Source organism: uncultured Merdimmobilis sp., from assembly GCF_902471145.1.
Taxonomy (GTDB): domain Bacteria; phylum Bacillota; class Clostridia; order Oscillospirales; family Ruminococcaceae; genus Merdimmobilis; species Merdimmobilis hominis.
The window spans coordinates 1-56502 of record NZ_CABRJC010000010.1 but is presented as its reverse complement, the minus strand read 5'-3'; the positions used below and the strand labels follow the sequence as shown (position 1 = coordinate 56502).

Below are 56502 nucleotides of genomic sequence, written 5' to 3'. Positions count from 1 at the left end.
TCAACGGCATCGCCCAGGCCACCCAGCCGCTGATCAGCGCCAACTACGGCGCCCAGCAGTATGACCGATCCCAGCGGGCGGCAAAGATTTCTATGCTCACCGCTGTCGGTTTCTCTACGGTGGTATTCCTCTTGGTGCTGGTGATGCCCCGGCAGATCGCCGGTTGCTTCACCGAGGACATGAATTTGATCGAGGCTTGTATCCCCGCGATGAAGCTTTACTTTGTCTCCTTTGTCTTCACTGGCCTCAACACCATGCTGATGTACTACTTCCAATCCATCGAGCGGCCGAAGATCTCCACCGTTGTGGCCCTCTCCCGCGGGATTGTCCTAGTGCTGGTGGGCATCATTGTCCTCACCCCAATCCTCGGAGAAAACGGCGTTTGGCTGACCATCACCTTTGCCGAGCTTGGCACCCTTGCCTTTGCTTACCCCTATAAACGCCTGGTGGACCGGCGGCAGACACAGCGCGCTGTGCACCTGCTTCCACAAGTGACGGCCAAATAAAAAAGAGGATTTCTTTATAAACAAAAAGCGCCTGGGGATGACCTAGGCGCTTTTTGCTGTATGTCCGTATGGGAAAAGGTTGCATGGCAGTTTGTGCTATGATATATTTTATTCATAATCATTGCGTCTGGGTAAATAAGAGCGGCGGAGGTGTTTGCGGTGAACAAAAAGACAGATCTTTCTGTGGATGCGATCAAGATCGGGATTGAGGACAAACTTTACTATATCATTGCGGATTCCTGTATAGGGTGTGGGAAATGTGAGGGAGAATGCCCTGTCGGCGCAATTACCATGGGAGCGGAAAAGCGGGAGATTGACCCGTCCATTTGTATTGACTGCGGTACTTGCTCAGTTGTATGCCCCGTAGGCGCGGCTGAGCCGGTATTGGGGGAACGGGACAGCATACCCATCCAGGCTATAGATCCGGACAAATGCTATTTTAATCCGGGCTGTGCATTGAGCTTGTACAAACCAGAAGTTCCAGAGATGATGTTGAACTTGTTGCACGAACATTTCGGGCAGGTAAAGCTCCACAACATTTGTTGCCGAAACGATCCCCAGTTGGAGGCAGGCTCTGTCATCATCAACAACTGTGCGGGCTGTGACCGCCGCTTCCGCTCTTTATATAATGGCATTCGCACGGTTTCCTATTGGGAAGTCTTGGACAGTATCCCAGATTTGAAATTGCCGGACTATGGGGGGATGACCGTGTCGATCCACGACTCCTGTGGGTACCGGCACAGGCCACAGGTTCATCGCGCTATAAGAAGCCTTTTGCAAAAAATGCACATCAAAATTGTAGAAGCGGAGTTTAGCGGAACCTCCTCTGTCTGCTGCGGTGATAATTTTTATGGTGCCGTCCCCAACGAAGAGGTGGAGCGGCGCATACAGATGCGGGCGGATCAATTCCCCTGTCAGGATGTTGTTGTATACTGCATTGGCTGTGTGCGCTCCATGACGGCTGGAGGGAAAACGCCCCGCTATCTGCCCGATCTTTTGTTTGACCGTCATGCGGAACCGATGCCGGATACGCTTGACGAATACCATTCCAAACTTATGGGTTACATAAGGTCGCATGAAGGGGCAAGATCCCATTAAAAAAGCAGTTGCCGCTGGAACGAAAGCATAGGAATTAAGCGCCTGGGGGGATTTTTCCCCAGGCGCTTTTTCGTTTGTATGCCACAGATCAGCAGGGGCGGTTTGCCGGGCTGGCATGTCTTTCGAGAGAATAAAAAACGCCCCTCTCCTGGCGGCTTGGGCAGGGGAGGGGTGTTCTATACAATAGGGGTTACATATCCCGGGAGGCGACAAAGTTGGCGCCGGTGCCCAGGACGTCCTTAACCACGATGTCCCCTACTTTGACAGGGGACTGGACCTGCACTGCATTCAGCAGCGCTATGGCTTCCGGGATCATCGCCTTGGGGATGTCCCGGTCGGTTTTCACTGGTAGACGGTGGTGGATGCCGCCGGTGATCTTCACAGTGGAGGTGATCACCCGGGTGGGATTGACCAGCTCTTTTTTCCCGTAGTCGGCGCCTCTAGGGCAGGAGTTGCCGGTGACGGCATAACCGTTTTCTTCATCCACATGGAGGTGGCAGCCCTTGGGGCAGACAATACAAATCAAATCGGTCATCTTCGCTTACTCCTTTTCTACAGAAATGACAATCTCATCGGCGGCTTTGTCCAGCAGCGCCTTGGGGATGACGATTTTTTCCATCTCGCCAGGGGCCATGTGCTCCCGCTTGAAGGTGGAGAGGGCCTCCCCTCCGGAGGTCACCTTGATGACAACATCTTGGAAGACGTTGCGCACCCGGAAAAAGACCTCTACAAATTTGTCCACATTTCCGGTGCGGATCTTCTGGGGGACGGTGTAGCCCACATTGTCCCCGTTTTTCAACTGGATCAGCTTGCCCTCTTGGATGCCCTCCGAAAGGATGTATTTGGCCGCATTGCCGCCAGCCCGCTTGCTTTCCGCGGTGACAAAGTCCACCAGGTCGTGAACGTGGACCACATTGCCGCAGGCGAAAACGCCGGGGATGGAGGTCTCCATATTCTCATAGACCACCGGGCCGTTGGTGCGGGGATCGATTTGGATGCCCACCCCGCGGGAGAGCTCGTTTTCCGGGATCAGGCCCACCGACAACAGCACGGTGTCGCAGTCGAACTCGATCTCCGAGCCAGGGATGGGTTTGCGGTTCTCATCCACCTTGGAGATGATCACCTTTTCTACCCGGCGGTCGCCTTGGATGTCGGTGATGGTGTGGGAGAGATAAAGGGGAATGCCGTAGTCGTTGAGGCACTGGACGATATTCCGGTTCAAGCCGTTGGAATAGGGCATCAGCTCCACGCAGGCCAGGACCTTAGCCCCTTCCAGGGTCATGCGGCGGGCCATGATCAGACCGATGTCTCCGGAGCCCAGGATGACTACCCGTTTGCCCACCATATAGCCCTCCATGTTGACATACCGCTGGGCAGTGCCGGCAGTAAAGATGCCGGCGGGGCGGGTGCCGGGGATAGAGATGGCGCCCCGGGTCCGCTCCCGGCAGCCCATGGCCAGGACGATGGCCTTGGCCTCCAGGATCATGTAGCCGTCCACCGTGTTGATGGCATGGACCTTTTTATCCTCGGTGATTTCCAGCACCATGGTGTCGGTTTTTACCTCCACATCGGTGCTGCGGACCATTTCGGCAAAGCGTTGAGCGTATTCGGGGCCGGTCAGCTCCTCTTTAAAGTAATGGAGGCCGAAACCGTTGTGGATGCATTGGTTGAGGATGCCGCCCAGTTCTTTATCCCGCTCCAGAATCAGCACTTTTTTTGCGCCGCCGGTGTAGCCTTCGTAGGCGGCGGCCAAACCGGCGGGGCCTCCGCCGATGACAATCAGATCATACATTACAGATTCCCTCCCACTTTGGTCTCGCCGGTGATGATGTAGCTGCCGGTTTTGTCCATCTCGATTTCGCTGTAGGGGATGTGGAGCTCCCGGGAGATGATCTCCTGGACACGGGGGCCACAAAATCCGCCTTGGCAGCGGCCCATGCCGGCGTTGCAGCGCCGCTTCACCCCGTCGATGGTCTTGGGGGGGATGGGGGAATGGAGGCAGGCCACAATCTCCCCTTCGGTGATGGTCTCGCAGCGGCAGATTACCCGGCCGTAACGGGCATCCTTGGCGATGACCGCAGCTTTTTCTTCCTGGGGCAGATCTTTGAAGTTGATCTTTTCCCGGGTGTCCACAAACCCTTCTTTCTCTGTGGCGGAGAGGCCCAGATCCCGCAGGATGTCCACTGCCATTTTGGCAATGGCCGGCGCGGCGGAGAGGCCAGGGGATTTGATGCCCGCCAGGTTGATGAAGTTTTTCGCGGTTTTGGATTCGGCAATGAGGAAGTCCTCCCGGTCAATGTAAGCCCGGATGCCAGCAAAGTTGCGGATGTTCTCCCGGAAGTTGATGCCCGGCACCGATTTGAGGGAGGCGTTCAGCACTTCAGCCAGGCCGTCAGCTGTGGTGGAAACATCCTCATATCCCTCTACAAAATGGGAGTTGGGGCCTACGATCAAATTGCCGTGGACGGTGGGGGCCACCAGGACGCCCTTGCCCACCTTGGTGGGGCATTGGAAGATGACTTTGTTCACCAGCTTGCCTTGGCTCTTATCCAGAAGGTAATACTGGCCCTGGTTGGGCAGGGAGCGGAACTCCGGTTCGGCCACCAGGTTGTGGACCTCGTCGCAATGGACCCCCGCCGCGTTGATGATATAACGGGTTTCATAGACATTTTTATCGGTGGTGATTAAGTACCCATCGGCGGTCTTTTCAATGCCGACCACCTTGTTGTTTAAGTAGAGTTCCACCCCGTTGCGCACGGCGGTCTCCGCCAAGGCGATGGCGAATTCCCAGGGGTTGACAATGGCGGCAGTAGGGGCGTAGAGGGCGCACTGAACCTTGGGGTTCAGGTTGGGCTCCATCTTGAGGGCCTCCTCCCCGGAGAGGATCCGCAATTCCGGGACGCCGTTTTTCACCCCGCGCTCGTAGATCTCCTCTACGGTTTTGGCCTCTTCGTCGTTGAAGGCAATGACAAACGAGCCCACCTGGTTGTAATGGACGCTCAGTTTCTGGCAGAGCTCCTTGGCCAGGCGGCTGCCTTCCACATTGAGCTTAGCCATCAAGGTTCCGGGCTCCGGGTCGTAGCCCGCGTGGATGATGGCGCTGTTGGCCTTTGTCGTCTGGTCGGCGACGTCGTTTTCCTTCTCGAGGACCGCTGTCTTGAGCTGGTATTTGGACAGCTCATAGGCGGTGGCCGCACCGACGATACCGCAGCCGATTACTACCACATCATACATGAAAAGGGTACCTCCTCAATTGTTTTATCAGTCACATTCCAAAGCGCGCACAAAAAAAGAGGCAAAGCAAGCCAAAGCCGCTGGAATACGGCCGGTAGCTGCTTTGTCTCTCTCATCGCTAAAGCACATATGAAATTCAAATTCAGTATACCACGTTTGCTGTCCGGTTTCAACCGCGAGAGGCCGTTATTCCTCCCAATTTTTAGCCCGAGATACGGCTTTTTTCCAGCCTTTTAACAGTTTCTCCCGCTGTGTGCCCTCCATCTGGGGGGAATAGATCTTGTCAAGGGTCCACTGGTTTTTGATGTCGCCCAGATCCTTCCAGAACCCGACAGCCAACCCGGCCAGATACGCTGCACCCAGGGCGGTGGTCTCCCGGATCATCGGCCGGCGGATGGAGCGGCCCAGGATGTCCGCCTGGAACTGCATGAGGAAATTGTTGGCGCTGGCCCCGCCGTCCACCTTCAGTTCCCGCAGGTCGATGCCGGTGTCGGCAACCATGGCGTCCAGCACATCCTTAGTCTGGTAGGCGATGGCCTCCAGCGCCGCCCGGATGATATGGTTGCGCCCGGCTCCACGGGTCAGCCCAAAGATGGCCCCTCGGGCATACATGTCCCAGTGGGGGGCGCCCAGTCCGGTAAAAGCGGGCACCAGGTACACCCCGCCGTTGTCCTCCACCTGGGTGGCGAAATACTCGGAATCCTTGGCGTCACCCAAGAACCGCAGTTCGTCCCGCAGCCACTGGATTACCGCACCGCCCACAAAGACGCTGCCTTCCAGTGCGTACTGCACCTTGCCGCCCAGGCCGATGGCAATGGTGGTCAAAAGTCCGTTTTGAGAGAGGTACATCTCCTCGCCGGTGTTCATCAATAGGAAACATCCCGTTCCGTAGGTGTTCTTTGCCTCACCTTTTTGGAAGCAGGTCTGGCCAAACAGGGCCGCCTGCTGATCCCCGGCGATGCCCGCAATGGGGATGTTCACCCCGCCGATATTGACAGTGCCGTATACTTCGCTGGAGTTGCAGACCTGGGGCAGCATACAGCGAGGGATATCCAGTGCTTTTAAAATTGTATCGTCCCAATCCAGGGTCTTGATGTTGTAGATCATGGTTCGGGAGGCGTTGGTGTAGTCGGTGACATGGACTTCGCCCCCCGTCAATTTCCAGATGAGCCAGGTGTCCACCGTGCCGAAGAGGATTTCTCCCCGTTCCGCCCTCTCCCGCAGGCCCTCCACGTGGTCGAGAATCCACTTGATCTTGGTGCCGGAGAAATAGGCGTCGATCAAAAGGCCGGTGTTCTCACGGATATACTCTTCCAGGCCCTGTTTTTTCAGATCCTCGCAGATGTCGGCGGTGCGGCGGCATTGCCAGACAATGGCGTTGTACACCGGACGGCCGGTTTTACGGTCCCAAAGGATGGTGGTCTCCCGCTGGTTGGTGATGCCGATGGCCGCCACTTCGGCAGGGTCGATGTTGCCCCGGGCCAGCACCTCGGTGAGGACGCCATACTGGGAGGCGTAAATCTCCATGGGGTCGTGCTCCACATAGCCGGCTTTGGGATAGAGCTGGGTGAACTCCTTTTGGGCGATCTCCACAATGTTTTGCTGCCGGTCAAAGACGATGGCGCGGGAACTGGTGGTGCCTTGGTCCAAGGCGATGACATAATTCTTCATGGCGATGCTCCTTCTGAAAGTACTGCTACATAAACCAGATTTCAGGGCGGGTGGCGGAAACCGCAGCCGCACCCGCCGCCAAAGCGCTGAGAATATCCTCTTTGTCAGAGATGAGCCCCCCGGCGATGAGGGGGATAGAGGTCATCCCCGATAGCCGCCGTAGGATTTTGGGCATGACGCCGGGCAGCACCTCAATAAAATCGGGGAGCTGGCCCGCCCCCAGCTGTTTGGAAAATCCCTCCAGGGCGATGGAATCGATCATAAAAAAGCGCTGCACAGTGATGAGCCCTAGCTCCCGCGCCCGCTTGACCAGCTGGGATTTGGTGGTGATGACCCCATCCGCCTTGGTGGCATTGCGGATGAAACTGACCGCAATCTCCCGGGAAGAAAGGCCGTCGATCAAATCTAAGTGGACAAAGGCGGTGCGGCCTGCGGCCTTGATTTGGTCCACAATGCCGGGGATGCTCAAAATGTCCCCAAACAGGACAAAAACCACCTGGCAGTCGGAGGAGAGGGAGCGTTCCAGCCCCGCATAGTCCTTGACAGCGGCGACAATGGGCGCGTCCCGCAGGGCGGCAAGTACCGTTTCACGATCCATAAAAGCCTCCAGTGATGTTGTGTTTTTCGCTCAAAACGCCGCCGGGCAACGGAAGAGGGCAGAGACCCGGAACGGCGCTGGCTGTTACCCTTTTATTATACAGGCAAGCGGGGGGAAAAGCAAACTTTCCGGATAGCGGTTGACAAATCTTGGGAAGGAGGTATAATAATAACATAAATGAGAAAAGCGATGACGGGGACGGTCCTCCATCCTTCCTTTGCAGAGAGCCGGCGGTTGGTGAAAGCCGGCAGGGAAGCGGAATGGGCCCATCGCCCCTGAGCTGAGGATTGAACGCCTGTTAGCGGGTTAGTAGAGCCCTTCGCAAGGACTGCGTTATCTGTCCAGGATTTGTTGGAATCCGTAGAAAGCGGCGCAATTGTTTGTGCAATTTGGGTGGTACCGCGGGCAATGAAAAGTTAGCTCGTCCCTGTGTGATACAGGGGCGGGCTTTTTGTATTTCCCCACAAAAGCCGCCTAAAAAATAGAATTGATATAGGAGGAGCTGCTATGCACCGTCGTTGTCAACGCCAAAGCACATGGAAGAACAAAAAAGCCGCAGCCATTGGCTGCACCCCCATCATGGCGCGAATTATCCGGCTGCCCGGAGCAGCCTCAAAATAAGAAGAAAACTGGCAGAAATAAACGAGGGGATCACCGCGGCGGCAAAGACGTCAAAAGGCGCGGCTGCCGTACTAGGGCATGGAGCTTTTTCCATGCCCTTTTTCTATGGAACGGGGCCAAAATCCACCCAAAGGGGCACGTTTGCCCCCAGCGGCGAATAGAATACCGGTGGGGAGGGTTTGCCATGAGACGAGGCCGCCGCTATTTGGATCCCAAACAGATCCTGTTTTATAAATCCTGTTTTGTATTTATGATGCTCCTCATCACTGTCATCCTGGTGGACAGCCGTATCCGGCCGGTGATCAAGACCATGTCCAGCTACCAAGCCCAGGTGTATGCTACCCAGGTGATCAACGACGCCGTATTGGAAGAATTGACCCGGGAAGGGGTCACCTATGGGGATTTGGTCACCCTGACGCGCAATGAAAAGGGGGAGGTCACCGCCATCCAGACCGATATGACCGCTCTTAACCGGATGCGGGCCAACATCACCAACACGGTGCTGTACCATGTAGCCAACCTGGAAAACCAGGACATCAACATCCCCATCGGCTCCCTGACTGGGGTGCAGATCCTGTCCGGCCGAGGGCCCAAGGTCAAATTCCACGTCATGCCTGCCGGGTACCTGCTCACTGATTACGAAAACCGGTTTGATTCCGCGGGCATCAACCAGACCCGGCATCAGATCCTGCTCAACATGACCATGAATGTGACCGCCATCGTGCCGGGATACAGCGTCACCACCGAGGTCAAAACCAGCTACTGCCTGGCAGAGACGGTGATTGTCGGGTATGTGCCTCAGTCCTTCACCGAAGTCACCGGGGACGACCGCTCCAATCTCTCCAAGATCTTCGATTTTGGCGCCGGGCGGGGGAATGGGGCTGCGCTGGTGCAATAGACGGCGGGCGGGGGATTATTTCCCTCTTTCCCAAGCAAAACTAAGAAATAAGGCTGTAAAATAAAAAAGAAATATGCTATACTATTACTCTGTGAACATCCGGCTGTGCCGGGAAAAAGGAGGTTGCATGTTGGACCTTCAGCAAGCAAAAAAGAGAATGGAAGAGCTGACGGCCCTTGTGGAGGACTACAGCTACTGGTATTATGTCATGGATAACCCCAAGGTGGAGGATTATGAGTACGACCGGCTCTACCATGAACTGTTGGATTTGGAAGAGCAGTTCCCGGAGCTTCAGTCCCCCAATTCCCCTACCCAGCGGGTGGGCGGAAAGACCCTCAACACCTTTGAGGAGGTCCGCCATGAGGTGCAGATGGGCTCCCTCCAGGACGTGTTCAGCACCGAGGAGGTAGCGGCCTTTGGCCAGCGGGTTAAAGAGGAGCTGCCCCAGGCCCAGTTTGTGGTGGAGCCGAAGATCGACGGCCTCTCGGTCTCGCTGGAGTACCGGGACGGGGAGTTTGTCCGTGGCTCCACCCGGGGGGACGGGTTTGTGGGGGAGGATGTCACCCAAAACCTGCGCACCATCCGGTCCATCCCTCTGCGCCTCAAGGACCCCATCCCCTTTTTGGAGGTGCGCGGGGAGGTTTACATGCCCCGGGAAAGTTTTGAAAAGGTGGTTGCCCAGCAGGAGCTGAGCGAAGAACAGCCCTTTAAAAACCCCCGCAACGCAGCCGCCGGATCCCTGCGGCAAAAGGATCCAAAGGTCACTGCTAAACGGTATTTGGACATCTTTGTCTTCAATGTGCAGCAGATCGAGGGGAAAGAGCTTTTGGGCCATAAGGAATCGCTGGACTATCTCAAGGAACAGGGTTTCCACGTGATCCCCTCTTACCTGTTGTGCAGCGAGATTGAACCCGCTGTCCGGGAGATTGAGGCCATTGGCCAGCGCCGGGGGGAGTACCCTTTCGACATCGACGGGGCTGTTGTGAAGGTGGACAACTTCTCCCAGCGGGAGGAGCTGGGTTCCACTTCCAAATTCCCCAAGTGGGCCATTGCTTTCAAATATCCGCCGGAGGAGAAGAACACCAAGCTGCTTGATATTGAGGTCAAAGTGGGCCGCACCGGCGCCCTGACCCCTACCGCCCGGTTTGAACCCATAACCCTGGCGGGCACCACCGTCAGCCGTGCAGTGCTCCACAACCAGGACTTCATCGACCAGCGGGAGATTGCCGTTGGGGATATCATCACCGTTCGCAAGGCCGGGGAGATCATCCCTGAAGTGGTGGCGGTGGCGGAGCACAAAGGGGAGAACCCGGTGTTCCAGATCCCCCGCGTCTGCCCCTCCTGCGGGTCGGAGGTGGTGCGGGACAAGGAGGCGGCGGTGCTGCGGTGTGAAAACGTCAGCTGTCCCGCCCAGGTGTTGCGCAACCTGATCCATTTCGCCTCCCGGGACGCCATGGACATTGAGGGCTTGGGCCCGGCCCTGCTGGAGGCCCTCCTCCAGCGGGAGATGATCGCTTCCCCGGCGGATCTTTACCATCTGAAACAAGAGGAGGTCGCCGCCATCGACCGGATGGGGGAGAAGAGCGCTGCCAACCTGATGGCCGCCATCGACCGCAGCCGCGGCAACGACCTGGGCCGGGTGATCTTTGCCCTGGGCATCCGGGGGATCGGCCAGCGGAGCGCCATCCTCCTCTCCCAGCACTTTGGGACAATGGACTCCGTCATGGCCGCCAATGTGGAAGAGATCAATGCCATCGACGGGTTTGGGGAGATTATGGCCCAAAGCGTGGTGGATTTCTTCGCTGGGGAAAACAACCGCCTCCAGGTGCAGCGCCTCAAGGATGCAGGGGTCAATATGACCTGCCTGAACAAGCCCCAATCCAAGGTTTTGGAGGGCCTCGTCTTTGTCTTGACTGGCACCTTGCCCACCATGAGCCGCAATGAGGCAAAAGAGATCATCGAAAACCTGGGGGGGAAGGTCTCCTCCAGCGTCTCCAAAAAAACCAGCTATGTAGTGGCGGGGGAGGAAGCTGGAAGCAAACTGACCAAGGCACAGGAGCTGGGGGTTCCCATCCTGGATGAAGCGGGCCTCCTCACCCTGACACAAGGACAATAAAAGGAAGGTGCAACAATGCAGATCGATATCAAACACGTGGCCAAACTGGCCCGGCTGAGAATAGAAGACGATCAACTGGAAAAGTTTGAAGAGCAGATGCAGGATATTTTGGGCATGGTGGAAAACCTGCCCGAGATCTCCGGCAGCGAATTTGGGGTGGATCCTAGCTGCCCCATGCAACTGCGCAAGGACGAAATCACCCCCTCCCTTCGCCGGGATGAGGTTCTCAAAAACGCCCCCGAAGTCAAGGCCGGCTGCGTCGTCGTGCCCAAGACGGTGGAACAGTAAAAGGGTAGGAGGTAGACAACATGGAATTGTATACAAAATCAGCGGCGGAACTCTCCCGCATGCTGCGGGACAAGAGCTGCAGCGCCACCGAGATCGCCCAGTCGGTGTTCTCCCGGATTGACGCGGTGGAGGACAAGGTAAAAGCCTATATCACCCTGACCCGGGATTCCGCTATGGACCAGGCCAAAGCGGTGGACGAGCTGCTGGCCAAAGGGGAGAGCCTGTCCCCCTTGGCGGGCATCCCCGTGGCGGTGAAGGACAACATCTGCACCAAGGACATCCTCACCACCTGCGCTTCCAAGATGCTGTACAACTTTGTGCCGCCCTATAACGCCACTGTGATGGAAAAACTGCTGGCCGCCCACACCGTGATGCCCGGCAAGCTGAATATGGATGAATTTGCCATGGGTTCCTCCTGTGAGAACTCCCGGTTCTTCAAGACCCACAACCCCCACAACCTGAACTATGTTCCCGGCGGCTCCTCTGGCGGTTCCTCCGCGGCGGTGGCCTCCGGCATGGCGACACTGGCTTTGGGTTCCGACACCGGCGGCTCCATCCGGGAGCCTGCCGCTTACTGCGGCATTGTGGGCCTCAAACCCACTTATGGTTCGGTTTCCCGCTACGGCTTGGTTGCCTTTGCCTCCTCCCTGGACCAGATTGGCCCCATGGGACGCACAGTGGAGGATGTGGCCATGCTGTACAACGTCCTCTGCGGCCACGATAAGATGGACGCCACCAGCGCCTACCGGGAATACCCCGATTTCACCGCCAACCTGGGTGAAGGGGTCAAGGGCCTCACCATCGGCGTGCCCGCCGAATACTACGGTGAAGGCGTGGACGAGGAAGTCAAAACCGCAGTTCACGCCGCCATCAAGGAGTTGGAAGCGGCTGGCGCCACTGTCAAGGAGATCAGCCTGCCCAGCACCCAATACGCCCTCTCTGCCTACTACATCATCGCCTCCGCGGAGGCTTCCTCCAACCTGGCCCGGTTTGACGGGGTCAAATACGGCTACCGCGCCGAGAATTACAACGGCCTCATCGACATGTATGAACGCACCCGCAGCGAGGGCTTTGGCGACGAGGTCAAGCGCCGCATCATGTTGGGCACTTTTGTGCTCAGCTCTGGGTACTATGACGCCTATTACAAACGGGCCAAGCTCCTCCAGATGCGCATCGCCCAAGAGTTTGCCGAGGCGTTCCGGTCCTGCGACCTGCTGATCACCCCCACAGCCCCCTCCACGGCTTTCAAAATTGGGGAGAATGTAGACGACCCCTTGAAGATGTACGCTGCCGACATCTGCACCATCAACGTCAACATCGCCGGCCTGCCCGGCCTTAACATCCCCTGCGGCAAGGGGGCCAACGGCCTGCCCATCGGCATGCAGCTCATCGGGCCCAAATTCTCCGAGGCCACCTTGCTCAAGACTGGCGCTTGCTATGAGAAGATCGTCGGGGGCTTTGGCCCCATCCCCGAGATCCGGGCATAAGGAGGTAAATGGAACATGGAATATACAACCGTCATCGGCCTTGAGGTCCATGCGGAACTCAACACCGCTACCAAAATCTACTGCGGCTGCAAAAATGCCTTCGGCTCCGAAGTCAACAGCAACTGCTGCCCCATCTGCACCGGTCTGCCCGGCACCCTGCCCACCCTCAATGAGAAGGTGGTGGACTATGCCATCAAGATGGGCCACGCCCTCAACTGCACCATTCACAACGTCTGCAAGCAGGACCGGAAGAATTATTTCTATCCCGACCTGCCCAAGGGCTACCAGATCTCCCAGTTTGACATCCCCCTGTGCGAAAATGGCTTTGTGGAGGTGATGCTGGACGACGAGGGCACCACCAAAAAAATCGGCGTCACCCGCATCCACATTGAGGAGGACGCCGGCAAGCTGATCCACGACGACAGCTTCTCCGGCTCCCTGGTGGATCTAAACCGCTGCGGCGTCCCGCTGATTGAGATTGTCTCCGAGCCGGACATGCGCTCTTCCGCCGAGGCAAAAGCCTATCTGGACACCATCAAGGCCATTTTGGGGACCATCGGCATCTCCGACTGCAAGATGCAGGAGGGTTCCATCCGGTGCGACATCAACGTTTCGGTGATGCCCAAGGGCTCTGATACCTTTGGCACCCGCTGCGAGATGAAAAATGTCAACACCTTCAGCGGTGCGGTCCGCGCCATTGAGTATGAGGCAAAGCGCCAGATTGAGATTCTGGAAGCCGGTGGGGAGATCCACCAGGAAACCCGCCGCTGGGACGACATGAAAGGGGAATCTTTCCTGCTGCGCTCCAAAGAGGATGCCCAGGATTACCGGTATTTCCCCGAGCCGGACCTTTTGACCATCATGGTGGACCCCGCCCATGTGGAGGAGCTGAAAGCCTCCCTGCCGGAGCTGCCCAACGCCAAGCTGAAACGGTATATGAAGGATTTCGGTCTGCCCCGGTTCGACGCCAACCTGCTGGTGGAAAACCCGGAGAAGGCGGAGCTGTTTGAAGCGGCCGCTGCCCTCAAGTCCTGCCAGCCAAAAAACATCTCCAACTGGCTTAACGGCGATGTTTCCCGCCTCCTCAACGAGAAGAACATCAATTTGAGTGATACCAAGCTGACCGCCCAAAACCTCGCCCGGATGATTCAGCTCATCGAGTCTGGGGAGATCTCCAATGCCGCGGGCAAGACGGTGATTGAGGAAATCCTCTTCACCGACAAATCCGCCGATGAGGTGGTCAAGGAGAAGGGCCTTGCCCAGATCAGCGACACTTCTGCGCTGGAGGCCATTGTGAAATCAGTGCTGGAGGCCAACGGCAAAGCTGTGGAGGACTACAAAAAGGGCAAGACCAACGTGGTCGGCTTCCTGGTGGGCCAGTGCATGCGGGCCTCCAAGGGCCAGGGCAACCCCGGCATCTTCAAAGACCTGATTGTCAAAGCAATAGAAACCATATAACAAATATAGATATATGACGCGTCCAATAGCGGGTGGAAAGTAACTTCACCCGCTATTTCTATAGAAAAAAACGATATAAATCGGCTAGCTATCGAAAAAATCAATTACAATTGCCCGGGGTATGGAAGCATGGTATAATATCCAGGAATTTAGGCGGTTTTTGCCTAAAGGAGGTATCTTTTCATGCTCGTAGACATGCATCTACACGAATCAACCTATTCCTCCGACAGCAAAATGACCTTGGCGGAGATCGTCAGCGATGCCAAAGCCAAAGGCTTGGACGGTGTCTGCATCACCGACCACGACAGCATGGGGCTCAAAGAAGTGGCGGAAGCCTATTCCAAAGAAGTGGATTTCCCCATTTTTGTAGGGGTGGAATATTATTCCCTGTGGGGGGACATCACCGCCTTTGGCATCGATTCTTTCCCCAGTGAGCGGATTGACGCCCAGGAGTTCATCGATTTTGTGGCCTCCCAAGGGGGATTCTGTATCTCCTGCCACCCGTTCCGCAACAACAACCGGGGATTGGAGCACCACCTCAAGGACGTCCACGGCCTGGGCGGGGTGGAGGTGCTCAATGGAAGCACCTCTTTGGAGGCCAACCGGGAAGCCCTTCGCTACTGCAATGAGCTGGGTCTTGTGCCAATTGGGGCCAGCGATGCCCACTGGACCAGTCAGCTGGGCAAATACGCCACCTACCTGCCGGAGGATGTGCGCACCATCCCCGACCTGGTGCGGGTGCTCAAATCCGGGAAATGCCGCCCGGCGATCTGGACGGAAGAGGGATATCAAGTCGTGGAAACCTTCTAAAAGGGAAGGGGTCCACGCTGGTATAGAATCTGTAAATACGAGGAGTGCACGACTATGAAACGTATCCTGGCAAGTTTGTTGGCTGCGGCTATGCTGACAGGCGTTTTTGCTGGCTGCAGCAACAGCGGCGGCCAAAGTTCCAGCTCTGGAACATCGTCTTCTGAGGCTGCTGAAAAGCCCTATGAGGGCACAACTTTAAATGTGATGCTTGCCTACGGCGGGGCGGAGAAATCCTTCGACGCCTTCACCGAGAAGACCGGCATCAAGATTGAGTATGTGGAGATCTCCACCGGCAAGGCCTTGGCCCAGATGCAGGCGGAAAACGGCAACACCACAGCGGACGTCTGGTTCGGCGGCGGCGTGGACAGCTACATCGCTGCAACCGAACTTGGCTATCTGGAACCGTATGTCTCCCCCGAGGCGGAAGCCATCGATGAGAGCTACCGGGACAAAGACGGCTACTGGACAAGCCTGGCCCTGGTTCCCGCCGGTTTCCTGGTGAACAACGACGTTCTCGCCGAGAAGAACCTGGAAGCCCCCAAAACCTGGGAAGACCTGGCTGATCCCAAGTATAAAGATGAGATCATCATGGCTTCTCCCGCTATCAGCGGCACTCAATACGCCATCCTCAACGGCACTCTGCAAGCTTGGGGAGAAGAAAAAGGCTGGGACATCTGGGGCAAGATTAACGACAATGTGGACTTCTACGCCAAGGGCGGCGGCGAACCCGGCCCCAAGACCTGCGCTGGCGAGTACGGCATCGCCATTCTCGCTATGACCGGCGGCACCTTCGCCCTGGAAGAGGAGTACCCGGTCACTGCCATCTACCCTGAGGACATGATTCCTTGGACTCCCGCCCCCATCGCCATCTTCAAGAATTCCCAGAACAAGGAAGCAGCCAAGGTATTTGTGGACTACATGCTCTCCAAAGAGGGACAGGAAGCCCTGCGTGAAGCCGATGCCCGCATCATGGCCAGAGGCGATGTGGAGGTCCCCTCTGCGATCGGCACCGTCGACACAACCAAGATGATCAAACAAGATGTCACCTTGTTTGGTTCCCAGCGGGAGGCCCTGCTTGAAAAATGGGCTGCCCTCGCCGGTGAAAAAGACGCGTAACCAAACTGAATGTTGAGAAAGGGGCCTTGAACCGCGGTTCGGGGCCTCTTTCAGCATGGAAAGGAGGCGCCTATGACAGCATATGAGCAAACCGGCACAGCCCGTCCGGTCCGCCGGCTCCGGTACCGGGCGGCCAATCTGCTGGATTGGGTGATGCTGGGGCTGCTGCTGGCGGGAATCGCCTTGTTTATCCTCTATCCCATTGTCTCGGTGGTATCCACCAGTTTCTTTGTCAAAGGCCAGTTCACCCTGCAATACTACCTGGATCTGTTTACCAAAAGCAACCTAAAATTGATCGGCAACAGCCTTTGGGTGGCCACACTCTCTTCCAGTTTCACCACCTTTTTTGCTTTTTGCATCGCGCTGTACGCCTTCTGCTCCAAAGAAAAGACCCGTAGACTCTTGCAGAACGGCCTGCTTTTGACCATGATTTCCCCGCCTTTTGTCTCGGCCCTGGCCTTTATCTTGCTGTTCGGCCGCCGTGGGATCATCACCTACGGCCTGCTGGGCCTGAGCGTCAACCCCTACGGCTGGCACGGCATCGTCATCTTGCAGACCATCGGCAACATCTCCTTTGCCACGCTGCTCCTGCTGGCCTCCTTTGATACGGTGGACCTGAAACAGGTGCTGGCTTCCCGGGATTTGGGGGCCAATCCCTGGCAGACTTTGTGGCATGTGGTGATCCCCCTGGTGCGCCCCGGCCTTTTGTCGGTGATTTTCACCCTATTCACCATGAACCTGGCGGATTTCGGCACCCCAATTGTCATTGGCGGGCGGTATAAAGTGCTGGCTACGGAAGCTTATTTGCAGGTGATCTCCACCGCCAACCTGGGCAAAGCATCGGCCATCAGTGTGCTGATGGTTCCCACAGCGGTAGTGGCTTTCTACTTTTACCGGAAGACCCTCTCCCAATCCGGCAGCCTTGCTGAGGGGAGCAAATCCTTTTCCGGCAGCGGCTACGAGTTTGAACTCCCCCGGTCCATCCGCTGTTTGCTGCTTTCGGTGGTGGGCTTGTTTTTCACCGTGATGGCATTAAAATACGGCAATATCTTGTTGTCTACTGTCTCCAACACCGCCACCGGCCACATCCAGTTCACCACCAAGTATTTCCACGACCTGCCCCGCTCTCAAATGAGCTCCTATTGGCGGAGCATTCGATATGCAGTTCTATCCGGCGTGGCGGCCTCCTTTTTGGGGATACTGCTCTCTTATTACACCCACCGGCGCCGCCTGCTCGGCATGAAAGGGGTGGAGTTTATCGCCTCTCTGCCTTACATCATCCCCGGAACCTTCTTCGGTCTGGGGTATGTGGCGGCTTTCAGCCATGAGCCCTTCCTGCTGCGGGGAACGGGCCTCATCATCATCTGCAACTACACCTTCCGGCAGATCTCGGTCGCCAACAAGTCGGCCAACGCCGCCTTTTCCGCCATCGATGAAAAACTAGAGGCCGCAGCTCAAGACTTGGGGGCCAGCCGGATGGAGGTCTTCTTCGGGGTGATACTGCCCCTGCTCAAGTCCACTTTCCTGACCTGCTTTATCACGGTGTTCACCTCCAGCATGACGTCGGTGGGAGCCATCGCCTTCCTGATCTCCCCCGGCAAGAACGTGGCCAGCATGGAGCTGTTCCAATCCATTGAAAACGGCCGCTATGGGGTGGCAGCCGTCCAGGCGGTGATGATCATCGCCGTCACCCTGGGGATCAACTTATTTTCCATGTACCTGCTCAACCGGGGCCGGAAAAATCAGAAAGGAGGGAACGGACGTGTTCCTGAAGCTGGATCATCTCAAGAAGCTGTATGACGCTGACAACGGGGTAAAAGAGCTGAATTTTTCCATCGATAAAGGGGAGTTTGTCACCCTTTTGGGGCCGTCCGGCTGTGGGAAAACCACCACCCTTAACCTGATCGGCGGCTTCCTCAAGGCGGATTCTGGCCGCATCCTGTTGGATGGGGAGGATATCACCGCCCTCCCACCGGAGGAACGGCCCATCTCCACTGTGTTTCAAAGTTACGCCTTGTTTCCCCATATGAACGTGCTGGAAAACGTCTGCTACGGCCTGCGTTTTCTGCGGCGGATGTCCAAAAAGGAGGCCATTCCGGTGGCGATGGAGTACCTCTCCATCGTGGGGCTTTCCGGCTACGAGAAAAGCCGGGTGGGCAACCTCTCCGGCGGGCAGCAGCAGCGGGTGGCCCTGGCCCGGTCGATGGCCACAGGGCCCAAAATTCTTCTGCTGGATGAGCCTCTTTCCAATTTGGACGCCGGCCTGCGGGTCAAGATGCGGGCGGAACTCAAAGAGCTCCAGCAGAAGCTGGGTATCACTATGATATTTGTCACCCACGACCAGGAGGAGGCCCTCTGCCTCTCGGATCGGATTGTGGTGATGGACCATGGGGATGTAGCTCAGATCGGCACCCCGCGGGAGATTTACTTCCATCCAGAAAGCCGCTATGTGGCCACCTTTGTGGGCAAATCCAACGACTTTCGGGAAGGGGGGAGGACAGTGGTAGTCCGCCCGGAAGACATCCTCCTTCGCATGGCGCCGGACGGCCCCTACACCATTGTGGAGAAGACCTTCATGGGTTCCCACACCGAGTATGTGGTGGAGGGCGATGGGAAGCGGCTGGAAGCGAGCCTCTTCGGCCGGCAGAACAGCGAGCTGGAAACCGGCGCCCGGGTGGCGGTGGAGATCGGCCACTCCTTCTTCCTAAATGAATAGCCTTATTTGCGGAATCAAGTATCCCCCGGAGAAATTCTCCGGGGGATTTTTCTATGGCAAAACCGGTTCTAAAAGAGGGCGTGTCCCCATATCCTTACCACAAAGGAGTGAACAAGCTTATGGAGACGCTAAAAAACAAGAACAGCTATGACAGCGCCGTGGAGTCCCTGGACGACCGGGTACAGAAAGTTTTGCTCTATCTGCCTTCGATGATGAAGGATCATATTTCCGAAGTGCGCCTGCGGGAGGGACAACCTCTGGCCGTCCAGATGGGAGACCGCACCTGTTTTGTCAGCTGCCAATCCAAGCTGACCGACCGGCCAGGCAGCCAAAGTTTTATCGTTACCCGGGAGGACATCGCCTCCAGCATCCGCACTATGAGCCGCTATTCGGTTCACACCCACCAGCATGAGATCCGGGAGGGGTACCTTTCGGTTGCGGGCGGGCACCGGGCCGGGCTGGGGGGAAGCGCCGTCCTGGAAAAAGACGGGGTCGCCAACCTGCGGGAGATCACCTCCATCAACCTGCGGATCGCCCGGGATATCCGGGGCTGTGCCGACCAGCTGGTGGAGCGGATATTCAGCCGGCGGGTGCAGGGTGTACTGATCGCCGGGGCGCCGGGAAGCGGTAAAACGACCCTGCTGCGGGACCTTGGACGGCAGCTATCCAGCGGGGCTACTGGACGGTACCTGCGGGTGGCGGTTGTGGACGAGCGGTGCGAAATCGGCGGCACGGCGGCTGAAGGCCGGCGGGATCTGGGAGTCTGCACCGACCTATTGAGCGGCTGCCCCAAAGGGGAGGGCATTCTGATGGCCCTGCGGTCCCTTTCCCCCGACCTAATCCTCTGCGATGAGGTGGGGAAGGAGGAGGAAATCCGGGCGGTCTCCATGGCCCTCAACAGCGGGGTGCCGGTGGTGGCCACCATCCATGCCTCCACCCTGGAGGAGCTGCTGGCCAGGCCCCAAGGAGTGGCCCTTTTGCATACAGGGGCTTTTCAGAAGGTGGTTCTGCTGGAAGGGGCAGCTTCGCCATGTAAGATCAAATCCATTGTGGAAGCGGGGGATTTTCATGCTCCGGTTGGCCGGGCTTTTGCTGATAGCAGCCTGTTGTAGCGGGGCGGGAATCCTCGCCTCCTGCCGTCTATCCAACCGGGTTTTGGCATTGGAAAGCTGCCTCTCCTTCGTGCAGGCACTCTGCGAGGAGCTGCGGTACACCCTTGCCCGGACCGAGGATTTGCTTCTCTCCCTGGGGGAGCGGGGAAGGTTCGCCAAGTTGGACTTCATCGGCAATGCGGCCCGCCTCACCAAAGAGGGGATGGATTTCCCCACGGCGTGGCACACCGCGGTGGATGGTTCCGCCCTCCCTTTGGAACCGGAGGACCGGCGGGTTCTTGGCCAGGTGGGGGAACTGCTGGGGGCTTCCTCCGCAGAAGGCCAGCTGGCCCAATTGGCCCAGTGCCAGCGCCTTTTGGAGGAGCAGCGCGCCCAGGCCCAGGAGGAAAAAACCTCCAAGGGGAACCTGTTCCGCAGTTTGGGGATGCTGGGGGGAGCGGGCCTTTTCATCCTATTTTTGTGACGATTGAAAAAACCAAGGCGGCTCCAATCGGGAAGCCGCAGGGGAGGACAACCAATGGATGTGGATTTGATTTTTAAAATAGCTACTATCGGCATTATTGTGGCGGTGCTCAACCAGGTGCTGATCCGTTCAGGCCGGGAGGAACAGGCGATGATGACCACCCTGGCCGGGCTGATTGTGGTGCTGATGGTGATGGTGCAGGAGATCAGCAATCTGTTTTCCACCATCAAAAGCGTGTTTGGCCTGTAAAGGGGGTGAACCGTGTGGAGATGCTCTCGGTTGTGGGCCTGGGGCTGACAGCTGCGGCTCTTGCCGTAGTTCTGCGGCAGTATAAGCCAGAATACGCCCTCCTAGTCACTTTGGGGGCGGGGGTGCTCATCTTCCTCTGGATCACCGGGGAGGCGGAACCCCTCCTGCGGCAGATTGAAAGGGTGATCACCCTGGCCAAGCTACCGGGGGAGTATGCCCAGGTTCTATTCAAGTCCCTGGGGATTTGTTTCTTGACCCAGCTGGGCTGTGATACCTGCCGGGATGCCGGGGAATCCGCTGTGGCGGCCAAGGTGGAACTGGCGGGCCGGGTGGCAGTGCTGGTGCTCAGCATGCCCCTCTATCAAAAGATACTGGAAGTGGCGGGGAGCTTGTTCTCCCTATAGGAGGAAGGCGAAATCCCGCCGTGATCGATGAAAAAGGCGGACGATGAAGATGACGCGGCATGAAAAAGGGGGCGCGCCCCCACAAATACCCTGGAAACAGGCCCTGTGGAAATTGTTCGTCGGGGGCATGGCCCTCTTGGTTTTGACAGTTTCCGCTTGGGGCGACGAGATAGAATATGACATAACCGAGGAGCTAGAGGAGATTGGGGCGGAAGAGCTTTATGGCCAACTTCCAAGCGAGACCCAGCAGCTGCTGGAGGAATTCGGCATCGAGGAGATCTCCCCTGAAACCCTCTTGTCCTTGGAACCGGGCAAGTTTTTCCAGATCGGGTGGGCGTATCTCAAGGACCAGATCAAAAAGCCGGTTGCCACCATGGGGACGATCTTGGCGGCGGTACTGCTGCTCGCCTTTCTGGAGACCACCAAAACCGCCTTTTGGGATGGGGCCTTGACCCCGGTTTTTGGAACGGTGGCGGTGCTGACGGTAGCAGCGGCAGTGGCCGACCCCATTATTGGGTGCATCACCCAGGCCGCCCAGGCGGTGCGGGACTGCTCCCTCTTTTTGATCTCCTTTATCCCGGCGTTCGCCGGGGTGCTCACAGCGGGAGGGCAGCCGGTCACCGCCACCACCTACAACCTGTTCCTCTTTGGCACCTGCCAGGTGCTCAGCCGGGTGATGTCGGCGGTGATCGTCCCCTGCCTAGGGGTGTACTTGGCCTTCTGCCTGGTGGGCAGCGCCGCCCCGGAACTGCACATCACTTCAGCGGCGTCCTCCCTCAAATCCCTGGTCACTTGGGCGATGGGGCTTCTGCTCTCCATTTTTGTGGGGCTCCTCTCCATCCAAAGCGTGGTGGCCAGCGGCGCCGATTCGGTCACCGCCAAGACAGCAAAATTCCTCATCGGAAGCTTTATTCCAGTGGTGGGGGGAGCTCTTTCCGACGCATATCTAGCGGCACAAGGGTGTATCCGGCTACTCAAGACCACCTTGGGGGGCTTCGGCATTTTAGTCGCCGCGGTGACCTTCCTGCCAGTGCTTCTGAAAACCACTGCCTGGTACCTGATGGTTCACCTGGTGTCGCTGGCGGGGGACACGGCAGCTCTCCACCGTGCTGCGGGCCTGCGCGTCGGTCCTGGGGCTTTTGATCGCCATTGTGTTTTGTTTTGCGCTGTTGGTGATCATCTCCACATCCATCATGCTGGTAATGGGGGGTACATAATGGACGGTATACGGGAATGGGGCTATTCCCTTTGTGCGGCGGCTATCGCCTGCGGGATGATACAAGTTCTCATCCCCAATGCGGGGGCTGGCCGGGTGATGCGGATGACAGTGAGTGTCTTTTTCCTCTGTTGCCTCTTTTCTCCCCTGGTGTTGCGCGTCCCAGAACTGGCGGAAATCCCTCAGTCCACCGCCCAGGCTAAAGCCGACGAGATCGCCAGGCGGCTGGCCGAGGGGCAGGAGGAACGGGCTATTGGCAGGGCACAGGAGGATTTGCGCCGTGAGGCGCGGGATTCTTTGGAGGAAATTGGGATTTTTCCCAGCAAAATTCAGATAACCATACATGCTGTGGACAAAAGCCGCATAGAAATTAGTGAACTCATCCTGGTGCTCCAGGAGAGCGACCGGGAACGGGAAGGGGAGGCTGTCCAGCGGATCAAGGATCTGTTGGGCGAGGCCCCGGACATTCAATACGAAAGGAATGAGGCGAATGAACCTGAAGGGGATGAAGGAACGCCTGAGCCCTTTGTGGCAGGGGGATAAAAAGACCAAACTAATTGTATTCGCCGGCCTGCTGGGTATGGCCTTGATCCTCTTTTCCAGCTTTTTTGAGAAGGAGCCAGCGGCAAAGGCGCCGGGTGGCGAGTGGAACAGCGAACAATACCAGGCCATGCTGGAGCAGCGCCTACTGGAGACGGTGAGCAGCGTAGAAGGGGTGGGCAAGGCCAAGGTGATGATCACCCTGGAGAGCGGAGTAGAGTACGTATACGCCCAGGCCGAAAAGAAAAACACTGACAGTACCAAGGACTACGATGGCACCGATACCAAGCGGGTGCAGGAAAAGGACCAGACAGAACAAAGCTATATCCTGGTGGACAGCGGCAGCGGCAAGCGGGAAGCCCTCCTCAAAACCGAAAAACAACCCAAGGTCAAGGGGGTTGTGGTAGTCTGTGAAGGGGCGGGGAACATCGTGGTGGAACAGCGGGTATTAAATGTGGTCACCACCTCCCTGGATATCCCCAGCAACAAGGTGTGCGTCACCAAGCTGAAATAACAACCGGATTTTTAGCGGGAGAACCCGCCATCAATCAATATACGCAAAACAGCATAGGAGGAAACGGGAATGAACATGATCGTTGGCAAAAGACAGATAATTTTAATGGCGCTGGTGCTCGGGCTTGGGATTGCAGTGTACCTCAATTGGATTTACGCGGACGGTGGCAACGACTTTGTCCTCACCGGCAAAATGAGTGAAACCAAAAATTACGGCGACGCCCAGTATGTGGAATCCCCCTTGGATATCGGCGATGGGGAAGCCTACTTCGCCGAGGCGAAGATCACCCGAACCAAATCCAGGGATGAAGCGGTGGAAACCTTGAAGACCATGCTCTCCGACTCCACTTTGGACGCCGACCAGAAAGCCGAACTCGCCCTGCAGGCGGCGGAGCTAGCCAAATCCATTGAGACCGAAGGCAAGATTGAAAATCTGGTCAAATCCAAAGGCTTCAGCGAGTGCATGGTCTATTACGACACCGAGCGGGTGGACGTGATTGTGAAGACAAACGGACTCCTCTCCAACGAAGCCGCCCAGATCAAAGACATCATTGTGCGGGAAACAGGCGTCGATGATAAAAATATTTCAATTGTGGAAATCAACTAGTTGTGTACCGAGAAAAATATGGTATAATAACAACAAGGCCGTCGGTGCGCCTTTTGGTGTAAAAGAAGCGTCTTTCACACCGGGCAGCCTTCCACAAAATAGGCGATTCTACCACAGCCGCCTGCGACCGTGGTAGAATTGTTTTGTTGTATGGAACCGGTGGATTTCCCCCGTTGAACAGAGGGCCACCGGCCAAGGCCCCGCGGAATCGCCGCGGATTTTTACTACACAAGGAGGGCGAACCTATGCAGAACAACGAATCCAGGCAGCCTGTGGGCAGTTTGCGGATCTCGAAGGATGTCATCGCCACAATTACCAGCTTTGCCACCAAGGAGATTGCCGGCGTCGCCGATCTGGCTCCTTTTACAACCAACATCAAAGGCTGGCTGATGAAAAAACAGACCGCAAAATCCATTGTCATCGACCTGAACGACGACGTCGCCGTCATCGACATCCACGTCATCCTCAAATACGGCTACAAAATCCCCGAGGTGTCTGAGAAGATTCAGGCCGCCGTCAAAGAGGCGGTGCAGAATATGACCGGAATCGCGGTTTCCAAAGTGAACATCCAGGTGGCTGGCATCGCCTTTGACGAACCCAAGGCGGAGGCCGCCCCCATCGAGGCAGCCGAGGAGGAATAACTTCCCGGCAGTTCGCCTTTGCAGGTGAATCTATGGCCCTGTTTGGGCTGTTTTGTCTCGCCAAACGCGGGCTGGAAAAATGCAACCCTCCTGCGGGGCGGGAGGGTCTGTTTTTTTGCCCATGACGTATCAATTATTTGCAGCGGAGGCCAAAAAGGATGAAAAGAAGTGAAGCCCGGGAACAAGCGTTTACCCTGATTTTTGAGCGGTCCTTCCGGGAGGAGCCCATCGAGGAGATGATCGCCCAAGCCACCGAAGGCCGGCAGATTGAGGTGGACGAATTCGCCCGCCGCCTGGCCGCCTTGGCTTTTGAGCGGCTGGACGCCATCGACCAGGTGATCCAGAAATACTCCATCAAATGGAACATCAACCGGCTGCCCAAGGTGACCCTGGCGATCCTGCGGCTGGCCATCTGTGAGATCGACGGGATGGAGGACATCCCGGTGAGCGTGACCATCAACGAGGCGGTGGAGCTGGCCAAAAAATTTGCCAGCGAGGACGATGCGTCCTTTATCAACGGCCTTTTGGGCGCTTACGTCCACAGCAAAGAACAAGGCGAGGGTGAGGAGTAAGGCGCATGCCATACTATCTAGGTATCGATACCAGCAATTACACCACCTCGGCGGCGCTGTACAACAGCGGCACAAATGAAATCCGGCAGAAGAAACAGCTTTTGCCGGTCAAGGACGGCGCGTTGGGCTTAAGGCAGAGCGACGCCGTTTTTAGTCATGTCAAGCAATTGGCTCCCTTGCTGGAAGAGCTGCTCGACCAAGCCTACCCCATCTGCGGGGTGGGGGTTTCCACACGTCCACGGGATCAGGAGGGCTCTTACATGCCCTGCTTTCTTGTGGGCGATGTTGTTGCATCTTCGGTTGCCGCGGCACTGGGGGTCCCCAAATACCCGTTTTCCCACCAGGCGGGCCATGTGATGGCGGCCCTTTATTCCACCGGGCAGATCCCCTTATACCGGGAGCCGTTTATCGCCTTCCATCTCTCCGGCGGAACCACCGACTGTCTCCTGTGCCAGCCGGATGAGACCTACACCCTGGGCATCACCCTTTTAGCCACCTCCTCTGATTTGAAAGCTGGGCAGGCGGTGGACCGGGTGGGCGGCATGCTGGGGCTTCCGTTCCCGGCGGGCCCCGCACTGGAACAGTTGGCCCTCGCCTCCACAAAAGTATATAAGATCAAGCCGCCCTTCCAGGGGGACAACCCCTCCATCTCCGGGCTGGAAAACAAATGCCAGAAGATGCTGCGGGACGGGGAAGCCCCCTGCGACATCGCCCGGTATTGCCTGGATTACATCCGGGCAGTGGTGGCTAAAATGACCGAAAATGCCCTGCGCAGCCAAGGGGATTTGCCTTTGATCTACGCTGGCGGTGTGATGTCCAATTCCATCATCCGGGAGGACATTTCCAAGCGGTACGGCGGCCAGTTTGCCCAGCCGGCCTTTTCGGCGGACAACGCGGCCGGGGTCTCGGTCCTGGCAGCCATACGGGATGGTGCGTTATGAATCAAAACATGTTGACGGTATCCCAGCTCAACCGGTATGTCAAATCCCTTCTGGAAGAAAATCCTTTGCTCCAGGAAGTTTACGTCAAGGGGGAAGTCTCCAACTTTGTGCGCCACTTGAAATCCGGGCACTGCTATTTCACCCTCAAGGACCGGGATGCGGCGGTGAAGTGTGTCATGTTTAAAGGCAACGCCCAGTTTTTGCGCTTCACCCCGGAGGACGGCCTTTCAGTGCTGGTGCGGGGCTCGGTTTCCCTCTATGAGCGGGACGGCAGTTTCCAGCTCTATGTCACCGACATGCAGCCGGAGGGGATTGGCGCCCTGGCCTTGGCCTATGAGCAGCTCAAACGCCGCTTGGCAGCGGAAGGGCTCTTCGACCCCGGCCACAAACGGCCTATTCCCGCTTTCCCCGCGCGGATCGGGGTGGTGACCTCTCTGTCCGGGGCGGCCCTTAAAGACATTGTCAACGTCCTCTCCCGCCGGTACCCCATCGGTACCCTAGTGGTGGCCGATGCGGTGGTCCAGGGGAGGGAGGCGGCGCCCTCCATTGTGGCGGGAATCCGGGAGATGAACCGGCAAAGGGCCTGTGACGTCCTCATTGTAGGGCGGGGAGGCGGCTCTCTGGAAGACCTCTGGGCATTCAACGAGGAGGCGGTGGTTCGGGCGGTGTATGAATCCGCCATCCCGGTGATTTCGGCAGTGGGCCATGAGGTGGACTTCGCCCTCTGTGACTTTGCCGCGGATCTGCGGGCCCCCACCCCATCGGCGGCGGCAGAGCTGGCTTCCCCAAGTGTCGAACAGCTGATTTTGCAGCAAACGGCGCTGAAAAGCGCTTTGTATAGATATACTATAGATGGGTTGGAGGCCAGGCAGAGCCGCTTTGGACTGCTTCTGGAGGAATTTTCCCGGGTCTCCCCTGAAAAAACCTTGGAACAAAATAGACAAGAGCTGAAAAATTTGGTAGAATTAGCAATGGAATCCACCGGAAAAAAGCTGGATGACATGCAGCGGGATCTGCATAAATATGCTGCTCTTTTGGATTCCTACAGCCCCTTGAAGGTCGTAGCCCGGGGGTATTCCATCACCTTGAAAGATGGAGACATCCTGCGTGACCCGGGGGAAGCATCCCCGGGGGATATTATCACCACCAAATTGGCAGGCGGTGAACTGGCCTCCCAGGTGCTGGCCAAAAAAGGAGAAATCCCATCATGAAAAAGAATTTGAGTTACGAAGCGGCCATGGCCCGTTTGGAGGAGATTGTCGCCCGATTGGGGGAGGGCACCGCCACACTGGACGAGACCTTAAAGCTCTTCCAGGAGGGAACCGAGCTGGCCGCATTCTGTGATAAAAAGCTGACCGATGCCAAATTGAAGATCGAGCAGCTGTCCGAGCCGAAACAACCGGCGAAGGAGAGGGAAAATGACTAGGTTTGAAGAAACAAAGGCAGACTATAAACGGTTGGTGGAGGGGTACTTGGAGACCTCTCTGCCCAGTGCAGACTGCATCCAGCACAGCGTCTTGGACGCTATGCAGTACAGCCTGCTGGCGGGTGGGAAGCGGCTTCGGGCTATACTGGTGCTGGAGTTTTGCCGCCTCTGCGGCGGAAAGCCTGAGGCAGCGCTCCCCTTTGCTGCGGCACTGGAGATGATCCACGCCTATTCCTTGATCCACGATGACCTGCCTTGTATGGACGACGACGACCTGCGGCGGGGGAAACCCTCCTGCCATATCGCCTATGGGGAAGCAATTGCCCTCCTGGCTGGGGACGGCCTGTTGACCTATGCTTTTGAAACCGCTTCCCGGCCCATTTTGGAACTTCCCCCCCAGCGGCAGCTGAGGGCGGTTCAGGAGCTTTCCAAAGCCGCTGGAACCTATGGGATGATCGGCGGCCAGGTGGTGGATATTGAACATGAAGATACCTCCATCGACCGGGAGACTTTGGCCCTCCTCCACAAAATGAAAACCGGCGCGCTGATCCGTGCGGCAGCCCGTCTTGGCTGCATTGCAGCAGGGGCATCCCCAGAGCAGGAGGAAGCTGCCGATCGGTACGCTCAGAACCTGGGCCTCGCCTTTCAAATCACCGATGACATTCTGGATGCTGTGGGGGATGAAGCCCTGCTGGGCAAACCCGTCGGCAGCGATGCAGATAATCATAAAACCACCTATGTGACCCTTCTCGGGCTGGAAGGCGCCAAGCAGGAGGCTTTGCGGATCACCGAGGCGGCCAAATCCGCCCTGTTGGGGCTGGATTGGGACTGCGGTTTCTTGTGCTCCTTGGCGGATTCCCTGGCAGTTCGCCAATTTTAATGGAAAAAGGGAAATGGTGAACCATGGAAACACTACGATTTCTGACCAGCAATTACCTGATTGACGTGGCCTTTGTCGCTTGGCTGTCCGCCCAAGTGCTCAAGACCTTGCTCTACTATCTGGACACCAATACCTTCCGGGCGGAACGGCTGGTGGGCTCCGGCGGGATGCCCAGCGCCCATTCGGCCCTCGTCTGTTCCATTGCGGTGGGGATGTCCCGTAAGATGGGGTTTGCCTCCCCGGAATTCGCCTTAGCCCTCACCTTGGCCGGCATCGTGATGTACGATGCCATGGGGGTGCGCCGGGCGGCAGGGGAGCAGGCCAAAGTCCTCAACAAAATGATCTTCAGCTTCAAACTATTTGGGGAAGATTTTTGGAAGGATTTCAACCTGGATCAGGAGTTAACCGATTCGGATCTGGAGGAACCCGAACCCAAAGAACTCAAGGAATTCCTGGGGCACACCCCGCTGGAAGTGCTGGGCGGAGCACTGTTGGGCATTTTGGTGGCAGTGCTGATCCCTGTATTTTAATTTTGCAAGCAAGGAGGATGGGGTTTGTGAAGCCAACTTCAGTGCTGGATACCATCCATCAGCCAAGTGACATCAAAAAGTTAACGCCTCAGGAGCTTCCGGCCCTTTGCCGGGAGATCCGGCGGGAACTGGTTTCCACTTTGTCACGGACCGGAGGGCATCTGGCATCCAACCTGGGCACCGTGGAATTGACTGTGGCCCTCCACCGGGTGTTTGAGAGTCCCCATGACCAGATCGTTTGGGATGTGGGGCATCAAAGCTATACCCACAAATTGCTCACCGGCCGGCGGGACCGGTTCTCCACCCTGCGGCAGGAAGGGGGCCTCTCCGGGTTCCCCAAACACCAGGAAAGCGAACACGACGCCTTTTTGGCCGGCCATTCCAGCACCTCCATCTCCGCAGCTTATGGACTGGTGACCGCCAAGCGGCTCCAAGGGGACGATGGCCATGTGGTGGCGGTGATCGGCGACGGCGCCTTTACCAGCGGATTGGCCTATGAGGGGATGAACAACGCCGGCCGGAGCCGGGACAACCTGATCATCGTCCTCAACGACAACGAGATGTCCATCTCCAAAAATGTGGGGGCCCTGGCCAAATACCTGGCGGTGATTCGATCCAAGCCGGAGTATTTTAAGGTGAAGGACTTCACCGAATCCACCCTGAAAAAAATCCCGGTGGTGGGGGAGAAGCTGCGGGATTCCATCTCCGCCTCCAAATCCGCATTCAAACAGCTCTTATACCACAGCAACTTTTTTGAGGATTTCGGCTACGTATACCTGGGACCGGTCAACGGCCATGACGTGGATAGCCTTTGTGAGGTGCTAGAACGGGCAAAATCCCTTCATATGCCGGTGCTGGTACATATTGAGACCACCAAGGGCAAGGGATATTCCCCGGCAGAGCGCAATCCCGGCGCTTTCCACGGGGTTTCTAAATTCGAGATCAAAACCGGGGAACCTCTCAAAAAGGGAGGGGAGAACTTCTCCTCGGTATTTGGCAGGGAGCTCACCCGCCTGGCCCGGGAAGATAAACGCATCTGCGCCATCACCGCCGCTATGCAGGATGGCACCGGCCTGGACGGCTTTGCCCAGGAGTTCCGCCCCCAAGGACGGTTCTTTGACGTGGGCATTGCCGAATCCCATGCGGTCACCTTCTCCTGCGGCCTTGCAGCCAACGGCATGCTTCCGGTGTTTGCGGTGTACTCCACCTTTCTACAGAGAAGCTATGACCAGGTTCTCCACGACGCTTCCATCGAACAAAAACACATTGTTTTAGCGGTGGACCGGGCAGGCATCGTCGGGGACGACGGGGAGACACACCAAGGGGTGTTTGACGTCGCCATGCTGTCATCCATCCCCGGGATCATTATTTACTCCCCGGCTAGCTTTCGGCAGCTGACCCGCTGCCTGAGATCTGCCCTCTATGAGGATGCCGGAGTGGTGGCTGTCCGGTATCCCCGCGGCGGAGAACCCGCTTTCCCGCCGGGATACCCAGATCAGGGTGGGGATTACAGCTATTACGGTGGCGGGGAGACCCTCATTGTCACCTATGGACGTTTGTCAGCTGAGGCCGCCCAGGCGGTGGAGCTGTTAAAAGGGCAGGGGAAGAAGGTTTCCCTGCTGGCGCTGACTAAGATTTTCCCCCTCTCGGAGGAGGTACTCGCCCTTGTCAGCAGCCATCAAGAGGTGTTATTTGTAGAAGAAGGCATCCGCTCCGGCTCCATTGGGGAGCACCTTGCTTCCCGCCTTGTGGAGCGGGGCTACCGCGGCAAATTTACGCTGCGGGCCATTGAAAATCAATTTGTACCCCAAGCGTCTATCCCCAGCGCACTGCACAGCCTGGGACTGGATGCCCAGGGGATCGCCAATACCATCATAGGAGAATCGCTGTGAAAAAGAGGTTGGACATCGCGCTGGTGGAACAGGGATTGGTCCCCAGCCGGGAACGGGCCAAAAGCATCATCATGGCCGGGCAGGTTTATGTCAACGGCCAGAAATCCGACAAAGCCGGAACCGATGTTTCGGCGGAGGACACCATTGAAATCCGCGGGGAAACCCTCAAATACGTTAGCCGGGGCGGTTTAAAGCTGGAAAAGGCTATGGCCCAGTTCCATTTGGATCTGACCGGCAAAATCTGCTGCGATATTGGGGCCTCCACTGGGGGCTTTTCCGACTGCATGCTGCAAAATGGCGCAGTAAAGGTCTATGCCATCGACGTGGGTTACGGCCAGCTGGCCTGGACGCTGCGCAACGATCCCCGGGTGGTCAACCTGGAACGGACCAACATCCGCTATGTCACCGAAGAACAGGTGCCCGACCCCATCGATTTCATCTCCATCGATGTCTCATTTATCTCCCTGACCCTGGTCCTGCCGGTGGCCTGCCGCCTCCTCAAAGATGGGGCATGCCTGGTCTGCCTGGTCAAGCCCCAGTTTGAAGCGGGCAAAGGGAAAGTGGGCAAAAAAGGGGTGGTCAAGGAGCCGGAAATCCACCTGGAGGTCATCCAAAAGGTGGTGGGATTTGCAGAGGAAAATGGCTTCTGCACAGTGGCGCTGGACTTTTCCCCCATCAAAGGGCCGGAAGGCAACATCGAATACCTCCTCTGCCTGCAAAAAGGGGAGGGGGAAAACCGGGTGACCCAAGAGGTGATGGAGGCGGTGGTAGCCGCATCCCACCGGGAGCTGGAAAGCGGGAGGAAGTAGTGATGACCATTTTCATCGTCCCCAATCTGCTGAAAGAGCATGCGGCGGACTGCACCTGCCAGGTGGCCAATATCCTTCGGGACTGCGGCTGCACCGCCCTTCTCCCCCAGGAGCTGGAACCGGAGTTCCCGGGGGTTTCTGCCATTTTTGGCCCCTCGGCGGAGCTGATGCACCAATGTGACATGGTCCTTGCCATCGGCGGGGATGGCAGCATCATCCATGCGGCGATGCTGACCCTTCCTGCATCCAAGCCCGTTTTGGGGATCAATGTAGGCCGGTTTGGGTTTTTAGCACAGCTGGAGTCCAGTGAGCTCCACCGCCTGCCGGAAATTCTTTCCGGCAGCTACCAAGTGGAACAGCGGATGCTCCTCAAAGCGGAGGTGACAGGGCCCAACCGACCGGCGGAACAGTACTACGCCCTGAACGATGTGGTGATCTCCCGCCCTACCTTGGCCAAAATTGTAGACATTGACATCTCCTGCAACGGCAAAACAGTGATCAGCTACCGGGCGGATGGGGTGATCTTTTCCACTCCCACCGGCTCTACAGCCTATGCCCTTTCCGCGGGCGGGGCGATCATTGACCCGGTGCTGGACAGCATCTCCATGACCCCCATCTGCCCCCACTCCCTGTTTGACCGGTCCATCTTGTTTGCGCCGGACAAACGGATTACCGCCCAGTCCCGCCAGGTGAACAATGAGGCGGAGATCCATGTGGCAGTGGATGGGGAGAATGTGGCTGTCCTCAAAACCGAGGACCGGTTGGTCATCACCGGAGGGGATGTGTATGTTCCCTTTGTCTCCCTTCCCGACAAGGATTTTTATGAGATATTAAACCAAAAGCTGATGTTTAGGGGGTAACAGGATGAAAGCCAAGCGACATGCCAAGATATTGGAGCTGATTGAAAGCTACGCCATCGACACCCAGGAGGAACTGCAAAACCGCTTGCAGGAATGTGGATTCAAGGTGACCCAGGCCACCGTTTCCCGGGACATCAAGGAACTGCGGCTGATCAAGACCCAATCCCCTGACGGGCGGTACCATTATGCCGTCAACGCCAAAGAGGGCACAGTGGACATGTCCCTCAAATTTCACACCATCTTCACCGAATCGGTGATCAAGGTGGACTGCGCCGGCCATATGGTGGTGGTCAAATGTTACACCGGCTTGGCAAATGCCGCTTGTGCCGCCCTGGATTCCATCCACTGGAACGGAGTGGTGGGAACCTTGGCAGGGGACGACACTATTTTTATCCTGATGCGCAACAGCGAAAACGCCGAAGAGTTTGTCGCCCAGCTCTCCCAGCTTTTGGAAAAGTAGGTGATTCTGTATGCTTGCACAGCTGTACATTCGCAACGTTGCGGTGATCCAAGAGGCTTCCATTGACCTAGCCAAAGGGCTCAATGTGTTCACCGGCGAAACCGGTGCGGGCAAAAGCGTCCTGATCCATTCCATCAACGCGGTGCTGGGGGAGCGTACCTCCAAGGATATCATCCGGACCGGGGAGAAAAAGGCCCTGGTTTCCGCTCTGTTCACCGGCCTCCCACCCCGGGTTTTAGCTCTGGCGGAGGAGTTGGGATTTCCGCTGGAGGACGGGGAATTGCTCCTCTCCCGGGAGATCGGGCTGGACGGCAAAAGCAGCTGTAAAATCGGAGGACGCCCTGCTACAGCGGCCTTGCTGCGGGAGTTGGGGGGAAGCCTCATCAACATCCATGGCCAGCAGGATACCCACCAGCTGATGGCAGCGGACAAACACATCGGCTTTGTGGATGGGTTCGGCCTCTTGAATGGCCAGTTGCGGGAATACCAGGGCGTTTACCGGGAACTCTGTCAAGTGCGGGAAGAACTCTCCTCCAGCAACCTGGACGAGGCGGAAAAGGCCCGGCGGATCGATCTGCTCCAATACCAGATTGGGGAGATTGAAGAGGCTGGCCTCCGCTTGGGGGAGGAAGAGGAGCTGGACAGCCGGAAACGGATCATTAAAAACGCCCAGAAGATCTCCGATTCCCTGGCGCGGGTGTACAGCATCCTCACCGGGGAGGATGGGGAAGGGCTTCTTGAACTCCTAGACCAGGTAATCGGCGGCCTTGGGGAAGCGGGTGCCTACCTGGACGGCTTTGGGGAATTTTCGGGCCGCGCTCAGGAAATGCGCTACGAACTGGAAGAGTACGCTGCCTCTGCACGGGATGCCCTGGAGGAGATGGAGTACAATCCCCAGGAACTGGACGCCATCGAGCAGCGGCTGGACACCCTATACCGGCTGAAGAAAAAGTACGGCTCTACAGTGGAAGAAATTTTGGCCTTTCAGCAGAAGGCCAGCGGGGAACTGGAGGGAATCACCCTTTCCGAGGAGCGCACCGCCCAGCTGGAGGCCCAAAAACAGGCGTTGGAGGCCAAGGCCAAATCCCTGGCGGACGAGTTGACCAAAGCCCGCCTTAAAGCCGCTGGACGCCTCTGCCAGGAAGTCCGGGGGGAGTTGATCCAACTGGATATGCCCAGTGTCACCCTGACTTTTTCGCATCGGGAAAAGGCACTTGGACCCATGGGGCAGGACGATCTGGAGCTGCTGATTTCCACCAACCCCGGGGAGCCGCCTAAGCCGTTGGCGAAAATCGCCTCTGGCGGCGAGATTTCCCGGGTAATGCTGGCCATCAAAAACGTCATGGCCAGCGAAGATGAGGTTGGCACCCTGATCTTCGATGAGGTGGACACCGGCGTCTCTGGCCGGGCAGCTCAAAAAATTGGGCGCAAGCTCAAGCAGGTGGCAGAACACCGCCAGGTGATCTGTGTGACCCATTTGGCCCAGGTGGCCGCCTATGGAGATCATCACCTTCTCATTCAAAAAGAGGTGAGAGGCGACCGCACCTACACCAACGTTTTGCCCCTCACCCAGCGGCAGCGGGTGGAGGAACTGGCCCGGATCATCGGCGGGGAGAACATCACCGAAATCTCCCTGCAAAACGCCCGGGAGATGCTGACCCTCGCCAGCGGGGAGAAACGCCCCCTTGACAAATAAAAAAACCTGCATTATACTATCTTTCAACGGCAATGAAAAGAACAAGTAGCCTGTATCCCGCCTCTTCAGAGAGCTTTTGGCCGGTGGAAAAAAGCGTGGCGCAGCAGTGTGAATACCTCTTTGAGCCGCCGTCTGAACCCTTTTTGTAGGCAGTAGGATCTGGCCGGGTACGCCCGTTATCGCGAACCGGTATCCCAAGGTTTGGGGCACTGGGTGAGGCTCCGCACAGCGATGGCGGGGTGAATTAGAGGTGGTACCGCGTTTTACACGCCCTCTATTGGGTTCAGCCCAATGGAGGGCTTTTTTGTCGCCTTTTTGCGCTGAACTCCGGATGCAGAATTGGAAAAGGAGAAATGAAACCATGACAGTCTACGAAGAACTCCAGCGCCGCGGGCTCATCGCCCAGGTCACCGACGAAGAGGTCGTCAAGGAATTGATCGACAACGGAAAAGCCACCTTTTACATCGGTTTTGACCCCACCGCCGACAGCCTCCATGTGGGCCACTTTATGGCCCTGTGCCTGATGAAACGGCTCCAGATGGCGGGCAACCGGCCCATCGCCCTCATCGGCGGCGGAACCGGCATGGTGGGCGACCCCTCCGGCCGCACCGACATGCGCCAGATGATGACCCCTGAAACCATCCAGCACAACTGCGACTGCTTTAAAAAGCAGATGAGCCGGTTTATTGATTTCTCGGAAGGCAAAGCCCTGATGGTCAACAACGCCGATTGGTTGATGGAATTGAACTATGTGGAGCTGCTGCGTGAAGTGGGCGCCTGCTTCTCGGTCAACAACATGCTGCGGGCTGAGTGCTACAAGCAGCGGATGGAGAAGGGCCTCTCCTTCCTGGAATTCAACTACATGATCATGCAGGCCTATGACTTCTATGCGCTGTTCCAGAAATATGGCTGCAACCTTCAGTTCGGCGGCAATGACCAGTGGTCCAACATGCTGGCGGGCACCGAGCTGATCCGCAAAAAGCTTGGCAAGGATGCCAGCGCCATGACCATCACCCTGCTGCTCAATTCCGAGGGCAAGAAGATGGGCAAAACCCAGTCCGGCGCTGTGTGGCTCGACCCCAACAAGACCTCCCCCTACGACTTCTTCCAGTACTGGCGCAATGTGGATGATGCCGACGTCATCAACTGCATGAAACTGCTGACCTTCATCCCCATTGAGGAAATTGAGGCCATGGAAAATTGGGAGGGCAGCCAGCTCAATACCGCCAAGGAGATGCTGGCCTTTGAGCTGACCAAGATGGTCCACGGGGAAGAAGAGGCGAAAAAAGCCCTGGATGCGGCCAAAGCCCTGTTCGTCGGAGGCGGCAGCAGTGAAAACATGCCCTCCACTGCCATTGCCGAGGAGGACCTTACCGACGGCAAAATTGGTGTGCTGGATCTGCTGGTGAAAACCGGCCTCGCCCCCTCCAAAGGGGAGGCCCGCCGGCTGGTGCAGCAGGGCGGTATCTCGGTGGATGATGAGAAGGTGACTGACATCGCTGCGGCGGTGGAAAAGGGACAGTTTGAGAAGGGCCATGTCATCCTAAAAAAGGGTAAAAAGGTGTTCCATAAAGTCCTTTTGGGTTGATTTTTGACCCAGCAAAGGGAAAAGGAGCGGGAATTCCCGCTCCTTTTTTGTGTAAGGCAGAAGGGATGCCCCCTCATTTATGAGAAGAATCCATCTCGAAGGCAGGTATCTCCCCCTGTGAGAAATGCCCCCAAAGGGTGCTATTGGCGATGGATTGGATTAAACCAACCGAATCGCCGGGGAGCTTTGTCCAGCATGGCAGCGTCTGCTCAAGCCGGCAGCGCTTGGCCATCAGCCCTCGATGGTGCAGTTCCTCAGTTTGATCTGGCGGAAAGCTGCGTACTCTTGTGCAAGGGCATTCAATTTCTTCCGCTCTTGTGAAGACATCGGCTCAAAAAGCACCATTGAGACATCCAGTTTGTCTTTGAGCGTCTTAGTTCTCCAGATGCCGGCGACCCGCCCCCCTTTGAGGATGACGCCGGGGTTGGCAACGGTTTTCCAGACCTCTTTTTGCAGGGATTTACCCTCCAACAGGATGCCCCGGTCCCGAATATCCAGGTAGGGGTCGTGAGGCCCCAGAAGAAGGAGCTGGTCCTCATCCGGCTGGGAACAAGCCAATATTTTTTCCTCTGTTGCTAAAAGAAAGCAGGTCTTGCCCTCCGCCGAGACCGGGGCCAGTTCGTCTGCGATGGTATCCCACAGGCGGCGAGCCTGCTTCTGGGAACAACCTAGCCAGCTGGCAAAGGAGTTCAAGGTGGCTGGGCCGTAGGCGCGCAGGAATTTGCGAACCAACTCCTTTTCCCCATCCGGCAGGGGAAGAGGAGGGCGCCCAACCCAGTTTTGATAGGAGGTAAAGGTGGGGTGAATGCCTTCCCGCCGGCCGAACACCACAAGGGAGGAGAAAGAGCAGGGCCGCAGCAGGAAGGAGACAACGGCCCCTCCCACGGTCTGTTTTCCCGGGCTGCCGTACATGGAAGGCGCCCGCCAAAGGGCCTGTTTCTCCTGGGGGAGGCCCGGCTCTATAAGGCCAGCCAGGGTGCGGTCCAACTCCTCTTTGCTTTTGACGGTGTGGGTATCCAGGTACCCAATGACCTCTTTGAGCCGCCCCAACAGGTCGTCAAAGGGCATTTCCAGGTAGTCAAGGGCCCCTGAGATGCCCAGAGTGTACACCCAGGGATCTTCCCCATTCTGGGCGATGAGCGGGGTGAGGAACACCTCGCTTTGCCCAGTGGGGAACACCACAGGGGCGCCCCGGAAGCTCCAAGCTTGCAGCAGGCTTTTCTCCTGGTATAGGGCGTCCCATAAACGGGGCAGAGTACAGCCTTCCAGACGGTTCATCATGGCGGTTTCCCATGCGCCGGGGGGCGAGTTCTGCATGCCACAGGCACCTGCCGCCTCGACGACCGCCCCGGCCGGGAGCTTTTGATCCAGGTGATGGGCCCGCAGGCGGAAGCCTCGGATTTGTTTTGCTGTAACGTCCATATGGTCACCTATGTCTTTCCATGCTGTACTTGTTTCTTGTGCTGTAAAAAACGCCCACGCAGCGAGGCGGGAAAGGAAATCCAAGCGAGTATCCACCGCTATTATAGCTAATTTTACTGCAAAAAGCAAAGCTCCCTAGCCTGTGGTTTTCTCACAGACAGGGGAGCTTTAAAGGGCCGTGGGCTCCTGATACCGAGGGTTATTTCTCGGTAATGGGTTTGGCTTTTTCCTTTGTGGTTTTCGCCTTGCCCTGAATCTCCGGCACCGGAGGGACGTCATTTTTCGGGATGTGGGTCTTGTGGTTGCTTTCTGTCCCGTGGGGTTCCTTGGGATCTGGGCGGCGCATACCTGCCTTTGCCATGGGTATTCCCTCCTTTACACGTCACCGCGTTTGATCGACTGTTTTTTTGCGTTTTTATTCTGGTTTTGGTTCTCCCGGGTCAGCGGGGTCTGCCCATTGCATTTTTTCAGGCGGACCTCTTTTTTATCGGGTTGGCTGTCCTTCGGCATACAATCACCTCAGGATTAGAATTCCCGTCCGAGAACCGGAATTGCAGTGGTAATTTCTGCAAAAAAATATTCAATTAGAATCAAAAGGGGAGTCTCCCGCCTTTTATCCACGGGACTGCTAGAACTGTAGCAGGCTCTCCATTCCATAGAGGCCTGCTGGGCAGCCCTGCAGATACAACATGGCCCGGATGGCTCCACGGGCAAAAATTTCCCGGGAAAGGGCGGTGTGCTGAATGCTGAGTGCTTCCCCTTGCCCGCTGAAGAGAACAGTATGTTCCCCCGCAAAGCTGCCGCCCCGCAGGGAGTGGACGCCGATTTCCCCCGGCTGCCGCTGGGAGTCTCCCTCCCGGCCGTAGACCGGCGAAAGGGAGGCGCCAAGCCCGGCGTTGGCTGCATCCATCAGCACTTTTGCAGTGCCGCTGGGGGCGTCGGCCTTTCCCCGGTGGTGCAGTTCCAGCAATTCTATATCAAAGTCTGCCCCCAGTGCCCGGGAAGTCTCCTCCACCAGATGGGCCATCAGTGCCACGGGGAGGGAGAAGTTGGCCGCCCGGAAAATGGGGATGGTTTTCGATGCTAAGGCGACCTCCTCCACCTGAGAAGGGGAGAGGCCTGTGGTGCCTAACACCACAGGAATTCCATGGCCGGTGGCGAACTCCAGCATGGGAGAAAGGCCCGCCGGGCTGGAAAAATCCAAAATGCCGTCGGCGTTGGGCGGGCATCGTTCCCAGTTGGAATACACCGGGAACTCCCCCGAATGGTATGGGGCGGGGTCTACCCCTGCGGCGATGCGGCAGTCGTCCCGCTGTTCAATGAGGGATTCCAGCATCCGGCCCATCCGGCCTGCACAGCCGGAGAGAATCAGGTGTTTCATGCGGCCATCTCCTTTCCTACAACAGCCCCAGGTTGAGAAGTACCCGGGAAAGGCGCTCCCGGGTCTCAGGGGAGGCATCCACCAATGGAAGCCGGCAGGGTCCCGCCTCGTGGCCGGTGAGCTCCATAGCGGCCTTCACTGGGATGGGGTTCACCTCAGAGAACAGCGCTTGGATGAGGGGCAGGAAGTCCAGTTGGAGCTGGAGACTCCCCATCAAATCCCCATCGAAAAACCGTTGGCAGAGCTGGTGCACCTCCCCGGGGATCAGGTTGGAGAGAACCGAAATAACCCCTTTGCCCCCCAGGGACAGGATGGGCACCACCTGGTCGTCGTTGCCGGAGTAGAGGATGAGGTCATCCCCGCAGAGGTAGGCGGTCTCCGCGATCTGGGAGATGTCCCCGCTTGCCTCCTTTACCGCTACGATGTTGGGGTGTTTGCAAAGCTCTTGATAGGTTTTAGGCTGGATGTTAAGGCCGGTGCGGGAGGGGACATTATATAAAATCACCGGGAGTTTCGACCGGTCGGCCAAGGTGTTGAAATGGCGGATGAGCCCCAGCTGAGTGGTTTTATTGTAGTAGGGGGTCACCAGTAAGAGGGCGTCGGCCCCGATATCCTGGGCAATGTAGATCATCTCCAGGGAATGGGCGGTGTCGTTGCTTCCCGCCCCGGCGATGATGGGCACCCGGCCCTCGGCAGCGTCTACAGCTGTGGAGAGAAGGTCAGCGTATTCCCGAGGAGCGAGGGTAGCGGATTCCCCGGTGGTTCCCGCCACAACCAATGCGTCGATGCCGTGGGATACCTGTTCCTCCACCAAGAGGCGGAAAGCGGATAGATTCAAGCTTTTGTCTGGGTTCATGGGGGTGATGAGGGCGGTGGCCGCCCCGGAGAAGGGGATGGATTTCATAGGCGATTCCTCCTGTGCTGTGTTAAGAGAGATACCCCTGGCTGGCCAGCAGCTCCGCCAGGAGAATCCCGCCGCCTGCCGCGCCCCGCAGGGTATTGTGGGAGAGGCAGATAAATTTATAATCGTACTGGGAATCCTCCCGCAGCCGGCCCAGCGAAACTGCCATGCCGTTCTCCAAGTCCCGGTCCAGGCGGGTCTGGGGCCGGTCCAGCTCCGGAAAATACCGCAGGAATTGTTTGGGCGCGCTGGGCAGGCCCAGCTGCTGGGGCAGGCCCTGGAACCCCTCCCAACGGGCGAGGATTTCCTCCCGGTCCGGCTTGTGGTCAAAGGAGACAAACACCGCTGCCAGATGGCCGTCGCTCACCGGAACCCGCAGGCACTGGGTGGTGATGAACGGGGAAGGGAGGGGGAGGATTTCCCCGTGGAGCAGGTTCCCCCAGATTTTTAAGGGTTCCCGTTCGCTTTTTTCCTCCTCCCCGGGGATGAAAGGGATCACATTGTCCGCCATCTGGGGCCAACCCTCCAACGTCTTACCCGCACCGGAGACCGCCTGGCAGGTACAGGCCAGCGCCCGGTTGATTCCAAATTCCCACAGAGGGTGCAGGGCGGGCACATAGCTTTGGATGGAACAGTTGGACTTGACTGCGATAAATCCCCGGCGGGTGCGCAGCCGCCGCCTTTGGCTGGGAATTACCGCCAGGTGGCCGGGGTTGACCTCTGGGATGACCATGGGGACGTCTGGCAGAGCCCGGCAGGCGGAGTTGTTGGAGATCACCGGGCACTCCAACCGGGCGTAGTCCTCTTCCAGTTCTCGGGTGGAGGCTTTGTCAAGATCCACTGCGCAGAAGATGAAGTCCACCAGGCCGGCCATCTTCCGGCGGTCTGCGACGGCATCCAGCACCGTTATCCCCGCAGCTTCCTGGGGGATCGGCCTGGCCATAGCCCACCGCCCTTTCACTGCCTCCCCATAAAGTTTCCCTGCGCTTTTTGGGGAAGCTGCCACTGCGGCAAGGCGAAACCAAGGATGGCCGTCCAGCAGGGAGACAAACCGCTGTCCCACCATGCCGGTGGCGCCAACCACCCCGACGCGAAAGCATTTCATAAGCGCCCTCCTTCCTGAAAACAGGCATCGGCTACAAATTATTGGTTGAAACGCTGGGCATCTTGCAATATAATAGAGGTTAGCTGCAAAGCAGCTGCTCACCTTGAAGGATATGAGCGCCAATTTGCGGGTATTCCTTAGAAATGAGGGAATTCCTGTCCAAATTGGCGGGACAACAACCATAGAATGAAGGAATTGTCATGAAAAAATCGGATTTTAATTTCGACCTGCCTGAAGAGCTCATCGCCCAGACCCCCATTGAGCCTCGGGACCATTCCCGAATGCTGGTTCTGGATAAAAACACCGGCTCCTTGGAGCATAAGCACTTTTACGACATTGTGGACTACCTCCGCCAAGGGGACATGCTGGTGCTCAACAACAGCCGGGTTCTGCCTGCCCGCCTGTATGGCTATCGGGAAGGCACCGGCGGAAAGATGGAATTCCTCCTCCTTAACCAGCGAGGTAACGATGTCTGGGAAGTGATGGTCAAGCCCGGCAAAAAAGCGAAAAACGGGGTGCGGTTTGTCTTTGGAGACGGCCTGCTGACAGCGGAGATCGTCGGGGAGGCCGAAGAGGGCAACCGCCTGGCCAAGTTTTATTACCAGGGGAATATTTATAACGTCCTGGACCAGATTGGCCAGATGCCCCTGCCTCACTACATCACCCACGAGCTGGAGGACAAGGAGCGGTACCAGACGGTCTACTCCAAGGATGTAGGCTCCGCTGCCGCCCCCACTGCCGGGCTCCATTTTACCCCGGAACTGCTGGACAAGCTTCGGGAAAAAGGGGTGAAGATCGGGTTCGTCACCCTCCATGTGGGCCTTGGCACCTTTCGGCCGGTAAAAACCGAGGAAATCACCGACCACAAGATGCACTCGGAACACTACTGGATGCCGGCGGACACCGCTGCTATGATCAATGAAACCAAGGCAGCTGGCGGACGGGTCATCTGTGTGGGGACCACCAGCTGCCGCACGGTGGAGTCGGTGGCCACCAAACTGGGCCGCATCGAGGAGTGTGAGGACGACACCAGCATCTTCATCTACCCCGGATACCAGTTTAAGGTGCTGGATGGGCTGATCACCAACTTCCACCTGCCGGAAAGCACCCTGATCATGTTGGTCTCCGCTTTGGCCGGCCGGGAAAGCATCCTCCATGCCTATGAGGTCGCGGTCCGGGAAAAATACCGGTTCTACAGCTTTGGCGACGCTATGTTCATCGCCGACACCGCCAAATAAACACCCATCAACCGCCTTTAGGGGCGTGCTGAAAGGACGAATTTCCATTATGTATCAACTTCTGAAACAAGAGGGCGCCGCCCGCCGCGGGGAGTTTACCACCGTCCACGGAACGGTACAAACCCCAGCGTTTATGAATGTGGGCACCGCTGCTGCCATCAAGGGAGGTATCTCCTCCTACGACCTAGTTGACCTGAAATGCCAAGTGGAGCTGTGCAATACCTATCACCTCCACATCCGGCCGGGGGATGACAAAATCCGGCAGTTGGGCGGCCTGCACAAATTCATGGGCTGGCAGCGCCCCATCCTCACCGACAGCGGTGGGTTCCAGGTTTTTTCCCTGGCAAAACTGCGCACGATTAAGGAAGAAGGGGTGTATTTCCAATCCCACGTGGACGGAAAAAAGATCTTCATGGGACCGGAGGAGAGCATGCGCATCCAGTCCAACCTGGGCTCCACCATCGCCATGGCCTTTGACGAGTGCATCGAAAATCCCTCCACCCGGGAGTACACCAAGCGCTCCATTGAGCGCACCGTCCGCTGGCTAGTCCGCTGCAAAGCGGAAATGGAGCGGCTTAACAGTTTGCCGGATACCATCAACCGCAATCAGATGCTCTTTGGCATCAACCAGGGTTCCACCTTTGATGACCTGCGGATCTGGCACATGCAGGAGATCGCCAAGTTGGACCTGGATGGCTACGCCATTGGAGGGCTGGCAGTTGGCGAGACAGCGGAAGAGATGTACCACATCATCGAGGTGATAGAACCTTACATGCCCAAAGACAAGCCCCGGTATTTGATGGGGGTTGGCACACCGGCCAACATCATTGAGGGGGTGTGGCGAGGAGTGGATCTGTTCGACTGTGTTATGCCCAGCCGCAATGCCCGCCACGGCCACCTCTTTACCTGGGATGGAATCATCAACATCCACAACGCCAAATATGAACTGGATGACCGGCCTCTGGATCTCCAGTGTGACTGCCCGGTCTGCCGGAACCACAGCCGGGCTTATATCCGCCATCTAATCAAAGCAAACGAGATGCTGGGGATGCGCTTGGCGGTGATGCATAACCTGTATTTCTACAACACCTTGATGGAGAAGATCCGCGCCGCCTTGGACGAGGGCTGTTATGGGGATTTCCGTGCCCATTGGCTTCCTATTTTGAGTAAGCGCATCTAGCAGGGGAGTTGTGAGCAATTCCTTAATTTTGTAAACAGCGTTGCAATCTTCCGCCCCGCATTGTATAATATTATTTGTATATTTTTTGGAGGTGCAAAACAACCATGACACAAATTATGCTGCAAACCCCGACCAATGCTTCCATGGCGATGTTCACCCAGTTCGCGATGATTGCCGCCATGTTCGCCATCCTGTACTTCTTCATGATCCGTCCCCAGAAAAAGAAGGAGAAAGAGATTCAGCTGATGCGTTCCAAACTGGAGGTCGGGGATGAGATTGTCACCATCGGCGGCATCATCGGCCGGGTGGTCAATATCAAAGATGAGACCATCGTCATCGAGACCGGCAGCGACCGCAGCAAGATCCGCATCACCCGTTGGGCTGTCCAACAAAACAACAGCGCAAAATAGGCTGTGCCGCAGAATAAAGCGTGACCCCTTTGAATATCCTGTAACTGGAATAAAGGAGGGGTTGGGTTGAAACGAGCGAAAAACAAACCGAAAAATGAGCCGGTCGGCTATTTGAAATTTGTGCGGCCTTTATTGGTCGGCTGCGGCGTTGGTGCCGCCGTCTGTGCGGTGATTTTGATGGCCCTGGCCCTGGCCATGTCCATCAAAGACCTGCCCCAATCGCTGGTGGAACCGCTGGCGGTCTTTGCCGTAGCTCTGGGCGCATTTTGCGGCGGTTTTTGCTCCGCCAAGATCGTCCGGGAGAAGGGACTCCTCTTGGGCATCTGCTGTGGAGCGGTCCTCTTCTGTGTCCTCGCCTTCTTTGGCGTGGGTGGGGAAGGCTTTGGTACCGCCGGCCTGATCCGCCTGGCAGTCATTCCGCTGTGCGGTGGGGTGGGTGGAATTTTGGGCGTCAATACCCGCAGTCGGCGCAAATAAAACCTACAAGGCTTTCAAGGGATAATTGGAAAAGCGGACGCCTTTTGGGGCGTCCGCTTTTTGCAAAGGCTAGTCTATTTTTCATCTCACCCGCATAGGATTGGATAAAAACAGTGAGGTGGGATGCGAAATGAATCGGACACGCAGTTTTGGCCTGGATGGGAAACGGCGCAAGGCTGGCTATTACAAGCGGTATTTCCTATTTTTTATCCGGGAGAATTGGTTGATTTTATTGTTTGGATTTTTATTCATTTTTGGTGTCTGGATTGGGACATCCTTTATTGGCAGTTTCCAGGGGGAAACCTTGGATCAACTGCTGATCCTCCTCAACGGGTTTGTCTCCCGACGGGAAGGGCAGGAGATGCGCCAAACATTTTTGAGCACATTTTTTTCTTCTTTTTGGCCGGCGGCACTCTTGTTTTTCTGCGGGTTTTGTGCCATCTCTCAGCCGCTGATTGCTCTGGTACCCTTCTTTAAAGGGTTGGGATTTGGGCTGTCCGCCTCCACGATGCTAAGCATTTACGGCAGTTCTGCCATGGGGTATCTGATTGTTCTGCTGCTGCCGGGGACTATTCTTTCAACCTTGGTTCTCCTGTTCTGTTGTAAGGAGTCTTTGGGGCTCAGCTGCATGTTTTTTCAGGTGATCAATCCCCTACAAATGCCTAGCGAAGGTACTTCTGTGGGAGATTACTGTGTAAAGTATATTATCTTTACAGCTTGTTTAGCTGGTACTTCCGCCTTAGAAAGCCTGCTATTTCAAATGTTTTCTAGTTATTTTGCACTATAATGTCAGGGGATGTTTTAAAATCAGGAAGGAGATGGTCTCTTGGGGAATTCTTTGTCCTCCCCTAGGGAACCTCTGGAAAAAAGGCGTTTTTTTGTCTTTATCGAGGTTTTCTTTCACAAATTTTGGAAGTTGATTGGTTTGAATCTTCTCTTTTTACTCAGCTGTATTCCAGTGGTGACCATTGGGCCGGCCCTTTGTGCTATGGCCTATGTCACCCGCAATTTTGCCATCGGCAAGCCACTATTTTTGGTCTCGGATTATTGGGGAACGTTTCGCAAAAACTGGAAACAGGGGTTTATCTATGGGCTCTTTTTCTGCGGCTCGCTTGGCATAGTCGGGGTGGTGATTACCCTATGCCTTCCGTACACAGCACATAACCCGCTATTTCAAATCCCGTTATACCTTTGTTGGGCAGTGATCGGGGTCCTCATTATTGTGAATTTTTATGCACCTTTGATGATTGTGACCCTCGATTTGCCCCTCTGGGATATCTTGAAAAACGCCTTTATTTTGTCGTTAGTGGCACTGCGAACCAACCTGATTACTCTGTTCCTTGTGGGGAATCTGCTGTTGGCCTGCCTGTACTTTTACCCTTACTCGGCATTTTTTGTGGTGACCATCTTGCCGGCATTTCTCTCCCTAGTGGCGTCCTTCAACAGCTATCCCATTGTGGAAAAATTCCTGATCCTGCCCTATGCTTCCCAACAAAAAAGGGAAGATTCCATCTTCCGGGATTCTTCCCACTAAGCGCCTTGTGGCGCTTTTTTTGTGTCTTTTTTCACCTGGGAAAGGGGAGAGCTCTTGATGGCATTTTCCACCTGTGCGCTGGATACATGGGTGTAGATCTCAGTAGTGGCGATGTTTTCATGCCCCAAGACCTCTTTCAGTGCCCGGATATCGACTCCACCGTGCTGATACATCAGCGTCGCCGCTGTGTGCCGCAGCTTATGAGGGGAATACCCTTTGGCGGAGAGCCCGGCCGACTGTAAGGCTTTCTCCACAATCTGCTCCACCCGCCGGCCAGAGATCCGGCTTTTCCGGCTGGAGAGGAACAGTGCGTCCTTGTCTTTCACCCCATCCACTGGCCGAACAGCCAGGTAGGTTTTAATCGCGGCCCGGCAGGCGTCGTTGAGATAAACCACCCGTTCTTTGTTGCCTTTGCCGGTGATGGTTAGTGTTTCTTCTTTCATGTCGGAGAGGTTGATGCCCACCAGTTCAGAAAGACGCATCCCACAGTTTAGAAACAGGGTGATCATACAGTAATCCCGAGCGGATTCAAAATCTTTCACCTCCACACTGCTGAGGAGCTCCAGGCTTTCCTCTAAGGTTAGATACCGGGGAAGGGATTTCTTTACAGAAGGAACTTCCAGCTCCTGCACAGGATTTTTTTCCAACAGGTGGGATTTGGCGGTCATATACCGGAAAAAAGAGCGCAGGCTGGAAACTTTGCGCGCCCTTGTTTTGGCGTTGTTATCGGCCTCGGTCAGGGTGTAATTTAAAAAGGCATAAGCATCTGATAATGTTATATTTTTAACAAAATCTAATGAAATGGAATCAATTGAAATTTCATGGATCGGTTGATCGGCCGGGGCCATATGCTTGTATTGCAGCAAAAACCGGAAGAACATCCGCAGGTCTATGTAATAAGCTTCTACGGTTTTGGGCGACCGCCCTTTGATGGTTAATAGATAAAATAAAAAATCCCGCAGAAAATCCGGTGCATCTTGATATTCTTGAATGGACATGTGAAACCCTCCATGATTCCTAAAAGTCAGCTGACGATGATGTTTGCATCCGATGCGATCAGATTGGCGACGATACAGCGTACATGGAACTTACCTGAAAAGATGATTGGGTATCATCCAATTTCTATGATAAGGAGTGAAATGATTGATAATTCCAACACCGCCTAAAGCCTTATGGTAATCCCAGACCGCTAAGTTTAAGTTTTAGAATCACATCGAAAATTGCGCTCCCCTTAATTTCGTTAAATCTTTATTTTGCGAAGTTGTCCGCCCCTTTATTTTACCACAGGCAGCCTCTTTCCGCAAGTCCATTCTCTCCAATAAAACGGGCAGATATTTCTGGTGGGTCGTCGTTGGAGTTCGCTCTGGATATACACAAAAGGATGGGATACATCCCATCCTTTCATTCTCTATTCAAACCGCAGGGCATCCACCGGCCGAAGCTTTGCGGCAATTGCCGCTGGGTATACGCCGAATAGAACCCCAAGCAGCACTGTAAAACCAATGACCGCCCAGGTTAGGGTCCAATTGATTGCCATAGGAATCCCCCCAATGGCACAGCAGATGAGCACAATGCCAAGGCCTACACCGGCCCCGATTATGCTTCCCACCAGAGACAAGGTAAACGCCTCGATGAGGAATTCCAGCAGGATGATCCCTTCGCTGGCGCCGATGGATTTTTTGATCCCGATTTCTTTGGTGCGCTCATTGACTGAGGTCAGCATCATCGTCATGATGCCAAGGCCCGCTACCACCAGGGAAATCGCCGCAATTGCGGAGAGAACTAAGGTGACCAAATCCATAATCCGGTTGAGCCCTTCCTTCTGTTTTGCCATGTTCTCCACAGTGCACATGCTTTCGGATCGGCCGGATGTCTGGCAGAGCTGGGTGATAATCTCCTCCCCCACCCGATCCGGGTCTTCCCCTTCCGCCGCCCGGACAGCGATTCGGTCAAAGTGGTCCTGGCCAGACGCGCTTTGCATAGTGGTATATGGAAGGTATAGGAAGGATGGCACATACTCCCCCAACATGTTTTGCATCAGGTTCCCTCCGGACTCCACGACCCCTACAATCTCATAGGATTCGGTTTTGTTGTCGTATTGTACCTCGATGGTTTTCCCCACAATATTGGAACGGTGGTAAAAGGCTTCAGCTAAGTTTTGGTCTACAATACAGACTTTGTTCTGCTTGTCCATATCCGCTTGATCAAACAGCCGGCCGTAGATGGGCACCATGGAGACGGTTTCCTCTGCCCCATCCCCTACGCCCCAGGCCACACATTTGGAGACCAGGCCCCGCATGTAGACATCGGTGTATTTCATCAGCACTGGGAGGGTGCTCTCCACCGAGGGGAGCTCTTGCAATCTGGGAAGATCCTCTTCCCGCAAGGCGGCGGAGGGATGGCGCATCCCGTCCACACTGATTAAGATAGAGCCGACCCCCATCTTTTCAATCTCCATGTTGATCTGGGAGCGGCCAATTTCCCCAATGGATGCAGTTAAAACCACCGACGCCACTCCGATGGAGATCCCCAGGATGGTCAGTACGCTGCGGAAGCGCTTCCTCCCCAGGTTGCGCAGGCCGCAGCGCACGCTATCAATCAGCATCAGCATTTGCTTCCCCCCTTAAATAGACAAAGTTGTGGGAGACCGCCGGCTCATCCGGGTCAAAGAGGACAATTTCCCCGGGAGCTAGCCCCGCAAGGACTTCCACACCCTCCGCTGTCTCCACCCCGGTTTCAATATCCCGCCGGATGGCTTTCCCCCCTTCAAACACATAAACATACTCAATATTTTCCCGGTCTTGGCGCACCGATTCAAAGGGGGCCATCACCACCTGGCGCTCCTCCTCCAAAAGAAGGTCCACTTTGGCGGCGTACCCATCCCGCAGGGAGGAGTCCCCATCTTCAATGAGGACTTCTGCTGTGACGGTCGCCTCCCCTGCCCCGCTGTTCTCCGCCGTGGGATAGAGTTTGGTCAAGGTCCCGTTGTATTCTTTGGTCTGTCCATTGCAGCGGATGACTGCCTGGCAGCCCTCGTAGACATCATCCGCCTGGGACTGGGGGATGGAGATTACCACCTGGTATCCGCTGGGGTCCACAACGGAAAATGCCATCTGCCCTTTCCCGGAAAGGATATTCTCTTGAAGGTTGACCTTGGCCACAATCCCTTGGATAGGGGACGCAATGGCGCTGGGGATATAGCCTACCTCAACCGAGGGGGACTGCTGGTAGCCAGAGGTGTAGCCCTGGGCGAGGGCATCCACCTGATCCCGGCCGATCTGATAACTTTCCGCCAAGGCATATAAATCTTCCAACTGCTGGGAAAGGCCGCTTTTTGCTTCTTTCTCCACCGCCACAGCACCGCTGTGGGCAAGCACAGTCTGGGTGAGGGAGACATCGATCACCGCCAGAGAATCCCCCTCCCCAACCCAATCCCCCACTGAGACAGGGACTTCCATGGGGATCACCGGAGTGTCCAGGTAGACTTCCGCTGACTTCTGAGCCCGCACTACCCCTTCACAGCTCAAGCGCCTGCTGTAAGGCTGTTCTACTGGGCGAATGTACTGCACCGAGCAAAGGGAGGACAAAAAAAGCTGGGGCAAACACCCCGCCAACAGGATCACCCCCACGGTAAACAGGGTGAGAAACAACTTCATCCGCATCAAAAAAACCCCCATACCAAAGTAAATAACCAAAGCTTGTCACTTTTGTTATTCTCTCTCGCATGGGGGGGAATATACTGTAGGATTTCCTTGGAATAATTGCGGAATCCAGCCGCACACTAACCACTATGAGGTGAGTAGAATGAGTTGGATTCCGTGCGCAAAACACTGCCGCCACCAACGGGACGGCTATTGCAGTTTGGATCAAATCACCCCGCTGGGTACCAGTGCGGATGAGGAATGCGCTTATTTTTCCCGGGTGGAGGACGACCGGTCATCCTTTGAGGGCCGCACAGGCTTGGGCGAGGCTGCTGACCCCGATTAGCTCTAAATCCGTCGGCAGGTCGTCGGTTTTCAGCTGCTTCATCGACGCACGGGGCAGAATGATCTTGTGGAACCCCAGCCGGTAAGCCTCGTTGACCCGGGATTGCACCCGGCTGACGGCCCGAATCTCCCCAGCCAAGCCCACTTCGCCAAAGGCGACTACATCTTCCGCAATGACCCGGTCGGTCAGGTTGGAGACAAGGGCCAAGGCCACCGGCAGATCTGCCGCGGGCTCGTCCAGCCGCAGACCACCCACCACGTTGATGTAAGCGTCCAGGTTGCCAAAGAAGTAGCCGCCCCGCTTTTCCAGTACCGCCAAAATCAACGCTGTGCGGTTGAAATCAAACCCGGTGGAAGTCCGGCGGGGGTTGCCGAATGCGGTTTTGGTCACCAGGGCCTGAACCTCTGCCATAATAGGACGGCTCCCCTCGATGACACAGGCGACGCAGGTACCGGAGACGTTGGTCGGCCGGCCGGAGAGCAACATCATAGAGGGGTTCTGTACCTCTTCCAGGCCGCTTTCAGTCATTTCAAAGACACCGATCTCGTTGGTGGAGCCGTAGCGGTTCTTCACCGCCCGCAAAATCCGGTAGGAAAGGTTGCGCTCCCCTTCGAAATAGAGGACAGAGTCCACCATGTGCTCCAACACTTTGGGACCGGCGATAGCGCCGTCCTTATTGACGTGGCCGACTACAAATATGGGGATGTCATTGGCCTTGGCCACATAAATCAACTGCTGGGTGCATTCCCGCACCTGGGTCACACTGCCCGAAGAGGACTGGATAGTGGAGAGGTTCATGGTTTGGATGGAATCCACCATCACCAGGTCGGGGGAAAGCTGCTCAATGGTCTGCACCACCTGGGCGATGTCGGTGATGGAGGAGATGTACAGGTTGTCGCTGTCCACCCCCAGCCGCACAGCCCGCAGCTTGACCTGGCGGGCGCTCTCCTCGCCGGATACATATAGGATTTTTAGGTTTTGACATAGAAACTGGCAAATCTGCAGCAGGATGGTGGATTTGCCGATGCCAGGGTCGCCGCTGAGCAGGATCACCGACCCGGGGAAAACGCCACCGCCCAGCACCCGGTCCAACTCCTTTAAGCCGGTTTTGTACCGCTGCCGCTCATCGGATGAAATCTCGTGGAGCTGGGAAACCACCGCAGACTTCACATGCTCCTTCGGGGGCATTTTGCTGCTGAGGGGAACCGATTTCACCTGTTCCTCAAAAGTATTCCAAGCGCCGCACTCCGGGCATTTGCCGTACCATTTGGGGGCTTCGTACCCACAAGCAGAGCACACATAGTTTGTTTTGATTTTGGCTGCCAAATTTTCCACATCCTTTGTCTTATACCGAGTACAGGAATTCCATCACCGAAGAATAGATGACAAAGGCCACCTTTTCCTGGTATTCCGGATCAATCAAATTGGTGGCCTCCTGGGGATTGGAGAGGAAGCCGCACTCCACCAATACCGCCGGGGTTTGGGCCTTGTAGAGGAGGAACAGTTCCCGGCCGGACCGTTTGTGCTCCCGGGTGTTCTCCGGTTGGAGCATCTCCCGGAAATGGCGCTGCATGATAGCGGCCAGTTCCTCACTTTCCGGGAGATTAGGGCTGTAAAACATCTGGGCGCCGCTATACTTGGGGTCGGTGAATTTGTTTTGGTGAATGCTCAAAAAGATGGCATCCCTATTTTGCTCCATAATTTTTAGGCGGTTGCGCATATCCGAGGTCTTTTGGTTCTTCACCCCGGTGATCCCGTCGTCGTGGATAGAACAGTCGCTGTCCCGGGTCATCACCACGTCAAACCCGCTGATCACAAACAAGTCCCGCAGATCTTCAGCAATGGCCAAGTTGATGTCTTTCTCCACAATGTTGTTGTACCCAACCGCGCCGCCGTCCATCCCGCCGTGCCCGGCGTCGATAATGATCCGGGGCCGGTTCCCCGCAGTGAGCATCACCGGGCAGGTTCTGTGAATCCGAAAGACCATACCCCCTGCTGCGGCAAATGTGACCACACACAGCACAAGGACAGCCAACCAATATTTTTTCTTCAATGCCATCACTCCCACCACGAAGGTATGCGCCGCCGGGCGGGGATTATGCTACCTTTTTGGACTGCGGAACACCAGCCGGTAAAGGAGGAGGATTTCTTTGGTGCCCAGCAGATACCCCAGCCAGGCAGTGACAGGCAGGCATAGGTGAAACCCAATCACCAGGGCGACAGCACCCCAAGAGGCGTTGGCAGCGTAGCCGGAGGGCATCACCCAGTTGATAAAAAAGACGTGCTGGGGGGTAAAGAGTTTATAGAGGAAGGCCACATCGGGGATGGCTCCCGCCTTAGAGAGGATCAGGATCAGCCCAGAGGCAAAATACGGGACAGCGGCAACAAGGCCCACCGGCACCCCGCGATGGCTCCGGACCGGCCGTTTTTCCAGCCGGGAAAGGCGGCCCTCCTCCTCCCCCATAGCCCATGCGCTGTGATATACCACCATGCAGAAGGAGAGGAGCGCCGCTGTCTGGACAACCATCTGGCTGGTTCTTCCCTGCCAGAGGAGGCCCAGTGAAAAGACGATAATGGCGGCGAAAAACACCCCGAACAAGCTCACTCCAAACAGCCCTAACCCTTGAGAGAACAGTGATTTTTTCCGGTTCAAAAGCATACCTCCATATCCGCTTTGGAAAACAGCCGAGCCCGAAGGCCCGGCTGCTCCAATAGGGATGGATACTGTTAGAATTTTTCAGTCATCATGGTGTAGACCACCCGGGTGGTGGTATAGAACTCCTCCAAGTTCAGGCGCTCATTGGAGGAATGGACGTCGTACATACCGCTGGCGATGCAGGCGCAGGTGATACCGGAACCGGCGAAGATGTTGCAGTCGCCGCCGCCCCCGCCGATAAGGGTGGAGGTGGGGATGCCCTCTTTTTCATAGGCGGCCATACAAGCCTTAAAAGCAAAGGATTCCTGGCTCAGCACAAAGCAGGGGCAATCATGGCTGACGGCAAAATCCACCTGGCCGCCCATCTCGGCGGCAGCCTCTTCACAGGCTTTTTTCATCGACTCCACCTGGTTTTTCAGCTTCTCCATGCTGTGGGAGCGCACCTCCGCAGTAAAGAACACCTCATCGGTGACCACATTGGTCTGCCCGCCGCCTTCGATGCGGCCGATGTTGGCAGTGGTCTCCGCATCGATGCGGCCCAAAGTCATCTTAGCGATGGCCTTGGAAGCCATGGTGATGGCGTTGATGCCTTTTTCCGGCTCGATGCCAGCGTGGGCTTTTTTGCCCTTAAAGGTGGCGACAATGCCGTCTTTGGCAGGGGCCGCAGTGACGATAACGCCGGGCTTGCCTGCACCATCAATGGAAACCATGTTCTTGCAGGGCAGCTTGGAGACATCGAAGTTTTTGGAGCCCATCATATTCTGCTCTTCGCAGATGGTGAAGAGGAAGTACATCTCCCGGTGAGGGATGTTGTTCTCCCGGATATACTCATAAGCCTCCAGGATAGCGGCAATACCGGATTTGTCATCAGCGGCCAGGATAGTGTCCCCTTTGCTGACCAGGAACTCCCCGTCTACAACCGGCTCAATGCCGTTGCCGGGGGATACAGTGTCGATATGGGCGTTGAAGCACAGGGCTTCGCCCTCCATGGTGCCAGGCACATGGATCAGCAGGTTGCCGCCGTTGCTGCCAAAGTTTTTGCCGGCTTCATCTCGGTAAACGTCAAAGCCACGGTTTTTAAAATATGTTTCGATCCAGTCGGCCATCTCCTTTTCATGCAGGGAGACGCTGTCAATGCGGATCATTTCGCACAGGGTATCAAGCAGTCTTTTTTTATTTAATTCCATGGTGTTGCTCCTCCAGTAATGGATTTTCACGGTTCAGCCATCCATAGGGTTTCCTTTGGCTGACACGTTAGTATTATACCAGTTTCCTCCGCTTTTTTCAATGGAAGATTTGCCAGAGGGCACGCTGCTGGAAAGCCTAGCAATTTTCTTCCAGATACCGGACAGCGCACTGGGCATAGGTGGCACTTCCCACATAAAGGGCTTCCTCATTGACCTTCATCTTGGGATCGTGGCCGGGATGGCAGTAACCTTCTGCGGTACTGCCTACACCCAAGTAAATCATGGCTCCGGGGACCTTCTCGGCCACCACAGCAAAGTCCTCCCCACCGCCACTGGGCCCAATCTCCTCTACATCTCCTTGGGGGAGCATTTCTGCTGCGTAGCGGCCCATTTCCCGTGCGAAGTCCGGGTCATTGACCAGAGGCGGCATACCGTACATATGCTCCACAGTGGCAGTTCCGCGGTAGGTAGATGCCACCGATTCGGCAATCTCTTTGATTCGTTTCTTCAGAAAGTTGCGGGTCTCCACCGAATTGGTACGGACCGAGATCTCCAGGGAAGCGGTATCTGCCACACTGTTGCAGCTGGAACCGCCCTCCATTTTGCCTACCAGCACCACAGCCGGCTGGGTACTGGGAATTTCCAGCGCCAGGATCTCCTGGAGGGCGATGATGGTGTGGGCGGCGATATTGATGGCGTCCACGCCCAAATAGGCCTTAGAGCCATGGACTCCATGGCCCTGAATGGAGATGCGGATGGCATCGCCGGAGTTGTTGGCCACCCCGGGGATGTAGCGGATGATGCCGCTGCGGGTGTCATCCATGCCAACCGAAATGTGCAGGCCCAAGGCCACATCCACCTTGGGATTCTCCAAGATGCCGTCCTCCACCATGGCGGCGGCCCCGGCCAGCAGTTCTTCCGCCGGCTGGAACATAAATTTCACCGTGCCTTTGAGCTCCCCTTCCTTCTCTTTGAGCATTTTAGCGGCGATCAAAAGCATGGCGGTATGACAGTCGTGGCCGCAGGAGTGACAGTGGCCATTCTGGGCGGCATAAGGCATCCCGGATTCCTCGGGCATGGGCAGGGCGTCCATATCTGCCCGCAGCAGGAGGACTTTTCCCCCCTTGCCCACGGTGCAGGTGACACCGGCTTTGCCCACAGTTTTGGGCTCGTAGCCGTAGGAGCGCAGCTTTTCAGTGACGAAGGCGTTCGTCTTGGGCAGGTCAAAGCCCAATTCCGCATAGCTGTGGAGCTCGCGGCGCATGGCAATCAATTCCTGTTCCAGTTCCTTGGCCCGATTGAGAAAATAGTTCATTGCAGTTCCTCCTCATGTATCGTTGTATGGCGATTCCCAGATGGATACGGTCGTTTTCTGTTCCCTATCATACCTCTTGCAGGCACTTTTGTCAAGTAAAGTGTGAAATTAAAAACCGGCCTTACACGAAAGGCCGGTTGCCGTTACCACTCCCGGATCATGGGCTGAATGTCCGACCGGGTAAAGTGGATGATATTATCCAGCCGCTTTTTTTCATCCTCCATATAGAAGATGTAGGCGGTGCCGGATTTTTTTGCACGGCCAGTGCGGCCGATGCGGTGCAGGTAGTATTCGTTGCTCTGGGGAACGTCATAGTTGACCACAGCGTCCACATCTTCTACGTCGATGCCGCGGGCAGCCACATCGGTTGCGATGAGAACACAGTCCTTTTGTTCCCGGAATTGAGCCATGATCTTATTGCGGGCGCTCTGCTGGAGTTCTCCGCTCAAGCAGATGGCCGGCACCCTGCGGATGTTCAGCTGGTCACAGAGGCTGGAAGTAGCGTATTTGGTGTTGCAGAACACCAACACCTTGTGGTAACCATTGCGGGCGATGATCTGGCACAAATCTTCAATCTTTTGGCGGCCGGTGTTGGTCTGCAGGCTGTATTGGGTGATCTGAGGGCGGCTGTCCTCCACAGGCTGGACAGTGATCTCCACTGGATCCCGCTGGTACAGCCAGCCGATGTCCATCACCTCCCGGGAGATGGTGGCAGAAAACATGGAAAGTCGCTTCCCCTTGGGGAGGGCATCTAAAATACGCCGGACTTCCTTGAAGAAGCCCATGTCCAGCATTTCATCCGCCTCATCCAGGATGGCAGTAGTGACCCCGGTAAGCTGGATGGTTTTCCGCTTCAGATGATCCAGCAGGCGGCCGGGGGTTGCAACCACAATCTGAGGCGATTTTTTCAGCGCCTCAATCTGGCCGGCGATAGGCTGTCCTCCATAGACCGCCACAGTGCGAATATGGGGAAGAAAGGCGGTGAGATCCCGCATCACATCCCGGATCTGGAGGCAGAGCTCCCGGGTGGGGCAAAGGATCAACGCCTGGGGTTCCTGTTTGGATTCCGGGCTCAGCATTTCGATAATGGGGATGCCAAAGGCACAAGTTTTGCCGGTGCCGGTGGGGGCTTTGGCAATGACTTCTTTGCCCTCCAACAGAACGGGGATCGCCTTTTCCTGCACTTCGGTCAGTTGGGTGAAACCCATTTTTTCCACAGCCTGCTGTATTTCCGCCGACAAGGCGAGTTCACTGTATTTTGTCATACGATACTCCTTGTTTTTGACATACAAAAAGGCCAGTGACCCGCTGGCAAGCGGATCACTGGCCTTACATGGTGGAGGCGCCAATCAGAATCGAACTGGTGAATAAAGGTTTTGCAGACCTCTGCCTTACCGCTTGGCTATGGCGCCGTACTGTGGCGGATCACATCAACACTATATGAAAGAAGGGAATTTTATATTCCTATAAACCGCTACTTTTCTCTTTGGAGTGGGTTACAAGGCTCAAACTCGCTCCGCTGCCCCAAAGAGCTTTTTGCTTTCCAACCGTTTTAAAACAACGGAGGAAACAACCAAGAGATAAGAAAAAAAGGCTGGTTTTTTTCCAGCCTTTTGTTGGAGCGGGTTACGAGGCTCGAACTCGCTACCTCCACCTTGGCAAGGTGGCGCTCTACCAGATGAGCTAAACCCGC

Annotated in this window: 58 protein-coding genes, 2 tRNA genes and 2 other annotated features (1 of these 62 only partly in view); of the genes, 38 read left to right on the top strand and 22 right to left on the bottom strand. The window is 56.3% G+C overall.

The window, feature by feature from the left end; translation table 11 throughout:
- Both RDQ42_RS06465 and RDQ42_RS06460 read left to right on the top strand, forming a co-directional pair.
- Positions 1–506, top strand: partial view of an MATE family efflux transporter gene (locus RDQ42_RS06465; RefSeq protein WP_054331174.1) — the 3' portion only. 859 nt of this gene lie to the left of the window's left edge; 506 of the gene's 1365 nt are visible here — the last part of the coding sequence; its start codon lies off the left edge, out of view; it ends in the stop codon at positions 504–506.
- A gap of 159 nt (positions 507–665) precedes the next feature.
- The gene (locus RDQ42_RS06460) at positions 666–1604 is read left to right on the top strand and encodes a 4Fe-4S binding protein (RefSeq protein WP_231358394.1); all 939 of its coding nucleotides are present in this window, start codon (positions 666–668) and stop codon (positions 1602–1604) included.
- 190 nt (positions 1605–1794) lie between these two features.
- Here RDQ42_RS06460 and RDQ42_RS06455 read toward each other — a convergent pair whose 3' ends face one another.
- The 5 genes from RDQ42_RS06455 to RDQ42_RS06435 form a co-directional block, all read right to left on the bottom strand.
- Positions 1795–2139, bottom strand: a complete 345-nt coding sequence (locus tag RDQ42_RS06455) for a DUF1667 domain-containing protein (protein ID WP_231358393.1) — start codon at positions 2137–2139, stop codon at positions 1795–1797.
- Between the two features lie 6 nt (positions 2140–2145).
- Entirely contained in the window at positions 2146–3396 is a 1251-nt protein-coding gene (locus RDQ42_RS06450; RefSeq protein ID WP_071427096.1) for an NAD(P)/FAD-dependent oxidoreductase, read from the bottom strand.
- Positions 3396–4838, bottom strand: a complete 1443-nt coding sequence (locus tag RDQ42_RS06445) for an NAD(P)/FAD-dependent oxidoreductase (protein ID WP_071427095.1) — start codon at positions 4836–4838, stop codon at positions 3396–3398. The genes RDQ42_RS06450 and RDQ42_RS06445 overlap by 1 nt, the downstream gene beginning before the upstream one ends.
- A 186-nt stretch (positions 4839–5024) precedes the next feature.
- Positions 5025–6509, bottom strand: a complete 1485-nt coding sequence (glpK, locus tag RDQ42_RS06440) for a glycerol kinase GlpK (protein WP_054331177.1) — start codon at positions 6507–6509, stop codon at positions 5025–5027.
- 25 nt (positions 6510–6534) lie between these two features.
- Positions 6535–7107, bottom strand: a complete 573-nt coding sequence (locus RDQ42_RS06435; protein WP_054331178.1) for a glycerol-3-phosphate responsive antiterminator — start codon at positions 7105–7107, stop codon at positions 6535–6537.
- 180 nt (positions 7108–7287) lie between these two features.
- Positions 7288–7539 (top strand) — a binding site (T-box leader).
- A 373-nt stretch (positions 7540–7912) separates the two neighbouring features.
- Between RDQ42_RS06435 and yunB the strand changes: the two genes are divergently transcribed.
- The 29 genes from yunB to tyrS all read left to right on the top strand — a co-directional run bounded on the left by yunB (position 7913) and on the right by tyrS (position 36016).
- On the top strand, positions 7913–8626 hold the full coding sequence (gene yunB / locus RDQ42_RS06430) for a sporulation protein YunB (RefSeq protein WP_054331179.1): 714 nt from the start codon (positions 7913–7915) through the stop codon (positions 8624–8626).
- Between the two features lie 127 nt (positions 8627–8753).
- Positions 8754–10742, top strand: coding sequence for an NAD-dependent DNA ligase LigA (gene ligA / locus RDQ42_RS06425; protein ID WP_308588454.1), 1989 nt, complete (start codon positions 8754–8756; stop codon positions 10740–10742).
- Positions 10743–10757: 15 nt separating this feature from the next.
- The gene (gene gatC / locus RDQ42_RS06420) at positions 10758–11030 is read left to right on the top strand and encodes an Asp-tRNA(Asn)/Glu-tRNA(Gln) amidotransferase subunit GatC (RefSeq protein ID WP_054331180.1); all 273 of its coding nucleotides are present in this window, start codon (positions 10758–10760) and stop codon (positions 11028–11030) included.
- Positions 11031–11050: 20 nt separating this feature from the next.
- Positions 11051–12517 (top strand): Asp-tRNA(Asn)/Glu-tRNA(Gln) amidotransferase subunit GatA, encoded by a 1467-nt coding sequence (gene gatA / locus RDQ42_RS06415; protein ID WP_308588453.1) that lies wholly within the window; start codon positions 11051–11053, stop codon positions 12515–12517.
- Positions 12518–12532: 15 nt separating this feature from the next.
- Entirely contained in the window at positions 12533–13975 is a 1443-nt protein-coding gene (gatB, locus tag RDQ42_RS06410; protein ID WP_071427094.1) for an Asp-tRNA(Asn)/Glu-tRNA(Gln) amidotransferase subunit GatB, read from the top strand.
- Positions 13976–14158: 183 nt separating this feature from the next.
- Positions 14159–14785 carry a PHP domain-containing protein gene (locus RDQ42_RS06405; RefSeq protein WP_054331182.1) on the top strand — a complete coding sequence of 209 codons (627 nt, stop codon included), beginning with the start codon at positions 14159–14161 and terminating at the stop codon, positions 14783–14785.
- Positions 14786–14839: 54 nt separating this feature from the next.
- A complete protein-coding gene (locus RDQ42_RS06400; protein WP_071427093.1) occupies positions 14840–15901 on the top strand; it encodes an ABC transporter substrate-binding protein in 1062 nt (353 codons plus the stop codon).
- 72 nt (positions 15902–15973) lie between these two features.
- Positions 15974–17701 (top strand): iron ABC transporter permease, encoded by a 1728-nt coding sequence (locus tag RDQ42_RS06395; protein WP_231358389.1) that lies wholly within the window; start codon positions 15974–15976, stop codon positions 17699–17701.
- Positions 17664–18617, top strand: coding sequence for an ABC transporter ATP-binding protein (locus RDQ42_RS06390; protein ID WP_071427092.1), 954 nt, complete (start codon positions 17664–17666; stop codon positions 18615–18617). Before RDQ42_RS06395 ends, RDQ42_RS06390 begins: the two co-directional genes overlap by 38 nt.
- 119 nt (positions 18618–18736) lie before the next feature.
- Entirely contained in the window at positions 18737–19729 is a 993-nt protein-coding gene (locus RDQ42_RS06385; RefSeq protein WP_071427091.1) for an ATPase, T2SS/T4P/T4SS family, read from the top strand.
- Positions 19686–20192 (top strand): stage III sporulation protein AB, encoded by a 507-nt coding sequence (locus tag RDQ42_RS06380; protein WP_054331188.1) that lies wholly within the window; start codon positions 19686–19688, stop codon positions 20190–20192. Before RDQ42_RS06385 ends, RDQ42_RS06380 begins: the two co-directional genes overlap by 44 nt.
- 54 nt (positions 20193–20246) lie before the next feature.
- Positions 20247–20441, top strand: a complete 195-nt coding sequence (gene spoIIIAC / locus RDQ42_RS06375; protein WP_054331189.1) for a stage III sporulation protein AC — start codon at positions 20247–20249, stop codon at positions 20439–20441.
- A gap of 20 nt (positions 20442–20461) precedes the next feature.
- On the top strand, positions 20462–20845 hold the full coding sequence (locus RDQ42_RS06370) for a SpoIIIAC/SpoIIIAD family protein (protein WP_207733441.1): 384 nt from the start codon (positions 20462–20464) through the stop codon (positions 20843–20845).
- A 49-nt stretch (positions 20846–20894) separates the two neighbouring features.
- Positions 20895–22604, top strand: coding sequence for a stage III sporulation protein AF (locus RDQ42_RS06365; protein ID WP_308588452.1), 1710 nt, complete (start codon positions 20895–20897; stop codon positions 22602–22604).
- Positions 22552–23115, top strand: a complete 564-nt coding sequence (locus RDQ42_RS06360) for a hypothetical protein (protein ID WP_054331194.1) — start codon at positions 22552–22554, stop codon at positions 23113–23115. The genes RDQ42_RS06365 and RDQ42_RS06360 overlap by 53 nt, the downstream gene beginning before the upstream one ends.
- A gap of 69 nt (positions 23116–23184) precedes the next feature.
- Positions 23185–23721 carry a SpoIIIAH-like family protein gene (locus tag RDQ42_RS06355; protein ID WP_054331195.1) on the top strand — a complete coding sequence of 179 codons (537 nt, stop codon included), beginning with the start codon at positions 23185–23187 and terminating at the stop codon, positions 23719–23721.
- Positions 23722–23966: 245 nt separating this feature from the next.
- Positions 23967–24362, top strand: coding sequence for an Asp23/Gls24 family envelope stress response protein (locus tag RDQ42_RS06350; RefSeq protein WP_054331196.1), 396 nt, complete (start codon positions 23967–23969; stop codon positions 24360–24362).
- 158 nt (positions 24363–24520) lie between these two features.
- Entirely contained in the window at positions 24521–24934 is a 414-nt protein-coding gene (nusB, locus tag RDQ42_RS06345) for a transcription antitermination factor NusB (protein WP_071427087.1), read from the top strand.
- A gap of 5 nt (positions 24935–24939) precedes the next feature.
- Complete coding sequence (locus RDQ42_RS06340) at positions 24940–25875, top strand: peptidase M22 (RefSeq protein ID WP_231358386.1); 936 nt, start codon at positions 24940–24942, stop codon at positions 25873–25875.
- Positions 25872–27086, top strand: a complete 1215-nt coding sequence (gene xseA / locus RDQ42_RS06335) for an exodeoxyribonuclease VII large subunit (protein WP_231358385.1) — start codon at positions 25872–25874, stop codon at positions 27084–27086. The genes RDQ42_RS06340 and xseA overlap by 4 nt, the downstream gene beginning before the upstream one ends.
- A complete protein-coding gene (gene xseB, locus RDQ42_RS06330; RefSeq protein WP_231358384.1) occupies positions 27083–27301 on the top strand; it encodes an exodeoxyribonuclease VII small subunit in 219 nt (72 codons plus the stop codon). Before xseA ends, xseB begins: the two co-directional genes overlap by 4 nt.
- Complete coding sequence (locus RDQ42_RS06325) at positions 27294–28181, top strand: polyprenyl synthetase family protein (protein WP_054331202.1); 888 nt, start codon at positions 27294–27296, stop codon at positions 28179–28181. The genes xseB and RDQ42_RS06325 overlap by 8 nt, the downstream gene beginning before the upstream one ends.
- 23 nt (positions 28182–28204) lie before the next feature.
- Positions 28205–28711, top strand: coding sequence for a divergent PAP2 family protein (locus tag RDQ42_RS06320; protein WP_071427084.1), 507 nt, complete (start codon positions 28205–28207; stop codon positions 28709–28711).
- A 26-nt stretch (positions 28712–28737) separates the two neighbouring features.
- Positions 28738–30603, top strand: coding sequence for a 1-deoxy-D-xylulose-5-phosphate synthase (dxs, locus tag RDQ42_RS06315; RefSeq protein ID WP_369948953.1), 1866 nt, complete (start codon positions 28738–28740; stop codon positions 30601–30603).
- On the top strand, positions 30600–31412 hold the full coding sequence (locus tag RDQ42_RS06310; RefSeq protein ID WP_231358382.1) for a TlyA family RNA methyltransferase: 813 nt from the start codon (positions 30600–30602) through the stop codon (positions 31410–31412). The genes dxs and RDQ42_RS06310 overlap by 4 nt, the downstream gene beginning before the upstream one ends.
- Positions 31413–31414: 2 nt before the next feature.
- Positions 31415–32272 carry an NAD(+)/NADH kinase gene (locus RDQ42_RS06305; protein ID WP_054331205.1) on the top strand — a complete coding sequence of 286 codons (858 nt, stop codon included), beginning with the start codon at positions 31415–31417 and terminating at the stop codon, positions 32270–32272.
- 4 nt (positions 32273–32276) lie between these two features.
- Positions 32277–32732, top strand: coding sequence for an arginine repressor (locus RDQ42_RS06300; RefSeq protein ID WP_054331206.1), 456 nt, complete (start codon positions 32277–32279; stop codon positions 32730–32732).
- A 10-nt stretch (positions 32733–32742) separates the two neighbouring features.
- A complete protein-coding gene (recN, locus tag RDQ42_RS06295) occupies positions 32743–34428 on the top strand; it encodes a DNA repair protein RecN (protein ID WP_071427083.1) in 1686 nt (561 codons plus the stop codon).
- A 23-nt stretch (positions 34429–34451) separates the two neighbouring features.
- Positions 34452–34706, top strand: a binding site (T-box leader).
- Between the two features lie 83 nt (positions 34707–34789).
- The gene (gene tyrS / locus RDQ42_RS06290) at positions 34790–36016 is read left to right on the top strand and encodes a tyrosine--tRNA ligase (protein WP_231358381.1); all 1227 of its coding nucleotides are present in this window, start codon (positions 34790–34792) and stop codon (positions 36014–36016) included.
- Positions 36017–36247: 231 nt separating this feature from the next.
- Here tyrS and RDQ42_RS06285 read toward each other — a convergent pair whose 3' ends face one another.
- From RDQ42_RS06285 to asd, 6 genes are all read right to left on the bottom strand, one after another.
- Positions 36248–37438 carry a winged helix DNA-binding domain-containing protein gene (locus tag RDQ42_RS06285; protein WP_071427082.1) on the bottom strand — a complete coding sequence of 397 codons (1191 nt, stop codon included), beginning with the start codon at positions 37436–37438 and terminating at the stop codon, positions 36248–36250.
- Between the two features lie 199 nt (positions 37439–37637).
- Positions 37638–37799, bottom strand: a complete 162-nt coding sequence (locus RDQ42_RS06280; protein WP_162838187.1) for a hypothetical protein — start codon at positions 37797–37799, stop codon at positions 37638–37640.
- Positions 37800–37813: 14 nt separating this feature from the next.
- Positions 37814–37948 carry a hypothetical protein gene (locus RDQ42_RS06275; RefSeq protein ID WP_267888270.1) on the bottom strand — a complete coding sequence of 45 codons (135 nt, stop codon included), beginning with the start codon at positions 37946–37948 and terminating at the stop codon, positions 37814–37816.
- Positions 37949–38066: 118 nt separating this feature from the next.
- Entirely contained in the window at positions 38067–38819 is a 753-nt protein-coding gene (gene dapB, locus RDQ42_RS06270) for a 4-hydroxy-tetrahydrodipicolinate reductase (protein WP_231358380.1), read from the bottom strand.
- 16 nt (positions 38820–38835) lie between these two features.
- Positions 38836–39723, bottom strand: a complete 888-nt coding sequence (dapA, locus tag RDQ42_RS06265) for a 4-hydroxy-tetrahydrodipicolinate synthase (RefSeq protein WP_054331209.1) — start codon at positions 39721–39723, stop codon at positions 38836–38838.
- Between the two features lie 22 nt (positions 39724–39745).
- On the bottom strand, positions 39746–40825 hold the full coding sequence (asd, locus tag RDQ42_RS06260) for an aspartate-semialdehyde dehydrogenase (RefSeq protein ID WP_231358379.1): 1080 nt from the start codon (positions 40823–40825) through the stop codon (positions 39746–39748).
- A gap of 200 nt (positions 40826–41025) precedes the next feature.
- On the opposite strand from asd, the gene queA reads away from it, so the two are divergent.
- The 6 genes from queA (at position 41026) to RDQ42_RS06230 (ending at position 45664) form a co-directional block, all read left to right on the top strand.
- Positions 41026–42063, top strand: coding sequence for a tRNA preQ1(34) S-adenosylmethionine ribosyltransferase-isomerase QueA (gene queA, locus RDQ42_RS06255; protein ID WP_054331210.1), 1038 nt, complete (start codon positions 41026–41028; stop codon positions 42061–42063).
- A gap of 49 nt (positions 42064–42112) precedes the next feature.
- The gene (gene tgt / locus RDQ42_RS06250) at positions 42113–43243 is read left to right on the top strand and encodes a tRNA guanosine(34) transglycosylase Tgt (protein ID WP_054331211.1); all 1131 of its coding nucleotides are present in this window, start codon (positions 42113–42115) and stop codon (positions 43241–43243) included.
- Between the two features lie 104 nt (positions 43244–43347).
- Complete coding sequence (gene yajC / locus RDQ42_RS06245) at positions 43348–43653, top strand: preprotein translocase subunit YajC (RefSeq protein ID WP_082398536.1); 306 nt, start codon at positions 43348–43350, stop codon at positions 43651–43653.
- A 66-nt stretch (positions 43654–43719) separates the two neighbouring features.
- Complete coding sequence (locus tag RDQ42_RS06240; RefSeq protein WP_054331212.1) at positions 43720–44130, top strand: TIGR04086 family membrane protein; 411 nt, start codon at positions 43720–43722, stop codon at positions 44128–44130.
- 130 nt (positions 44131–44260) lie between these two features.
- Positions 44261–44917, top strand: a complete 657-nt coding sequence (locus RDQ42_RS06235; protein WP_071427080.1) for a hypothetical protein — start codon at positions 44261–44263, stop codon at positions 44915–44917.
- A gap of 39 nt (positions 44918–44956) precedes the next feature.
- Positions 44957–45664 (top strand): YesL family protein, encoded by a 708-nt coding sequence (locus RDQ42_RS06230; RefSeq protein WP_054331214.1) that lies wholly within the window; start codon positions 44957–44959, stop codon positions 45662–45664.
- On the opposite strand, the gene RDQ42_RS06225 is transcribed toward RDQ42_RS06230, so the two are convergent.
- The 3 genes from RDQ42_RS06225 to RDQ42_RS06215 all read right to left on the bottom strand — a co-directional run bounded on the left by RDQ42_RS06225 (position 45661) and on the right by RDQ42_RS06215 (position 49326).
- Complete coding sequence (locus tag RDQ42_RS06225) at positions 45661–46662, bottom strand: tyrosine recombinase XerC (protein WP_071427079.1); 1002 nt, start codon at positions 46660–46662, stop codon at positions 45661–45663. The two genes, RDQ42_RS06230 and RDQ42_RS06225, sit on opposite strands and share 4 nt — an antisense overlap.
- A gap of 410 nt (positions 46663–47072) precedes the next feature.
- Positions 47073–48275 (bottom strand): ABC transporter permease, encoded by a 1203-nt coding sequence (locus tag RDQ42_RS06220; RefSeq protein WP_054331215.1) that lies wholly within the window; start codon positions 48273–48275, stop codon positions 47073–47075.
- Positions 48259–49326, bottom strand: a complete 1068-nt coding sequence (locus RDQ42_RS06215; protein ID WP_308588449.1) for an efflux RND transporter periplasmic adaptor subunit — start codon at positions 49324–49326, stop codon at positions 48259–48261. The genes RDQ42_RS06220 and RDQ42_RS06215 overlap by 17 nt, the downstream gene beginning before the upstream one ends.
- Positions 49327–49468: 142 nt before the next feature.
- Between RDQ42_RS06215 and RDQ42_RS06210 the strand changes: the two genes are divergently transcribed.
- Positions 49469–49651, top strand: coding sequence for a hypothetical protein (locus tag RDQ42_RS06210; protein WP_143117109.1), 183 nt, complete (start codon positions 49469–49471; stop codon positions 49649–49651).
- Here RDQ42_RS06210 and radA read toward each other — a convergent pair.
- The 8 genes from radA to RDQ42_RS06170 all read right to left on the bottom strand — a co-directional run bounded on the left by radA (position 49601) and on the right by RDQ42_RS06170 (position 56502).
- Complete coding sequence (gene radA, locus RDQ42_RS06205; RefSeq protein ID WP_054331218.1) at positions 49601–50977, bottom strand: DNA repair protein RadA; 1377 nt, start codon at positions 50975–50977, stop codon at positions 49601–49603. The two genes, RDQ42_RS06210 and radA, sit on opposite strands and share 51 nt — an antisense overlap.
- Positions 50978–50996: 19 nt before the next feature.
- A complete protein-coding gene (locus tag RDQ42_RS06200; protein WP_231358378.1) occupies positions 50997–51710 on the bottom strand; it encodes an N-acetylmuramoyl-L-alanine amidase in 714 nt (237 codons plus the stop codon).
- Between the two features lie 42 nt (positions 51711–51752).
- Positions 51753–52304: a hypothetical protein gene (locus tag RDQ42_RS06195; RefSeq protein ID WP_071427076.1), complete on the bottom strand. Its 552-nt coding sequence runs from the start codon at positions 52302–52304 to the stop codon at positions 51753–51755.
- Between the two features lie 74 nt (positions 52305–52378).
- Positions 52379–53494: a M20/M25/M40 family metallo-hydrolase gene (locus RDQ42_RS06190; RefSeq protein WP_308588448.1), complete on the bottom strand. Its 1116-nt coding sequence runs from the start codon at positions 53492–53494 to the stop codon at positions 52379–52381.
- A 136-nt stretch (positions 53495–53630) separates the two neighbouring features.
- Positions 53631–54809, bottom strand: coding sequence for a M20 family metallopeptidase (locus tag RDQ42_RS06185; protein WP_231358377.1), 1179 nt, complete (start codon positions 54807–54809; stop codon positions 53631–53633).
- Positions 54810–54952: 143 nt separating this feature from the next.
- Complete coding sequence (locus tag RDQ42_RS06180) at positions 54953–56074, bottom strand: DEAD/DEAH box helicase (protein WP_152916815.1); 1122 nt, start codon at positions 56072–56074, stop codon at positions 54953–54955.
- 72 nt (positions 56075–56146) lie between these two features.
- Positions 56147–56221, bottom strand: a tRNA-Cys gene (locus RDQ42_RS06175).
- Positions 56222–56426: 205 nt separating this feature from the next.
- Positions 56427–56502: transfer RNA gene (locus tag RDQ42_RS06170), tRNA-Gly, on the bottom strand.

Bases quoted from the DNA above. Each gene is read 5' to 3' on its own strand.
- RDQ42_RS06445 (WP_071427095.1), bottom strand. From the start codon at position 4,838: ATGTATGATGTGGTAGTAATCGGCTGCGGTATCGTCGGTGCGGCCACC.
- tyrS (WP_231358381.1), top strand. From the start codon at position 34,790: ATGACAGTCTACGAAGAACTCCAGCGCCGCGGGCTCATCGCCCAGGTC.
- RDQ42_RS06305 (WP_054331205.1), top strand. From the start codon at position 31,415: ATGACCATTTTCATCGTCCCCAATCTGCTGAAAGAGCATGCGGCGGAC.
- RDQ42_RS06365 (WP_308588452.1), top strand. From the start codon at position 20,895: ATGACGCGGCATGAAAAAGGGGGCGCGCCCCCACAAATACCCTGGAAA.
- spoIIIAC (WP_054331189.1), top strand. From the start codon at position 20,247: ATGGATGTGGATTTGATTTTTAAAATAGCTACTATCGGCATTATTGTG.
- asd (WP_231358379.1), bottom strand. From the start codon at position 40,825: ATGAAATGCTTTCGCGTCGGGGTGGTTGGCGCCACCGGCATGGTGGGA.
- recN (WP_071427083.1), top strand. From the start codon at position 32,743: ATGCTTGCACAGCTGTACATTCGCAACGTTGCGGTGATCCAAGAGGCT.
- nusB (WP_071427087.1), top strand. From the start codon at position 24,521: ATGAAAAGAAGTGAAGCCCGGGAACAAGCGTTTACCCTGATTTTTGAG.
- RDQ42_RS06320 (WP_071427084.1), top strand. From the start codon at position 28,205: ATGGAAACACTACGATTTCTGACCAGCAATTACCTGATTGACGTGGCC.
- RDQ42_RS06300 (WP_054331206.1), top strand. From the start codon at position 32,277: ATGAAAGCCAAGCGACATGCCAAGATATTGGAGCTGATTGAAAGCTAC.
- RDQ42_RS06210 (WP_143117109.1), top strand. From the start codon at position 49,469: ATGAGTTGGATTCCGTGCGCAAAACACTGCCGCCACCAACGGGACGGC.
- RDQ42_RS06450 (WP_071427096.1), bottom strand. From the start codon at position 3,396: ATGTATGATCTGATTGTCATCGGCGGAGGCCCCGCCGGTTTGGCCGCC.
- RDQ42_RS06225 (WP_071427079.1), bottom strand. From the start codon at position 46,662: ATGTCCATTCAAGAATATCAAGATGCACCGGATTTTCTGCGGGATTTT.
- RDQ42_RS06400 (WP_071427093.1), top strand. From the start codon at position 14,840: ATGAAACGTATCCTGGCAAGTTTGTTGGCTGCGGCTATGCTGACAGGC.
- yunB (WP_054331179.1), top strand. From the start codon at position 7,913: ATGAGACGAGGCCGCCGCTATTTGGATCCCAAACAGATCCTGTTTTAT.
- RDQ42_RS06280 (WP_162838187.1), bottom strand. From the start codon at position 37,799: ATGGCAAAGGCAGGTATGCGCCGCCCAGATCCCAAGGAACCCCACGGG.
- RDQ42_RS06435 (WP_054331178.1), bottom strand. From the start codon at position 7,107: ATGGATCGTGAAACGGTACTTGCCGCCCTGCGGGACGCGCCCATTGTC.
- RDQ42_RS06370 (WP_207733441.1), top strand. From the start codon at position 20,462: ATGCTCTCGGTTGTGGGCCTGGGGCTGACAGCTGCGGCTCTTGCCGTA.
- RDQ42_RS06185 (WP_231358377.1), bottom strand. From the start codon at position 54,809: ATGAACTATTTTCTCAATCGGGCCAAGGAACTGGAACAGGAATTGATT.
- queA (WP_054331210.1), top strand. From the start codon at position 41,026: ATGAAAAAATCGGATTTTAATTTCGACCTGCCTGAAGAGCTCATCGCC.
- RDQ42_RS06385 (WP_071427091.1), top strand. From the start codon at position 18,737: ATGGAGACGCTAAAAAACAAGAACAGCTATGACAGCGCCGTGGAGTCC.
- RDQ42_RS06380 (WP_054331188.1), top strand. From the start codon at position 19,686: ATGCTCCGGTTGGCCGGGCTTTTGCTGATAGCAGCCTGTTGTAGCGGG.
- RDQ42_RS06275 (WP_267888270.1), bottom strand. From the start codon at position 37,948: ATGCCGAAGGACAGCCAACCCGATAAAAAAGAGGTCCGCCTGAAAAAA.
- dapA (WP_054331209.1), bottom strand. From the start codon at position 39,723: ATGAAATCCATCCCCTTCTCCGGGGCGGCCACCGCCCTCATCACCCCC.
- RDQ42_RS06180 (WP_152916815.1), bottom strand. From the start codon at position 56,074: ATGACAAAATACAGTGAACTCGCCTTGTCGGCGGAAATACAGCAGGCT.
- tgt (WP_054331211.1), top strand. From the start codon at position 42,113: ATGTATCAACTTCTGAAACAAGAGGGCGCCGCCCGCCGCGGGGAGTTT.
- RDQ42_RS06190 (WP_308588448.1), bottom strand. From the start codon at position 53,494: ATGGAATTAAATAAAAAAAGACTGCTTGATACCCTGTGCGAAATGATC.
- dapB (WP_231358380.1), bottom strand. From the start codon at position 38,819: ATGAAACACCTGATTCTCTCCGGCTGTGCAGGCCGGATGGGCCGGATG.
- RDQ42_RS06200 (WP_231358378.1), bottom strand. From the start codon at position 51,710: ATGGCATTGAAGAAAAAATATTGGTTGGCTGTCCTTGTGCTGTGTGTG.
- gatB (WP_071427094.1), top strand. From the start codon at position 12,533: ATGGAATATACAACCGTCATCGGCCTTGAGGTCCATGCGGAACTCAAC.
- ligA (WP_308588454.1), top strand. From the start codon at position 8,754: ATGTTGGACCTTCAGCAAGCAAAAAAGAGAATGGAAGAGCTGACGGCC.
- yajC (WP_082398536.1), top strand. From the start codon at position 43,348: ATGACACAAATTATGCTGCAAACCCCGACCAATGCTTCCATGGCGATG.
- RDQ42_RS06350 (WP_054331196.1), top strand. From the start codon at position 23,967: ATGCAGAACAACGAATCCAGGCAGCCTGTGGGCAGTTTGCGGATCTCG.
- RDQ42_RS06285 (WP_071427082.1), bottom strand. From the start codon at position 37,438: ATGGACGTTACAGCAAAACAAATCCGAGGCTTCCGCCTGCGGGCCCAT.
- RDQ42_RS06215 (WP_308588449.1), bottom strand. From the start codon at position 49,326: ATGCGGATGAAGTTGTTTCTCACCCTGTTTACCGTGGGGGTGATCCTG.
- RDQ42_RS06355 (WP_054331195.1), top strand. From the start codon at position 23,185: ATGAACATGATCGTTGGCAAAAGACAGATAATTTTAATGGCGCTGGTG.
- RDQ42_RS06325 (WP_054331202.1), top strand. From the start codon at position 27,294: ATGACTAGGTTTGAAGAAACAAAGGCAGACTATAAACGGTTGGTGGAG.
- RDQ42_RS06405 (WP_054331182.1), top strand. From the start codon at position 14,159: ATGCTCGTAGACATGCATCTACACGAATCAACCTATTCCTCCGACAGC.
- xseB (WP_231358384.1), top strand. From the start codon at position 27,083: ATGAAAAAGAATTTGAGTTACGAAGCGGCCATGGCCCGTTTGGAGGAG.
- RDQ42_RS06340 (WP_231358386.1), top strand. From the start codon at position 24,940: ATGCCATACTATCTAGGTATCGATACCAGCAATTACACCACCTCGGCG.
- gatC (WP_054331180.1), top strand. From the start codon at position 10,758: ATGCAGATCGATATCAAACACGTGGCCAAACTGGCCCGGCTGAGAATA.
- gatA (WP_308588453.1), top strand. From the start codon at position 11,051: ATGGAATTGTATACAAAATCAGCGGCGGAACTCTCCCGCATGCTGCGG.
- glpK (WP_054331177.1), bottom strand. From the start codon at position 6,509: ATGAAGAATTATGTCATCGCCTTGGACCAAGGCACCACCAGTTCCCGC.
- RDQ42_RS06220 (WP_054331215.1), bottom strand. From the start codon at position 48,275: ATGCTGATGCTGATTGATAGCGTGCGCTGCGGCCTGCGCAACCTGGGG.
- RDQ42_RS06395 (WP_231358389.1), top strand. From the start codon at position 15,974: ATGACAGCATATGAGCAAACCGGCACAGCCCGTCCGGTCCGCCGGCTC.
- RDQ42_RS06360 (WP_054331194.1), top strand. From the start codon at position 22,552: ATGAACCTGAAGGGGATGAAGGAACGCCTGAGCCCTTTGTGGCAGGGG.
- RDQ42_RS06455 (WP_231358393.1), bottom strand. From the start codon at position 2,139: ATGACCGATTTGATTTGTATTGTCTGCCCCAAGGGCTGCCACCTCCAT.
- RDQ42_RS06235 (WP_071427080.1), top strand. From the start codon at position 44,261: ATGAATCGGACACGCAGTTTTGGCCTGGATGGGAAACGGCGCAAGGCT.
- xseA (WP_231358385.1), top strand. From the start codon at position 25,872: ATGAATCAAAACATGTTGACGGTATCCCAGCTCAACCGGTATGTCAAA.